The sequence below is a fragment of the Streptomyces sp. NPDC086554 genome, from assembly GCF_040686095.1.
Lineage (GTDB): Bacteria > Actinomycetota > Actinomycetes > Streptomycetales > Streptomycetaceae > Streptomyces.
On sequence record NZ_JBFBJK010000006.1, the window covers coordinates 245,805 to 303,475 of the forward strand.

Sequence of the window (57,671 nt, forward strand, 5' to 3'; positions counted from 1 at the left end):
CGCGCCGGCGCCGTGCAGGACGCCGGTGTGCCCGTACGCCTGCAACTCCGCCTGGAACGCGGCGACGAACCCCGCGAACAGCGGCCCGAAGGCGGGCACCGTGTCGGCGGGCACAGCGATCAGGACGAGCCCACTGCTGCCGGAGCGCAGCGAACGGGCGGCGGCATGCGGAACGTAACCGAGCTCCTCGGCGGCCGCGCGCACCTTCTCCTGGGTCGCGGCACTGACACGGCCCGCGGCCAACCCGTTCAGGACGTAGCTGACGGTCGCCCTCGAGACACCGGCGTGACGGGCGACGGCGGTGCTTGTCGGAGGAGTACTTGCCTGAGGAGCACTCGTCTGAGGAGCACTCGTCTGAGGAGCAGAGGGGTCACCCCTCTGAGGACCTGAGCTGTCGTTCATCCTGCAGCGAATCCTTTCACAGCGGGTTTCCCGACCGAGGGTCTGGTGCGGGCGTCGAGCGAGTGCTAGGAATTGCCCTTACACGTGTCAAGTTACACGTGTCACGTCCATTCTCGGTCATCGCGACCGACCTTCTGAGGAGGAGGGCAACGTGGCCCTTTCCGCTCACCAGGACCAAGACCAGGATCAGGACGGCCGGGACCGGACCCCGCGCGGTCTCATGCCCCTCCTGACCTTGGGCAACACCGCGATGTACACCCTCTACGTCGGCGTCGGCAGCGTGCTGCTCCCGCTGCAGATCGAGCACATCGACAAGGCGGACAAGGTCGCGATGCTCGGCCTCGTCAGTGGCGTCAGCGCGGTCTTCGCCACCGTCTTCAACCCGATAGCGGGGGCTCTCTCCGACCGCAGCGGCCGCCGCAACCCGTGGATACTCGGCGGCGGCCTTGCGGCCGTCGGCGCAATGGCGCTGCTCGGCGGGATGCAGACCGTCCTGCTCGTGACGATCGCCTGGTGTCTCGGCCAGGCCGTGATGAACGTCTTCCAGGCGGCCCTCACCTCGGTCGTCCCCGACCGGGTGCCGCTCGCCGCGCGCGGCAGGGCGTCGGCGGCCGTGGGCATCGGGCTGCCGATCGGTTCCACCCTGGGCGCACTGATCGGTTCGGCCTTCTCCGACCATCTGAGCACCGGATATCTGGTGCTCGGTCTGTTCGTGGCGGTCTCCGCCGTCCTGTTCTCGTCGCTCGCCCGCGAGAAGCCGAGCGCGCCGGACGCGTCCCGGCCGGCCGGCGCGCACGCACCGGTCCAGGTCCCGTTGAAGAAGCAGTTCGCGGCGTTCCTCGGCGCGCTGCGCCACCACGACTTCCGCTGGGCGTTCATCGGGCGCGCGCTGCTCGTGCTCGGCTACTTCTGCGTCTTCGGCTACCAGCTCTACATCCTCCAGGACCACATCGATCTGCCGTCCGGGCTCGATCCCGAGGACGCCGTCGCCGTCCTCACGCCCATCAGCGCCGTCGCGATGGCCGTCTCCACGGTCGTCGGCGGCGTGCTCTCCGACCGGCTGAACCGGCGCAAGCTGTTCGTCGCCGCGTCCGCCGCGATCTCCGCCGTGGCCCTCGTCATTCCCGCCGTCTGGCCGAGCTGGCCCTCGATGATCGTCTTCACCGCGCTCAACGGCCTCGGCTTCGGCTGCTTCATGGCCGTGGACAACGCGCTGGTCTCGATGATCCTGCCGAGCGCCGACGACGCCGCGCGCGACCTCGGGGTCCTGAACATGGCGCAGGCGGGCCCGCAGATCCTGGCCCCCTTCGTCGCGTCGGTCATCGTCTCGCTCTGCGGGGGCAGCGACGGCGGCGGCTACACGGCCCTGTTCGTCGTGGGCGCCGGTCTTTCGGTGCTCGGCGCGCTGTCGGTCCGCCCGATCCGGGGCGTCCGCTGACGGCAACCGTTTGTACGTCGGCTTTGTACGTCGGCTCTGTACGTCGGCTCTGTACGTCGGCTCTGTACGTCGGCGACCCCGCCGCACGACAGACAACTGGGCAGCAACACGGCTGCACCGCAAGCAAGATGAGAAAGGCACCACCATGAAGCTGCACACCCGCGAATGGGGCACCGGCGACCGCATCGCCGTCCTGATCCACGGGATCATGTCGGACCACCGCACCTGGCGCCGCGTGGGTCCCGCCCTCGCCGACAAGGGCTATCGGGTCATCAGCGTCGACCTTCGCGGTCACGGGGAGAGCGGTCGCGGCGCGTACGGCCCGGAGATCTTCGCGGACGACCTGGCCGCGACGTTGCCGCGCGGGGCGGAGCTGGCGATCGGGCACTCGCTCGGCGGGATGGCGCTGGCCCTCGCGGTGGAGCGGCTCGCCCCGGCGCGGGCCGTCTACTCCGACCCGGCGTGGCCGCTCGGGCAGGCCGGGTCGGTCGACCCCGCCGTGTTCGTGGAGTTCCAGCGGGCGTCGCGCGCGATGATCGCGGAGTTGAATCCGCGCTGGGAGGACGCGGATGTCGACGTCGAGGTGGCGACGTTGGCGGCATGGGATCCGGGCACCGCCCTGGCCCTCTCCGGGGGGAACGCCGTCGATCGCACGCCGACCGCCCCCGTCGTCCCGTCCCTGGTGCAGGTGGCGGATCCCAGCTTCCTCATCTCCGATGACCTGAAAGGGGAGTTGGAGCGGCGGGGCTTCACCGTACGTACGGTGAAGGGGGCCGGGCACACCATCCATCGGGATGACTTCGAGGCGTTCATGAGGTCGCTGGACGGCTGGGTGTAGGCCTCCGGCGGTCCAGACCCGCCGCTTCCCGGCCGGCGAGAATCCGCCGTCCGGGGGCTGGCGCGCCCCACCATCGGCGATTTACCCTGTTTCACCCGTTACCTTCGCCAGATGATCACACCGGCCACCAGGCGGCTGACCACCGCCTGCGCTCTCAGCGCCCTCGCGCTCACCACCCTCGGCGCCTGCGGCAGCGACACCGCCCCCGCCCCTGCCCCTGCCCCACGCGAGCGGGACCGCGCCACCGCGGGTCCTGCGACTCTCGCCCCGGGCCCCGCAGGCCTCACCCCCGTCTTCAAGAACGCCCCCCGCACCAAGGCCACGGCAGCCGCACCCGCCGTCGCCCTCACCTTCGACGCCGACATGACCGCCGATCAGGGGCCACGCGCCGCGGCGGGCGAGCGGTTCGACAATCCGGCGCTGGTGGCGACGCTGCGCCGGCTGAAGGTGCCCGCGACCTTCTTCATGACGGGACGGTGGGCCGAGGAGTACCCGGCGCAGGCGAAGGGCATCGGGCGGGATCCGCTCTTCGAGGTCGCCAACCACTCGTACAGCCACTACGCCTTCACCAAGAACTGCTACGGCCTGCCCACCGTCCCCGCCTCCGGCATGCGCGCCGACATGGAGCGCGCCTTCACCGCCTTCCGCAAGGCGGGCATCGAGCGCCCGGTGCCGTACTTCCGTTTCCCCGGCGGCTGTTACGACAAGCAGGCGCTGCGCGCGCTGGCCCCGGGCGGCGTCACGGCGGTGCAGTGGGACGTGGTGAGCGGCGACGCGTTCGCCACGGACGCCGACGCGGTGGCCAAGCAGGTGCTCGACGGGGTGCGGCCCGGTTCGGTCGTCGTCATGCACTGCACCCGCAGCGCGGCTCCCGCCACCGAGCGTGCCCTGCGGACGATCGTCCCGAAGCTGCGTGAGCGCGGCTTCCGGCTCGTCCGGGTGTCGGAGCAGATCGGCGGCGCCCGTCTGCGCGGATAGAGCGGATAGAGCGGATCGGGCGGATCGAGCGGATCGAGCGGATAGATGAGTCATTCCGACTTGATGGCAGGATGACGGCATGGTGACGAATCAGCCGTGGACGGGGCTTCACGGTGACCTGCTGGCAGCGAAGACATCGGTGTACGACCCGAGCGGTTTCGCCTGCTCGCCGCCGGTGCCCGAACCGGAAAGTGCCGAGTACGCGGCTTGCGGGTTCACGCTCGATGGCCGCTCGGTTCGGTTTCGCGTCGCCAAGACCACCCCGACGAAGGTGGGACAGTTCGTCACCGTGTGGCAGCGGTCCGAGGAGGGGCCGATCCGCCCCTTCGACGCCGACGACGGAGTGGACCTCTTCGTCATCAGCAGCCGCGACGACAACGGCTTCGGACAGTTCGTGTTCCCGCGCGAGGTGTTGTGCGAGCGCGACATCGTCTCCCGCGACGGCTCCGGCGGAAAGCGCGGATTCCGCGTCTATCCGCCGTGGGTGACCACGACCAACCGGCAGGCCCGCAGCACCCAGGCATGGCAGGTGAACTACTTCTTCGACCTCGGCCAGGACGGGCATGCCGACCTGACGCGCGCCCGCGCCCTCTACCACCCATCGGTGCCCGGCAGCCTCTCAGCCGAGTGCGTGCTCTGCCGGAAGCCCACCGAGTACCCGGAGTCCCACAAGGGCGTCACGCTGTGCCCCGTATGCGAGTGGCACGAGGCGCAGCGCACGGCCTGCTCGGGCTGATCCCGAGGGACGCCCGAGCCGCGCCCCTCCCCTCATCGCCCCCTCATCCCCTCCGTGAAGCCAGCCCGCAAGCCGCCGCCACCGCCGCGGCCGCAAGCACCCCCGCCCCGGCCACCGGCAGCAACGGCACCGGCACCACCCCGTCGCGCGACCCCGTGATCAGGTCCGTCAGGACCGCCTGCGCCGGTGAGCCCGTGGTGACCAGCGCGAGCAGCGCGGCAAGGAGCAGCACGGAGATCGCCCACGCCGGCGAGCGCAACAGCGGCCAGTTGGTGACGGCGCCGATCGCGGTGCCGAGCAGGGCGCTCACCAGCATGGCGAGAAGACCGGCACCGCTCGCCGCGATCCGGTTCACCGCCGTACGGTGATCGGTGCTCGCCGCGTCGCTGATCACCGCCACGACGACGGTGGCCACGGCACCGAGCACGGCGCTCGCCAGGAAGGCGGAGAGCAGCGTGGCCAGGTGCGCCCGCCAGGGTCCCGCCGCCGCGGCCGTGCAACTGCGCGCCGCGGGCGGCTCGTTGGTGACGCAGATCCGCACGATCCAGGCGGCGACGGGCAGCAGCGCGGCGGCCGCGTACGCGAGGGAGTCGAGGACGGGCTGCCCGCTCTGCACGCCCACGGCGAGGAACACGGCGTACAGGATGACCGGCGCGAGCCAGCGCTGGGAGCGCAGCAACAGGGCGGACTGATAGTGCAGCAGGGCGTTCACCGGCCTCGCACCTCGCTCTCGGAGTTGGTCTCCAGGGCCGAAGCCGCAGCGGCCCCGGACCCCGGCCCGGAATCGACCCCGGACCCTTCGGCCACCGACACCACATGCCACGGCGGCCGCGCCCCCAGCAGCGCGCGCAGCGCCACGTCCGAGTGCGTCGCCGGCACCGTCAGGCGCAGCTCGCCCTCCGGGGAGTGCCCGGTGACGATGCCCGGGGTCGTGGGTGGTGGTGCCCCCGGTGGGCCCTGTGCCTCGATGACGACGGACGGTCCCGGTGGGGCGGCGGCCGCCTCCGAAGTCGCGTCCGGCGTACGGAGGTTCACCTCCGTTCCCACGACCGCGTACGCCACGTCCACCGCGCCCGAGAGCCGCCGCGGGTCGTGGTCGACGAAGACGACGGCGCCGCCCTCCGTGACGCGCTCGGCGACGGTCCGGTCGAGTTCGTCGCGGGCCGCGGCGTCCAGGCCGGTCCATGCCTCGTCCAGGACGAGCAGTTCGGGCCGGGCGAGCAGGGCCTGCGCGACGGCGACCTTCTGGCTGCTGCCCTTGGACAGTTCCGAGAGGGGCGTACGTGCGTAGCTTCCGGCCCCGAAGCGTTCGAGCAGCTCCTCCGCGCCGCGCGCGGCCTCGCCCTTCGGCAGGCCGTGGATCCGGCCGAGGTGCGTGAGGTAGCCGACGGCCGTGAACGGCAGGGCCGCCGGGAAGCGTTCGGGTACGTACGCCGTGCGCGGCCGGCCGACGACGCGGCCCTCGGACGGGGCGTCGATCCCGGCGATCATGCGCAGCAGCGTCGACTTGCCGGTGCCGTTCGCGCCCTCGATCCGGACCAGCGTGCCCGCGCGTATGCCAAGGCCGACGCCGCGCAGCACCCATGGACCGCCCACGGCATAGCGCCGCCCCACCCCGTCGAGCCGCAGCGCGATACCGGCGCTGCTGGCGTAAGCATCTTGATCACCTTCCATGCGGCCATCCTCGCGCACGGGGCAATCGGTACGTCAAAGCCCCTGACAGGACCGATCTTCGGCCTGGCAGACTGGTCGGGTGAGCAGCGACCCGACCGCCGAGAACCCCGGCGCCCAGAACGGCCAGGACACCCGCGACCCCCAGGACAGCCCCTTCCGCGTGGAGCAGGTCTCTCGCGACGAGGCGCCGCAGTTCGTGCTGCCGCTGGTGGCCCGGATCGAGAAGGCCGAGCCGCCGCACCGTACGGACGCCCTGGAGACGGCGGCCCGCGCGGTCCTGGTGATGCTCAGCGACGAGCGGTCCCTCGGGGACGGCGAATGGGCGCAGGCCATGCGGGACTGGCAGGACGCCCGGATCCGCAAGGTGGTCAGGCGGGCCCGCGGCGCCGAGTGGCGCAAGGCCGAGGCGCTGCCCGGCATCACGGTCACGGGAAAGTCGGCGGAGGTCCGCGTCTTCCCGCCGGTCCCGCTGGACGGCTGGCCCAAGGTCCTGGCCAAGCTCCAGGTGTCGGGCACGGACCTGGACGACCCAGAGCCGCTGCCCCCGGCGGACGCGACCGCGCCCGTCCTGTGGATGAGCCCCGATGTCGACATGTCGGCGGGCAAGGCGATGGCCCAGGCGGGCCACGGCGCGCAGCTGGCCTGGTGGGAGCTGTCGGACGAGGAGCGCGCGGCCTGGCGGAACGCCGGTTTCCCGCTGTCCGTGCGCACCCCGGACGCCGCGCTCTGGGGCGAACTCGTGGCCAGCGGCCTGCCGGTGGTGCGGGACGCGGGGTTCACGGAGATCGCGCCGGGCTCCTGCACGGTGATCGCCGACCACCCCGCCCTTCGTTGAGCCGAGTTCGCTGAGCCGAGTTCGCTGAGCCGAGGAGGAGGCCGACATGGCGACCAGGACCGACGGCGGCGGCACCGCCAAGCTCGACGGCCGTGTCGAGCGCGGCAATCAGACCCGACGGCTCGTCCTGCGCCGCACGGTCGACATCGCGTCGGTCGAGGGTCTGGACGCGCTGTCGTTGGGCCGTATCGCCACCGAGCTGAAGCTCAGCAAGAGCGGGGTGTTTGCGCTCTTCGGCTCCAAGGAGGAGCTGCAGCTCGCGACCATCCGCGCGGCGGGGCGCATCTACCTGGACGCGGTGGTGGAACCGGCCCGGAAGTCCCCGCCCGGCATCGGCAGGGTGTCGCAGTTGTGCGCGCGCTGGCTGGACTACTCGGAGCAGCGCGTCTTCCCCGGCGGCTGCTTCTTCTACGGGGTGATCGCCGAGTTCGACGCCCGCGAGGGGCCGGTGCACGACGCGCTGGTCCGCGCCGACCGCGACTGGACCGACCGGGTGGAGAGCTGCCTCGCCGAGGCCCGAGACACGGGCGAACTGCGCCCGGACGTCGACGTCCCGCAGCTCGCCTTCGAGCTCATCGCCCTCATGGAGACGGCGAACGCGCACTCGGTCCTGCACGACGAACCGGATGCGTACCGCAGGGCGGGCGTCGGCATCACGGCGCGGCTTCGCGCGGCGGCGACGGATGCGGCGTCGGTGCCTCAACTCTCCTGAACGCCGGGCGGGTTGACTGCAGCCTGCCTTCGCCCCGGGATCAGTTCCGTAAAACAAGCAGTACGATCGTTCGTTTAGTTTTATGCTCGTACACATGCCTTCATGGATCAAGGACCGTGATGACCTCATGACCACCGACAAGACCGGCGACCTCGTCGCACTCGACCGCGCCGCCGTCCTCGAATCGCTCCGCGTCCTGCGCATCGCCCGTGACGCCGACTGGGAACGCCCTTCGACCTGCGCGGGCTGGACGCTGCGCGATCTGGTGGCGCACATGGCCGCGCAGCACCACGGGTTCGCGGCGGCGGCGCGGGGTGCGGGTGCCGACCGGACGTACTGGATCGCGCCGGATCTCGGCCGCGACCCGTTCAAGGTCTACGACGAGTCGGTACGGCACGTCCTGGCCGCGTTCGCCGAAGAGGGCGTCATGGAGCGGGGGTTCACGCTTCCCGAGATCGGCGGGACCTTCTCCGGTCGCGTCGCCGTCGGCTTCCATCTCCTCGACTACGTGGTGCACTCCTGGGACGTGGCGGCGACCCTGGGCGTCGGGCTCGACCTGCCCCGGCCGGTCGTCGAGGCAGCACTCGACGTCGCCCGGCGGGTGCCGAAGGATCCCGAACGCCGGGGGCCCGGTGCCGCGTTCGCGCCGGTCCTGCCCACGCCCGAAGAGGCGTCCCCTCTTGACGAGATGCTCGCCCTCCTCGGACGCTCTCCCCGGTGGCGCGATCGCTGAACATCACGCACGCCTCTTCCGTATCTCCCGGTACCAGGAAGTAGCTTGCCCTCCACGGCAAGTCGACGGGCACGGGAGGCACGGCACATTGCGGCGCATCAATGGCACGGCTCTGATCATCGCGGCACTCGTGGCCACACTGGGCGCGCTCGCGTTCCCCATGTGGTCCTACGCCGACCGCTCGGGCACAGGGCCCGCCAATCTGGCCGCCGGGTCCGTGGCCACCCAGTGGGGTCCGCTCTCGGCGGCCGACCGCGACCTCCTCGTGAAGGTGCGGCTCGCCGGGCTGTGGGAGATACCGGCGGGCCAGCAGGCCGTCGAGCGGGCGCCGACGGAGGCCATCACGGAGGCCGGTGACCATCTGATCGTCGGCCACACGGACCTCGACAAGCGGACCCGCACCGTGGCGGCGCAGCTCGGTGTGGAGCTGCCGAACCAGCCGAACGCCCAACAGCAGGGCTGGCTCGATGAGTTGACCGCGGCCAGCGGCATGACGTACCAGCGGAAGTTCGCGAATCTGCTGCGGGTCTCGCACGGCAAGGTGTTCAGCGTGATCGCGCAGGTGCGGGACAGCACCCGCAACACGCTGATCCGGCAGCTGGCCACCGACGCCAACCAGACCGTCCTCGACCACATCACGATGCTCGAGGCGACCGGGCTCGTCGACTTCGACGAGATCGCGAACGGCGGCGCCGCCACCGCCACGGCAAGCCCCAGCGGGCCTCCCCCGCCCTCCGGCGAGCTTCCCCCCGAGCCTGCTCCCGCCGGTCCCAGCGGTGATGTGTCGACCACGTCACGGCCGTCGCCCGCACCGCCGGGAGAGGTCAATACGGATCGGCCGGAACCTCAAATGTAGCTCTGAACGTCCCTCTCCAGGGGTTCGCCCGCGGCTGTCGGGGTCATGACTCCGACAGCCGATCACGACGCGGGGTCATGGCGGAGGAGGGGGAAAAAATGAAGCACCTGGGGACCGGAATCGGGTGGCGTCCGGAGATCGCGGACGCCGTGGAACGGATGCCCGGCATCGACTGGGTCGAGGCCGTGTCGGAGAACCTGTGCCCCGGGCACCTCCCCGACTCCCTCCTGCGGCTGCGCGAGCGCGGCGTGACGGTGGTGCCGCACGGCGTCTCTCTCGGCCTCGGCGGCGCGGACCGCCCGGACGATGGCCGCCTCACCGCCCTCGCGGAGCGGGCGCAGGCCCTCGGTTCGCCGCTCGTCACCGAGCACATCGCGTTCGTACGCGCCGGTGGCCCGCTGACGGCCTCGCAGCCGCTGGAGGCGGGCCATCTGCTGCCGGTGCCGCGCACCCGCGACGCCCTCGACGTGCTGTGCGAGAACGTACGCATCGCACAGGACGCGCTGCCCGTGCCGCTCGCCGTGGAGAACATCGCGGCGCTGATCTCCTGGCCCGGCGAGGAGATGACGGAGGGCCAGTTCCTGTACGACCTCGTGGAGCGCACGGGCGTCCGCCTGCTCATCGACGTGGCCAACCTCCACAGCAACCACGTCAACCGCGACGAGGACCCGGCCAAGGCCCTGGACGAACTGCCGGTCGAGGCCATCGCGTACGTCCATGTCGCGGGCGGCTTCGAGCGCGACGGCGTCTGGCACGACAGCCACGCCCACCCGGTCCCGGAGCCGGTCCTCGCCATCCTCGCGGACCTGGCGTCGAGGGTGACCCCGCCGGGCGTCCTCCTCGAGCGCGACGAGAACTTCCCGGAGCCGGGCGAGCTGGAGCGGGAGCTGGACGCGATACGGGAGACGGTGCGGGGAGGTGCGCGGGGGAAGGCGACTACCGCCGGGGCGGGTTCGCAGACGCCGCCTACCGAGACGGGTTCGCAGACGCCGGCCGACGAGAGGGGTTCGCAGGCACGCGCCGCCGAAGCGGGATCAAAGGCGGCCACCACCGAGACGGGCCCGACGGCACCTGCCACCGAAACGCCTTCGACGGCCCCCGCCGCCGAGACCGCAGCCACCACCCCGGAGATCACCCCCACCCGCGTCCCCGCCCCCGCCCCCGCCCCCGCCCGTCAGCGCCTGGCCCTCGCGCAGACCGCGTTGCTCTCCGCGCTCGTCGCGGGGACTCCCGTGCCCGAAGGGTTTGATCGGGGGCGGCTTGCCGTGCAGGGGCGGGCGTTGATCGGTAAGCGGGCCGATGTCGTGGCGAAGGTGGCGCCCGAGTTGCCGGAGATTCTCGGGAAGGCGTTCCGCTCGGACTTCTTCGCGTACGCGCAGGCCCGCCCGATGACGGGCGGGTACCGGCGTGACGCGCTCGACTTCGCCGAGCAGTTGCTGCTCGCCGGGCAGCCGGAGGACGCCGATGCGCGTGGTCGGCTGACCCGGTGGTGGCTCGAGCGGTCCGGGCCCGCGCCGCTGGACGGGCGGCCGGTCACGCGTTGGCTGCGGGCGGCTCGGTTCGCGCTGCGGCGGGGATAGGAGGCAGCTGCCTTGGAGATCCTGGCGATTTGTTACACCCTGCTGGTCGCGGCCTCGTCCGTGGGGCTCCTCGTCGGCGTCGCCCAGGTGCGGCAGGCGGGAGGCCCGCAGCCCGACGCGCATCACGGCGCCGTGTTCGACCCCCTGGAAGCCGCCTTCCTCGCCGGCGGCCCCGGCCGGGTCGCCGACGCCTCGATCGCGGCGCTGCACGAGGACGGGCGACTTGTCGTGGTGGGGCCCGGCATCGTCGGGATCCGGTCGCCCGAGGTCCGCAACCCGGTGGAGGGCGCGGTGCTCCAGGCCCATGCCGCCGCGCCGAGCGGCGCCCTGCACTGGCTGCGCATCGGCGTGATGCGCAGCCCCGCAGTGCAGGCGCTGGGCGACACGCTCGCCGGGCGCGGCCTGATGGTGCGGCCCGACGCCCTGGACCGGCTGCGGCGCTGGAAGATCCGGCACAACGCCCTGAGTGTCGTCGGGTTCTTCCTCGTCATCGTCATCGTCTCCGTCGAAGACGACAACGCCTCCTCCTGGGACCCCGTGAGCGCGTCGACCATCGCCCTGATCGCGGCCTGGGTGATCGGCTCCCTGATCGGTGGACTCTGCGGCAACGCCACCCGCAGCCGGATCACCGCCAGGGGCCGGACCGCGCTGGCGGAGTACCGCGCGGCCAGCGCGTACGCGTACGGCGCGACGTACCGCGTGGCGGTCGACGGCGTGAACGGCGTGCTCGATCCCGTACTGCGCGCCCAACTGCAGGCCGCGCACCGCATCCGGCCGGGGCGGACGGCGGGAACCTCGTCGTACGCGGGCAGTTCGGCGGGCGCGGGCTCGTCGAGCGGAACCCCGATGTGGTGCGGAGGCGGGGGCGGCGGCGGTTCGTCGTGCGGCGGCTCGAGCTGCGGGAGTTCCGGCGGAGGCTGCGGGGGCGGCGGCGGTGGCGGAGGCGGGTCCTCCTGCGGCGGCAGCTCCGGCGGGGGTGGCGGCGGCTGCGGGGGCGGTGGAGGCGGAGGCGGCGGTTCCTGACCCCGCCGTCGGCGGCACGGCGGCCGCCCGCACGCAATACCCCTTACTCGTACGGCAGTTGACGTACTCCGGGCGGTAACCGGCAGACGCCTCCCCGCGGCGCACTAACGTGCGGTGCCGCAACAGGAGGCGTCATGCGATCCATCAACGGCACCGGCCTCATCGTCGCGGGGCTCGTCGCGACCCTGGCCGCGCTGCTCTTCCCCATCTGGTCGTACGAGGACCGCTCGGGCACCGGCCTGGACAGACTCAACGCGGAGACCGTGTCGACCGACTTCGGCCCGCTGTCCGCCCTCGACCGCGAGTTCATCACCAAGGTGCGGCTCGCGGGGCTCTGGGAACTCCCCGCCGGACAGCAGGCGGAGGAGCGCGGCACCACCAAGGCCGTGCAGACCGCGGGCGAGCACCTCGTCGAGGGCCATACGTTCCTCGACGCGCGGGTGCGCGAGGTGGCGACGCAGCTCGGCCTCGAACTGCCCAACCAGCCGAGCTCGCAGCAGCGCGGCTGGCTCGACGAGCTGAACGACGCGCGCGGCGCGACGTACGACGAGAGATTCGCCAACATCCTGCGCGTGGCGCACGGCAAGGTCTTCTCGGTGGTGGCCGAGGTCCGCGCGACCACCCGCAACTCGCTGGTGCGCGCCCTGGCCGACGACGCGAACACGACGGTCCTCGACCACATCACGGTGCTCGAAGGCACCGGCCTCGTCGACTTCGACGACCTGGCGCGGGACGCCGCGTCGGCAGGACCCGACCCCGTCACGCGCTCCCCCGCCCCGCCGGGCCCGACCGACTCCCCGTCCCCGGCGACCCCGGTCTCCCCCTCGCCGACGTTCCCGCTGCCACCACCGGCGTCCCGGCCCAAGCCGACGAAGAAGACCGAACCACCCCCCAAGCCCAACGAAAAGGGCGAGAAGGACGACAAGGACGAGAAGGGGAAGGGAGGGAAGGCGGAGAAGGGCGACAAGGGCTAGGGCCTGTCCGATGGGTCCTGCCGGGGTCGCGGGCCCTGGCACGCACATCTGCGGCGTTGTCGTCGGTTGCCAACGCTCCGCGTTGTCGCCCTCCTCCGCCTTGCAGCTGCACGCACCAGGGCCCGCTCGGCCCTGCCGAATCGGCACCCGGCGCGAAGACCGGCCCGACCCATCGGACAGGCCCTAGCCCGCGAAGACGCCAAAGCGGAACGTTATGCACCGGCGACCTCCCGTCCGCATGCTGAATAAGCCGTGGCGCAGGCCCCGCCCGCTCGCATAGAACACCCGCATGTTCTGGCTCCCCCTGCTCCTCCTCGCCTGGGTCGCGACGGGCCTGTCCTGCGCCCGGCTCTGCCTCGCCGCATACCGCACCGCCCCGGGCGGCACGGCCCCGGAGCACCGTCATGAACTGACGCTCTACGAGGCCGCCTTCCTCTCCGGCGGCCCGGCGCGCGTCGCCGACCTGACCCTGGTGTCGATGGCCCGCGCCCGGCGGCTGCTGCTCGCCCGTACCGGCTGGGCGACGGTGGTCGACCCGGTGGGCGGTGACGACATGGAGCGTTCCGTGCTCGGCGCGATAGGGCCCGCGGGCCAGTCGCCGATAGCGCCGGTGCGCCGGGCCGCGGCCGGCACCGACGCGATGCGCGCGCTCGCCGACCGGCTCGTCGCGGCGGGGCTCGCGCTGCCGGACGGCAGCTGGTCGGGGGTCGCGGGCGCGGTCCGGCAGGTGCGGGCGGCCGCCGCGGTGGTGCTCGCGCTCGGCGCGGCGGCGCTGCTGATGCCCGCCCAGGAGGCGGCCGAGCGGACGCCCGGCGAGGTGCACATCGCGGTCTGGTTCGCGCTGCCGCTGGCCACCGACCTGGCCTGTCTGGCCGTCGCCCGCTTCGAGATCCACCCCTATCCCCGCTGGGCCTCGCCCGCAGGGCAGCGCCTCCTGAGTACGCTCCCGGCGCGTGGCGGCTCCGACCTCACCGCCGTCGCCGTACGCGGCACCCGCGCCCTGGCGGACCCGGATCTGCGCGCCGCGTTCACGCACCGGGATACGGCGCATCGGGGGCAATGACGGGGCAATGAGCCGACACCGGCAGGGCGGTGCTTTACTTCGCCTATTACCGAACGAATCATCCCTTTTGTTCGAGCAACACACGGCCGAATGAAGGGATGGAGAGCGATGAGAGCAGCAGCCGCCCTCTACGGAACCGCCGGATCCTTGGTCCTGACCGCACTCGTCGCCGCCCCCACGGGAAGCGCGTCCGCGACCGACACCTCGCCCTACCCGGAGGCGCGCGGCACCATCGTCGCCGCCCAGCGCGCGAAGGCGGCCCCCATCCGCTTCGGCGCCTGTGCCAAGGCGGAGGGCCTGCCCCCGTCCGTCCGCTGCGGCACCGTGCAGGTGCCGCTCGACTACGCCAAGCCGGACGGCGAGCAGATCAAGCTGACCGTCAGCCGCGTCAAGGCCACGAAGAAGGCCGCGGGCAAGCGCGCCAAGGCCGTCAAGCGCCAGGGGGCGCTCGTCTTCAACCCCGGCGGCCCCGGCGCGTCCGGCATGTACTTCCCGCTCGTCGGGGTCATGCCCGAGTGGAAGCGCATCGCCGCCGCGTACGACCTCGTCGGCTACGCCCCGCGCGGTGTCGGCCGCTCCGCCCCGATCTCCTGCCAGGACCCCAAGGAGTACGGGAAGGCGCCGACCCAGTCGCCGGCCCGACCGGACGCCGCGTACAAACTGAAGCGCGTCGCCGAGGCGAAGGCCTACGCGCGCGGCTGCGCCAAGCGCTCCGGGGCGGGCCTGCCGCACGTCAACAGCCTGAACAACGCCCGTGACCTGGAGGTCCTTCGGGCGGCGCTCGGCGAGCAGAAACTGACCTTCATGGGCGCCTCGTACGGCACCTACTTCGGCGCCGTCTACGCCTCGCTCTTCCCGTCGCACGTGCGCCGCATGGTGTTCGACTCGGCGGTGAACCCCGACCCGGCGCAGATCTGGTACGACAACAACCTCGACCAGTCCGTGGCATTCGAACGGCGCTGGGCCGACTTCCGTACCTGGGTGGCCAAGCACGACAAGACGTACCACCTGGGCAGGACGCCCGACGCCGTCCTCAAGAGCTACGAGAAGGTCCGCGACGAGTTGGCCCGCAAGCCCGCGGGCGGCAAGGTCGGCCCCGGCCAGCTGCAGTCGGCGTATCTCCAGGCCGGGTACTACGACGACTACTGGCCGATGCGCGCCTCGGCGCTCTCGGCGTATCTGAAGGGCGACCCGAAGCAGCTGATCGAGCAGGCCGCGCCCGAGCCGAAGGCGGCCAAGGAGCAGGAGAACAGCAACGCGGTCTACACCGCGGTCGAGTGCAACGACGCGTCCTGGCCGACGGACTTCAAGATCTGGAACCGCGACAACTCACTGCTCGCCCGCGTCGCGCCCTTCGAGACCTGGGACAACGCCTGGATGAACCTGCCGTGCGCCTACTGGCCCGCGCCCCGCCAGCGTCCCGTGGACGTCCGTACCGACGAGGGCGAGCTGCCCCCGACGCTGATCCTGCAGGCCGAGCGTGACGCGGCGACGCCGTACGAGGGCGCTGTGGAGCTCAACCGCAGGCTGCGGGGTTCGGTCCTGGTGACCGAGCGGGAGGCGGGCACGCACGGCATCGCGGGCGGCCCCAACCAGTGCGTCAACGGCCACCTGGAGGCGTATCTCCTGGAGGGCAGGCTCCCCGTGCGGCGCGCGGCGTGCGCACCGCACAAGGAGCCCGAGCCGCTGTCCGGCGCGCGGGCAGAGGCTCTCACCAGAAAGCGCTAGCAGGCGAGTGCCGGCCGGTCACAGCGCGCTGAGCCGCTCCAGCGGGAACGGCGGCTGGGCCAGCGGGCGCACCGCGAGCCGGGTCAGCGGCAGGGCGTTGTCGTCGCCCGCCGTGCGGTTGGCGTGCAGGACGCCGCAGTGGATGCAGCGGTGGACCAGGATCCATTCGCCGTCACCGCGTACGGAGATGGCGAGGGGTTCCATCCGGGCGCCGCACTCCGCGGCCCGGTCGCCCGGGGTGTCGTCGAGGTGACGGCTCCACAGGCAGTTCGGACAGTGGTTGCGGTGGTCGGTGCCGGGTGCGGTCATCGATACGTCGAGACCGCACTGCAGACAGCGGAAGGACTGGGCGCGCGCCTCAGTGCGGGCGCGCCTTGATGTGTTGCGGGACATGGTGAAGGTGACTCCAAAGCAATGCGGAAGGGATCGGCTCCGAGCTGTTCCGCAGGGCCCTGGGCATACACTCACCATCTTTCTGTCCTCGGCTACGACCTTTCGATGAAACGCGCACCGGGCGGGCGCGGCAACCGAATTAACGGTGCCGCGCCCGCCCGGCGCGTGTGTATGTCTACGGAGGCGGTTGGAGGCGGTTACGCCAGACCCGCCACCAGGTCCGCCACGGACTTGCGGCGGCCCGTGAAGAACGGGACCTCTTCGCGGACGTGCATGCGGGCCTCGGAGGCGCGCAGGTGGCGCATCAGGTCGACGATGCGGTACAGCTCGTCGGCCTCGAAGGCCAGCATCCACTCGTAGTCGCCGAGCGAGAACGAGGCGACGGTGTTGGCGCGCACGTCGGGGTAGCCGCGGGCCATCTTGCCGTGGTCGGCGAGCATGCGGCGGCGGTCCTCGTCGGGCAGCAGGTACCAGTCGTAGGAGCGCACGAAGGGGTAGACGCTGATGTAGTTGCGCGGCGTCTCGTCGGCCAGGAAGGCCGGGATGTGCGACTTGTTGAACTCGGCGGGGCGGTGCAGCGCCATGTTCGACCAGACCGGCTCGAGGGCGCGGCCGAGGTTGGTGCGGCGGAAGAGGTTGTACGCCTCCTGCAGCTCGTCGCTGGTCTCGGCGTGCCACCAGATCATGACGTCGGCGTCGGCCCGCAGACCGGACACGTCATAGGCGCCGCGGACGGTGATGTCCTTGGCGGCGAGCTGGTCGAACAGCTGCTGGACCTCTTCGGCGTAACCGACACGGTCGTCGGGCAGCACGTCGCGCAGCTTGAAGACGGACCACAGCGTGTAGCGGATGACCTCGTTGAGGTCCTTGGCCTTCTTGCCGGCGTTCGGGCTCTTGGCGGGGGCGTCGTCACTCATGTCTCTATTCTCCTCCGCCGCCGTGCAGACTCTGCACCGGGTGGCTGGCGAGCTCCTCGACCCCCGCCAGGTCGCCGCCCAGCTGGTCCACGGCCGCGTACGCGCTCGCAATGCAGGCCGGGATGCCCACTCCGTCGTACGCGGCTCCGCACACCGCGAGGCCCGGCAGCTTGCTCACGTGCTCGCGGATGCGGGCCACGCGCGCGTGGTGGCCGACGGGGTACTGCGGGAGGCCGTCGTGCCAGCGGGTGACGCGGGTGGCGACGGGCGCGGCGTCCAGGCCGGTGGCCGCGTGCAGATCGCGCCGGGAGAGGGCGATCAGGTCGGTGTCGTCCCGCTCCAGGATCGCGCTCTCGCCGTACCGGCCCACCGAAGTGCGCAGAACCAGCAGGTCAGGGTCCTCATCGGCGATCCAGCCCCACTTACGGGATGCGAACGTGGACGCCTTGATGGTGTGCCCGTCGATGGGCGGCACGAGAAAACCGCTGCCTTCGGGGAGGTCGATTTCGCTGCGCCGGTAGGCGAGGGTCATCAGGGCCATGGATGCGTACTCGACCGTGGCGAGCTCGGCGGCGGCCGCGGGCGCCTCGACCCCGAGGAGCGCGGCCGCGGCGTACGCGGGCACGGCGACCACCACGGAGTCGGCGTCGATGACGCTCTTCTCGGTGCTGATCTGCCAGCCCCCCGAGGTGCGCTTCAGCTCCGTGACCGCGGCCCCGGTGTGGATGACACCGCCACGCGCGCGTACCGACTCCGCGACGGCGAGCGGCAGTTGACCCACGCCGCCCTCGATGCCCATGAAGACGGGTCCGGTCTGCTGGTTCTTCGCGGCACGGGCCTGGATCTCGCGTACGCCCTCGGTGAGCGAGGCGTGACTGCGGGCGGCCTCGAAGAGCTGCGGCACCGCCGAGCGCATCGAGATGCGGTAGGCGTCACCGGCGTACACGCCACCCAGGAGCGGCTCCACCAGGCGGTCGACGACCTCGCGGCCCAGCCGCCCGGCGACGTACTCACCGACCGCGACATCGTCGCCCACCTCGGTGGCAGGCAGCTCGCGGTCCTGCTCGATGCGGTGAAGACCTTCGTCGGAGAGCACCCCGGAGAGCGCGGACGCGTCGCCGGGCACGCCCATGACGTGGCCCTTGGGCATCGGGCGCAGGGCGCCGCGGGTCCAGATCGCGGCGGTCGCGGTGGCGGGCGGCTGCAGCCGGTCCGCGAGGCCCACCTCGCGGGCGAGGGCCACGGCCTCGGGACGGCGGGCGAGCATCGACTCGGCGCCGAGGTCGACGCGGACGCCTGCGATCTCGCCGGGAAGCAGCTTGCCGCCGAGCCGGTCGGAGGCCTCAAGGACGGTCACCCGGGCTCCGGTGTCCAGCAATCGATGGGCGGCCGCGAGGCCTGCGATCCCACCGCCGATGACCACGACATGACCCGTACCCGTACGTGTGTCCGTTTCGCGCATACCTCCACTCTACGAGCCGCGCGAGTCCCGACCGTGACCCCATCGGGACCTGTCGGCAACCATCGCTCCGCACCTCCCCGGCGTCAAAGGAGCAACAGTCACCACGATCCTCGGGGGTACGTCGGGATGAACGCGTCCAGCACGTCCAGGCACCGCTCGGTCCGGGCACTCTCGGCCGTCCTGCTCGCGGTCGCCCTCGCGCTCGCGGGGTGCAGCGCGGGCGGCGGCGGCGACAGCGACAAGGCGGCGGGCAGCGCCGCGAGGGACCAGAAGGGCCCGTCCGACGAGCATGGCGTGGGCGGCGGCCAGGCGGACAAGTCCGGCGCAAAGAAGCCGCCGAAGCTCACCGGCACGCACATCATCCGCTCCGCGTCCCTGACCGTCCGCGTCAAGGACGTGCCGAAGGCGCTGGAGGAGGCGCGCGCGGTCGCCACGGACGCGGGCGGGGTCGTCGGCGACGAGACGACGGACCGCGACGGCCGCGGCCACGAACGCTCGCGGATCGTGCTGCGGGTGCCGCAGGATCGGTACGAGGAGGTCCTCAAGTCCCTTGAGGGAACGGGCAAGTTGATCGAGCGCAAGGCCAAGGCGCAGGACGTCACCGATCAGGTGGTCGATGTCGAGAGCCGCATCAAGTCGCAGCGGGCGAGCGTGGCGCGGGTGCGGGAGCTGATGGACAAGGCGACGAAGCTGAGCGATGTCGTCACCCTGGAAGGGGAGTTGAGCAGCCGGCAGTCCGAGCTGGAGGCGCTGCTCGCACAGCAGTCGTCGCTGAAGGACAGTACGAGCATGTCCACGATCACGCTCTCGCTCAGTGAGACGGCCGTGCAGAAGGCGGACGCGGACGACGACGATCCGACGTTCGTGGACGCGCTGTCCGGCGGCTGGAGCGCCTTCGTGACGATGCTGCGGTGGCTTGCGGTCGCCCTCGGCGCGATCCTGCCGTTCGCGGCGGTGGCGGCGCTGATCGTCGTGCTGTGGCAGCGGCTGATGCGGCCACGTCCGGCCCGGCGACCCGCTCCGGTGCTGACGCGCGAGGGCGAAGTCGAGGGCGGGGGCGACGACGACTGATCGCCCGTCAACTGCTGCGGAGTCGTAGCGTGTCCGTATGAGCGACACGAGCAGCGCACGCGAGCGACTGGTGGTCATCGGGGGCGACGCGGCAGGCATGTCCGCCGCGTCGCAGGCACGCAGGCTCAAGGGCCCGGACGAGCTGGAGATCGTCGCTTTCGAGCGCGGTCACTTCACCTCGTACTCGGCCTGCGGCATCCCCTACTGGGTGGGCGGCGACGTCCCTTCGCGGGACGAACTGATCGCGCGTACGCCCGAGGAGCACCGGGCACGCGACATCGACCTGCGGATGCGCACGGAGGTCACGGAGATCGATCCGGCGGGGCGGCGCGTCCGCAGCCGGGACCTGGAGACCGGGGCCGAGGAGTGGACGGCGTACGACAAACTCGTGATCGCCACCGGCGCCCGCCCGATCCGCCCGCCGCTGCCGGGCATCGACGCGCCCGGTGTGCACGGCGTGCAGACCCTCGACGACGGCCAGGCGCTCCTGGACACGCTCGCCGAAACGCCGGGCCGCAGGGCGGTCGTCATCGGCGCGGGCTACATCGGCGTCGAGATGGCCGAGGCGCTGATCCAGCGCCGCTACGAGGTCACCGTCGTCAACCGCCGCGCCGAGCCGATGTCGACGCTCGACCCGGACATGGGCCGCCTGGTCCACGAGGCGATGTCGGGGATGGGCATCGAGATGGTGAACGACTCCGAGGTCACCAAGATCCTCACCGGTGAGGACGGCCGGGTCAGGGCGGTGGCCACGGAGGACGCCGAGTATCCGGCGGACGTGGTGGTGCTCGGCATCGGCGTGCGCCCCGAGACGGAACTCGCGAAGGCGGCGGGCCTGCCCCTGGGCCGGCACGGCGGGCTGCTCACGGATCTCGCGATGCGGGTGCGCGGCCACGAGAACATCTGGGCGGGCGGCGACTGCGTGGAGGTGCTCGACCTGGTCTCGGGCCGCGAACGCCACATCGCGCTCGGCACGCACGCCAACAAGCACGGCCAGGTCATCGGCTCGAACGTGGGCGGGAGTTACGCGACGTTCCCCGGTGTCGTCGGCACGGCGGTCAGCAAGGTCTGCGACCTGGAGATCGCCCGCACGGGCCTGCGCGAGAGGGATGCGCGGGCCGCGGGCCTGCAGCACGTGACGGTGACCATCGAGTCGACGAGCCGCGCGGGCTACTACCCCGGAGCGGCCGTGATGACGGTGAAAATGCTCGCCGAACGGGGCACGGGCCGCCTGCTCGGCGTCCAGATCGTGGGCCGCGAGGGCGCCGCCAAACGCGTCGACATCGCGGCGGTGGCACTGACGGCACGCATGACGGCGGAACAGATGACCGCCCTGGACCTCGGCTACGCCCCACCGTTCTCACCGGTATGGGACCCGATCCTGGTGGCGGCCCGCAAGGCGGTGGCGGCGGTACGGGCGAAGGGGGTCTGAGCAACGGCTGGAAAGGCCCTGCTGAGGACGGTCCGGACCGTCATCGCCTCCAGCAGAAAGGGGTCCCTGCCCGATCGGACAGGGACCCTTTTCAGACATCTTTCAAGCAGACATCTTTCATACGCACATCTTTCAGACTGCCGTACGCGTGTGGACATGCTCCACGAGTCGCGTCAGCGCGTCCGGGTCCGTGGACGGCAGGACTCCGTGGCCGAGGTTGAAGATGTGCCCCTCGAGCCCGGAAGCGGCGGCCAGCACCTCGTCGGTCTTGGCCTCGACCGCCTCGCGCGTGGAGAAGAGGACCGCCGGGTCGAGGTTGCCCTGCAGCGCCTTGCCGGGACCGACCCGCCGGGCCGCCTCGTCCATCGGCACCCGCCAGTCGGCGCCCACCACGTCTGCGCCCGCCTCGCCCATCAGGCCGAGCAGCTCGCCCGTACCGACACCGAAGTGGATGCGCGGCACGCCGTACGAGGCCACCGCGTCGAACACCTTCTTCGACGCGGGCATCACGGAGCGCCGGTAGTCGGCCGGTGCGAGGGCGCCCACCCACGAGTCGAAGAGCTGCACGGCGCTCGCGCCCGCCTCGATCTGCACCTTCAGGAAGGCCCCGGTGATCTCCGCGAGCCGGTCGAGCAGCTCGGCCCACAGCTCCGGGTCGCCGTACATGAGCGCCTTGGTGTGCTCGTGGTTACGGCTCGGACCGCCCTCGACCAGGTAACTCGCGAGGGTGAAAGGCGCACCGGCGAACCCGATGAGCGGCGTCGACCCGAGCTCGCCCGTCAGCATCCCGATCGCCTCGGTGACGTAGTGGACGTCCTCGGGCGTCAGGTCCCGCAGCTGCGCGAGATCGGCGCGCGAGCGGATCGGGTCGGCGACGACCGGGCCGATGCCCGGCTTGATGTCGAGGTCGATGCCGATGGCCTTGAGGGGTACGACGATGTCGCTGAAGTAGATCGCGGCGTCGACCTTGTGGCGGCGCACCGGCTGCAGCGTGATCTCCGTGACGAGCTCCGGCATCATGCAGGACTCCAGCATGGCCGTGCCCTCGCGCACCTTGCGGTACTCGGGGAGTGAGCGCCCTGCCTGCCGCATGAACCAGACCGGCGTGTGCGGCACGGGCTCGCGCCTGCAGGCCTTCATGAAGGCCGAGTCGTACGTCGCTTCGTTCTGCCGGCCCGCGGGGCTCTGGCTGTTGTTGGCACTCACGCGGAAAGTCTCGCACGGGCCCGTGCGCCCCCTGTCCAGAGGGACACCCTGCCTTGACCGAGCCCCCTCTCAAGGGTGTCCCTCCCTGCGCGAAGCCGCCGTTCCCCTTAATCTTCCCCGCATGGCTGCGGCTCAAGGACAACGGTCGGACGGCGCTGGCGAGATGGAAAGTACGGAGGGGAAGGTGGCGGAATCGGCTCCGTTGCCCTTCCGCGCGGCGGTCGACGCACTGCGCGGGGTACGGCTTCGGCCTGAGATCGAGATCGACCCGACGCGTCCTCCGCAGCGCCTCGCCCCGTATGCGTACGCGCTGGAGGCGGCGGTGGTGGACGGCGACGACGACCTGGCGGACGGCCGCCTTGTGCTGCTGCACGACCCGGCGGGGCACGAGGCCTGGCACGGCACGTTCCGCCTCGTCACGCTGGTGCGCGCGGAGTTGGAGCCGGAGATGGCGGCGGACCCGCTGCTTCCCGAGGTGTGCTGGTCGTGGCTGACGGGTGCGCTGGGGGCGCGCGGTCTGGTGTGCGGGGCGCCGAGCGGCACGGTCACGCGCGCCGGGTCGCACTACTTCGGCGGACTCGCCGAGCGTCCGCCCGCTTCGCAGATCGAGATCCGGGCTTCCTGGACGCCGGCGCCGGGCGAAGGGTTCGGCGGGGTGCCGGACACCGCGGCGCACCTGGCGGCGTGGTGCGATCTGCTCTGTCAGGTCGCGGGGCTGCCGCCGGCCGGGCAGGGCGACGGATCCGTGGTGTCACTGCCGCAGCGGCGGGGACCGCAGAGTCCGTGACGGCCAGCGGCCGGGCGCCGGTGGGCCCGGCCGCTCGCCCGACGACGTAACACCTGCGGGATCGTTTCTGAACGACTGCGATTCGGGTTGATCTTCGGATGATCGATCATGTGTCCGAATGGTCCGAATTGTTACTCACCAAATCGTGATCATTCTCTAAAGGCGGGCGGGTTTGGTGCCGAAGAGGTGGGTGACCTTGAAAGCACGGTTCGTCCCGGCTTCATCCCCGAGCCGGTTCCGTCCCGCACCCCAGGAGGCCTGGTGTCCGTTCTCCTCGAGCAGCCCGCAAGCCTGGTCGCCTACCGCCCGAACAAGCCGACCGCCATGGTCGTCGTGGCCGACCCACGTGTCCGCTCCACCGTCACCCGCCACCTGTGGGCGCTCGGTGTGCGCGACGTGATCGAGGCCTCGTCGATCGCGGAGGCTCGTCCCCGCATCGGCAACCCCCGTGACATCTGCGTCGCAGACGTCCACCTCCCCGACGGCTCCGGCCTGACGCTCCTCTCCGAAACCCGCGCGGCGGGCTGGCCCAACGGCCTCGCGCTCTCCGCCGCCGACGACATCGGCGCCGTACGCAACGCCCTCGCGGGCGGCGTGAAGGGCTATGTCGTCACCGGTACCCGTACCAATGTCGGTCTCCCCACCCGTCCCGGCGCCGCGCCCATCGGCTCGGCCGCCGCCCGAATGCACCGCCGCCCCCCGGGCGCCCCGAGCCACCCCGGCGGCTACCGCGAGCTGTCCGGCCGCGAGGTCGAGGTGCTCCGCCTCGTCGCCGAGGGCCAGTCGAACAAGGCCATCGGCGTCTCGATGGGGCTCTCCGCCCTGACCGTGAAGAGTCACCTCGCCCGTATCGCGCGCAAGCTCGGCACGGGTGACCGGGCCGGGATGGTAGCGGTGGCGCTGCGCACCGGAATCATCCACTGACTCATTTACACCCCTCGCACACCCGTCGACGGAACGTTCCGTCGACGGGTGCTGTGCATACACAGATACCCTTGACAGGTGACCGACGCCCAAGAGACCGCAGCAGACAGCTCACTGCGAACCACCGGAGGCGGCCCTCCGGACGACGTCGAATCGGCGCCGATCCCTTTGGACGAGCCGCGTGATGGCATCCCCCCGGTGGTCGCCGACGAGACCGCCCTCGCCGAGGTGATCGCCGCGTTCGCGGCAGGCAGTGGCCCCGTGGCCGTGGACGCCGAGCGCGCGTCCGGCTACCGGTACGGCCAGCGCGCCTACCTCGTGCAGCTGCGCCGCGAAGGCGCGGGCAGCACCCTGATCGACCCCGTCGCCTGCCCCGACCTCTCGGGCCTCGGCGAGGCGATCTCCGGCACGGAATGGGTCCTGCACGCCGCCACGCAGGACCTCCCCTGCCTCCGCGAAATAGGCATGATCCCGACCAGCATCTTCGACACGGAGCTCGCGGGGCGGCTAGCCGGATTCCCCCGGGTCGGCCTCGGCGCGATGGTCGAGGGGGTGCTCGGCTTCGTCCTGGAGAAGGGGCACTCGGCCGTCGACTGGTCGACGCGCCCGCTGCCCGAGCCCTGGCTCCGCTACGCGGCGCTGGACGTGGAGCTCCTCGTCGACCTGCGCGACGCCCTGGAGAAGGAGCTCGACCGGCAGGGCAAGCTGGAGTGGGCCCGCGAGGAGTTCGACGCGATCGCCTCCGCGCCGCCCGCGCCGCCCCGCAAGGACCCCTGGCGTCGTACGTCCGGCATGCACAAGGTGCGGCGGCGTCGTCAGATGGCGGTCGTACGGGAGCTGTGGACCGCGCGTGACCGTGTCGCCCAGCGGCGTGACGTGTCGCCCGGCAAGGTGCTGAGCGACGGCGCGATCGTCGAGGCGGCGCTTTCGCTGCCCCCCAACGTGCACGCGCTCGCCGGTCTCACCGGCTTCGGGCACCGCATGGGGCGGCGCCAGCTGGAGCAGTGGCAGGCCGCGGTGGACCGGGCCAAGGCCCTGCCCGACTCCGAGCTGCCCCAGCCGGGGCAGGCCGTGTCCGGGCCCCCGCCGCCCCGCTCCTGGGCGGACCGCGACCCGGCGGCCGCGGCTCGGCTCTCCGCTGCGCGGGCGGCGGTCTCGGCGCTTGCCGATGAGCTGAACATGCCTCAGGAGAACCTGATCACTCCGGACACGGTACGAAGGGTCTGCTGGGAGCCGCCGACCGAGGTGACCCCCGACTCGGTCTCGGCCGCCCTGTCCGCCCACGGCGCACGGAACTGGCAAATCACGCAGGTGACCCCGGCTCTGGTAACGGCCCTGACCTGACGGCACCGGGCGCGCCCTTGCCGACCGCGGGGCGCGTTCCTGTCCCGCCGCTTCGCGGCGGATCTCTCCCACCCACCCACCCGATTACCCCGCAACACGGGGAGGGCGGGTGGGTGGCTCGCGTTGTAAGGGCGCGCGGCCCCGTACGCCCCTGGCGGATGCCGGGTAATCGGGTGGGCGGGCGGGAAAGGATCCGCCGCGAAGCGGCGGGACAGGACGGCCCGCCCTGCGGCAGCCGGGACGCATCGGCGCACCCGCCCTGCGGCAGCCGGGGGGATCGGCGCGCCCCGCCCCGGGGGCCGGAACGCACCGCCCAGCCAGGCCGCAGGCCAAGTGTGACCTTCGCCTCCCCGAACCGGGACTGGGCAGCCTAGTTACCGACAAGTAGCATGGTTCCCGGAAGCGCGCCGCAGGCGCACCCGCACCCTGGAGGAGAGCCATCGTGCCTCGTACCGTCAGGGACGTCGTCTTCGTTGATGGCGTCCGCACCCCGTTCGGCAAGGCGGGCCCGAAGGGCATCTATCACGAGACCCGTGCGGATGACCTCATCGTGAAGGCCATCCGGGAGCTGCTGCGCCGCAACCCGGACCTCGACCCCGCCAAGATCGACGAGGTCGCCATCGCCGCGACCACGCAGATCGGCGACCAGGGCCTGACGCTGGGCCGCACCGCCGGGATCCTGGCGGGCCTGCCTCAGTCCGTGCCGGGATACTCCATCGACCGCATGTGCGCCGGCGCCCTCACCGCCGTGACGGCGACGGCCGGCTCCATCGCGTTCGGCGCGTACGACGCCGTCATCGCCGGTGGTGTCGAGCACATGGGCCGCCACCCCATGGGTGAGGGAGTCGACCCGAACCCGCGGTTCGTGAGCGAGAAGCTCGTCGACGAGTCCGCCCTCTTCATGGGCATGACCGCCGAGAACCTGCACGACCGCTACCCGAGCATCACCAAGCAGCGTTCCGACGAGTACGCGGTGCGCTCGCAGGAGAAGGCCGCCAAGGCGTACGCCAACGGCAAGATCCAGCAGGACCTGGTGCCGGTCTCCGTACGCCGGACGAACGCCGAGGCCGGTGAGACCGGTTGGGGTCTCGCCACCGCTGATGAGCCGATGCGGCCCGGCACGACCCTCGAGAACCTCTCGGGTCTGAAGACGCCGTTCCGTACGCACGGCCGCGTCACCGCCGGCAACGCCGCGGGCCTCAACGACGGCGCCACGGCGTCGATCATCGCCTCCGAGGACTTCGCCCGCGAGAACAACCTGCCGGTCAAGATGCGCCTTGTCTCGTACGCCTTCGCGGGCGTCGAGCCCGAGGTCATGGGCTACGGGCCGATCCCGGCCACGGAGAAGGCGCTCGCCCAGGCGGGCCTGACCATCGACGACATCGGTCTCTTCGAGATCAATGAGGCCTTCGCCGTCCAGGTGCTCGCCTTCCTCGAGCACTACGGCATCGCCGACGACGACGCGCGCGTGAACCAGTACGGCGGCGCCATCGCGTACGGCCACCCCCTCGCCTCCTCCGGCGTACGTCTGATGACGCAGCTGGCGCGGCAGTTCGAGAAGCAGCCCGAGGTCCGCTACGGCCTGACGACGATGTGCGTCGGCTTCGGCATGGGCGCCACGGTCATCTGGGAGAACCCGAACTTCAACGGAGGCAGCAAGTGAGCACCGACACCGCTGAGCTTCTGAAGGGCGCGGCCGAGCTGTTCCCGGACGAGGTCGTCACGCAGGCGCACGTACGCCACCTCGACCTGCCCGCGGGCGCCGGGCGCTTCGCGCTCATCACGCTCGACAACGGCTTCGACCACACCAAGCCGACCACCTTCGGCCCCGGCTCGCTGGCGAACCTGAACGTCGCCATCGACCAGGTCGAGAAGGAGGCGGCCGAGGGCACGATCGTCGGCGTCGGCATCACCGGCAAGCCGTTCATCTTCGCCGTCGGCGCCGACCTCAAGGGCGTGGAGATCCTCAAGCGCCACGAGGACGCGCTCGTCATCGGCAAGAGCGGGCACGACGTCTTCAAGCGTCTGTCCGGCCTCGCCGTGCCGACCTTCGCCTACTACAACGGTGCCGCGATGGGCGGTGGCGTCGAGGTCGGTCTGCACTGCTCCTACCGCACCGTCTCCAAGGCGCTGCCCGCCTTCTCGCTGCCCGAGGTCTTCCTCGGTCTGGTCCCGGGCTGGGGCGGCTGTGCGCTGCTCCCGAACCTGATCGGCGCCGACAAGGCCGTCTCGGTCATCATCGAGAACTCGCTGAACCAGAACCGCCAGCTCAAGGGCAAGCAGGTCTTCGAGCTCGGCATCGCCGACGCGATCTTCGAGGGCGCCGACTTCCTGGAGCAGTCGCTGATCTGGACGGCCTCCGTCCTCAACGGCTCGCTCACGGTGGAGCGCCCCGAGATCGACCGCGGCGAGGGCTGGGACGCCGCCGTCGCGCGCGGCCGTGGCATCGCCGACTCCAAGGTGCACGGTGCGGCCCCGGCCGCGTACCGCGCCCTGGAGATCATCGAGGGCGCCAAGGACGGCGACCTGCAGAAGGGCTTCGACGCGGAGGACGTCGCGCTCGCCGACCTCATCATGGGTGGCGAACTGCGCAGCGGGCTCTACGCGTTCAACCTCGTACAGAAGCGCGCCAAGCGCCCGGCGGGTGCCCCGGACAAGAACCTGGCGCGTCCGGTCACCAAGGTCGGCGTCGTCGGCGCGGGCCTGATGGCCTCGCAGCTTGCGCTGCTCTTCCTGCGCCGCCTCGAGGTGCCGGTCGTGCTGACCGACATCGACCAGGAGCGCGTCGACAAGGGTGTGGGCTATGTCCACGCCGAGATCGACAAGCTGCTCCTCAAGGGTCGCGTCAACCAGGACAAGGCCAACCGCCTCAAGGGTCTGGTCTCCGGTGTCCTGGACAAGGCCGAGGGCTTCTCCGACGCCGACTTCATCATCGAGGCCGTCTTCGAGGAGATCGGCGTCAAGCAGCAGGTGTTCGCGGAGGTGGAGGCCGTCGCTCCGGCGCACGCCATCCTCGCCACCAACACCTCCTCGCTGTCCGTCACCGAGATGGCGTCGAAGCTGAAGCACCCCGAGCGGGTCGTCGGCTTCCACTTCTTCAACCCGGTCGCGATCCTCCCGCTCCTGGAGATCGTCCGCGGCGAGCAGACGGACGACGCCTCGCTGGCCACGGCCTTCGGTGTCGCCAAGAAGCTGAAGAAGACCGCGGTGCTCGTGAAGGACGCCCCGGCGTTCGTCGTGAACCGCATCCTCACCCGCTTCATGGGCGAGATCCAGAACGTCATCGACGAGGGCACCCCGGTCGCCGTCGCCGAGAAGGCCGTCGAGCCGCTCGGTCTGCCGATGTCGCCGCTGGTCCTCCTGGAGCTGGTCGGCCCGGCCATCGGTCTGCACGTGTCGGAGACCCTGAACCGCGCCTTCCCGGAGCGCTTCACGGTGTCCCCGAACCTCGCGGCCGTCGTCAAGGCCGGCAAGCGCGGCTTCTACGTGTACGACAGCGGGAAGCCGGAGCTCGACCCCGAGGTCGCCGCTCTCCTCAAGCAGGGCGACTCCGTCCTGACCGAGGAGCAGACCCGCGACCGCGTGCTCGACGCCGTGGCGCAGGAGATCGGGCTCATGCTCGACGAGGGTGTCGTCGCCGAGGCGCAGGACATCGACCTGTGCCTGATCACCGGCGCCGGCTGGCCCTTCCACCTGGGCGGCATCACGCCGTACCTGGACCGGGCGGGCGTCAGCGAGCGGGTCACCGGCAAGAAGTTCCTGGAGCAGGGCGTGGCGAGCGTGCCCGCGTAACACCTGAGCAGTGACTCCTGAACAGTGAGAGGGGCGCCCGGTCGACTGCCGACCGGGCGCCCCTTCTCCGTTTTCCCGGGCTGACGACGGGCGGGTCAGACCCGCGTCCACGCGTCCAGGGCGAGGCCCGGCTCCGCCTTCTGCCGCGCGATGTGCAGCGCGCCGTCCACGCCGATCGCCGCGAGCACCACCCGCCCGTGGGTGTCGAGCGCCAACGCCGGTGAGCCCAGGCACGGTTCGCCGGTCTCGGACCACCACAGGCCCGCCTCCTCCCGCTCCGTGGGGAACGCCGCGAGTGCGGGGCGTCCCGTACGGGTGCGGTGGGCGAGGATCGTGCAGTCGTGGCCGTCGATCGTCGCGCGCAGGGCCGCCGTGGGGCCCGGGCCGGGGGTGCCGTCCAGGGGGATCGCGGGGGCGTCTGGGCGGTGGGCCTGGACGGCCGTGGTGCGGGCGTCGGAGGCGTAGTACGTGAGGCCGTCCTCGGCGGTTTCCAGGGCCGTGCCCGAGCCGGGGGCCGGGGCCAGCGGGATGTCGTCGCCGCGCACGAACTCGCCGCCCTGCTTCTCCTGGGCCCAGTGCAGCGTCTTGTCGGCCGCGGGTCCGAAGACCTCCACGCGTCCCGTCGAGGTGGCGACGGCCACGATGCCGTCGAGGACCTGGCGGACCTTGAAGTCCTTCCAGCCCTCCCACTGGCCGCCCTTGCCCTCGCGCCGCAGCCGGACGCTGTTCACGGCGTCCCGTACGAAGACATGGACCGTGCCCGCGGCGTCCACGGCGGCGGTCGGGGCGCCGAGATGCGGGGCCCGCTCGACGAGTTTGGTGTGCGGGTTGCCGAGCGAGCGCCAGTCCATGAGCGGACGCCCCGACTGGTACTGGATGGCGTGCACGACATCGACCTCGGGGTCGGCGCCGTCCGGCTTCGGGCGCCGTCGCAGGCCGATGAAGTGCACGTACCCGTCGGCGCCCTGGGCCAGGGTGAGGTGGGTGATGTCCGGGGCGCCGAAGAAGTCGGGGCCCGTCAAGGCGGGGCCGCCGGGCCGGGTCTCCGTCCAGCGCAGCAGGCCCCCGTCCGTGCGGGCGTACGCGGTGAGCCGGTCGTCCTTGCCGCGCAGCAGCCAGCGGCCGGTCTCGGGCGTACCGGTCGCGGCGCGGTCGGCGCCGGCCGGGTGGGCGGGCTCCTGCCCGGGCCTGGGGGCTGACCTCTGCGGCATGACTCGGCGCCGACCTTCCTTCGAGCGTTCGCTTGCCGTGGCCTGGGGACCGTCCGGGGGTTCGGGGGGGGCGGACAGGTCCTGGGGGCCGACGGCCCACAAGTCTACGTTTGCCGGGCACATCCACCGTTCAGGGCCCGGACCCTCGGTATGCCAGGGTGACGGCATGAGAACTCTGCTCGTCGTCGACGCGGCGAACGTCGTCGGCTCGGTCCCCGACGGCTGGTGGCGCGACCGGCGCGGGGCCGCCGAGCGGCTCAGGGATCGCCTGGTTCCGTACGCCGATGAGGGTCTTCCCGGGCTTCCGGGCCCGCTGGACGTCGTGCTCGTCGTCGAGGGGCAGGCCCGCGGTGTGGAGTCCGTGCCGGGCGTACGCGTCGACTCGGCTCCCGGCAGCGGCGACGACCGGATCGTGGAGATCGTGGCCGAGAGCCCGGACCGGCCCCGTGTCGTAGTCACCGCCGACCGTGAACTCCGCCTCCGCGTCGAGGAGTTGGGCGGCGTGTGCCTGGGCCCGCGCTCGGTACGTCAGCCCAGCGCCTAAGCAGGTCGGGCGAAGTCCGCTGCGGGTGCGGGAGCGCCCTGAAGGGGCGCGGGGAACTGCGCGACCAGCCACGACGGCGCCGCAGGTAACAGACGGCACCTCGCGTCACTTCCAGCGGAGCGCCTGGCGGGAGTAGATCACCGCGCCGTCCACCGTCGCCACCGGCGCGTAGCCCGCCGCGAGCACCCGGCGCAGTGAAGGCACTCGCTCCGGGGCGAACGGCTTGCCCCGTGAGTCGTCCACGATCAGTGCGGGCGGGGCCGCCGCGAGCTCGGCGCGGAAGACCGGCCAGGCGCCCTGAACCGCGTACTTCTCGCCCACCTGGGGGCCGTTGCGGCCGCCGCTGTAGTTGGTCAGGAGTCCCGCGGTCAGATAGCGGCTCGCGGGGTCGCGGTCGGCCAGCCAGTACGTCTCGGGGTGTATCCCCCACAGCAGCACCCGGTCGCGCGGGGAGGTGCGCGCCCTGACCTCGTCGGCGATCCGCTCGGCGTGCGCCAGTTCGGGGTGCGGCGCCAGCATCCCCCAGGCCAGGAACAGCGCACACGCCCCGGCCGTCACGGACACTGCCGTCAGGGTGCGCTCTCGGGGGAGGATATGGAGTGCCGCCGCGCCCAACAGGGCCAATGGTGGTGTGAGTTGGAGGTAGTAGTGGCCGAAGAAGTGGAAGCCGACCAGGACCGCGCCCGCCGATGAGGCGAGCCATAGCCACAGATCCGCCGAGCCGGTGCGCGCGATGCGCAGGACGCGTACGACCGGCGGGATGATCCCCGCACAGGCCGCCGCGAGGATCGCCGCGTTGGTCAAACCCCTGGCGAGCACGTGGAGTTCGGACCCGGTGAAGGAGGCGTAGGCGCCCGATCCCGTCACTGTCCAGAACAGGAATCCCGCCGGATCGGTGGCGGCGGCGGCAGCGAGGACCGGGCCGCACAGGCCAACTCCCAGGCGCAGTACGTCCCTTCGGCACGCCCCTGAGTGCCACAGCAGCCACGCCACCGGCACCAGCGTCGCTCCCCCGGTCTGCTTGGCGAGGAACGCGCAGGCCACCGCGGCCCCGGCCAGGGCCCACCAGCGCCGGTCGGCGCACCACAGGGCGGCCGCCGTGCAGGGCAGCATGAACACCTCGAAGGTGGCCGCCTGTACGTCCTCCGGGTTCAGGCCGACCGAGATCAGGAGATAGAGGATGCCCGCCGTGCGGCCCGCGCCGTCGCCCCAGCGGCACCGGGCGACGCAGACGAGCAGGACGGCCGTCGTGAGCTGGGCCGCGACCGCGAGCACCTTCAGCGGGAGCAGGCTCACGTCGCCGCAGAGCGCGAAGGCCCCTTCGTACAGCCAGGGGACGAGCGGCGGCTTGCGGTCGACGACCGTTTCGTAGAGCGCCCCGCCGTCCGCCAACATCCTTGCCTGGACGGCGAGATAGCCCTCGTCCGGGCTCCACAGCGGCCACCGGAAGGAGGGCACCCGGGTGAGGAGGGCCAGCGCGGCGAGGAGCGGGAGCAGGCGCCTCCAGTACGGGCGGCGGGGTGCCGGTGCGTGCTCCGTGCGCGGGCGCGGCACCCGGGGGGCGCGTACGGAGCGCAGGGAAGCGGAGGGCTCGGCGAGCATGGGGTGCACGCTATCCGGCCCCGCAGTCCCCGACAGAGCGGGACATACGGGGCCGGGAGGTCGGCAGGAAGAGAGCGCGGCGGTTAAAGAACTTTTCCGGGCGGGAACGTCGTCTCGCCCCGGCCGAGCCGGCTGTGCGAGCGCCCGTACAGGAAGTAGACGACGAAGCCGAGCACCATCCAGATGCCGAACCGCAGCCACGTCTCGCCGGGCAGGTTCAGCATCAGCCACACCGAGGCGGCCACCGAGATGATGGGCACCAGCGGCACCAGCGGGGTGCGGAAGGCGCGGTGCAGTTCGGGGCGGGTGCGGCGCAGGACGATCACGCCGATGGCCACGACGACGAACGCGAAGAGGGTCCCGATGTTCACCAGGGTCGCGAGCTCGTTGATGCTGGTGAAGCCGGCGATGACGGCGATGAGGACGCCAAGGAGGATGGTCGGGCGGTAAGGGGTCTTGAAGCGCGGGTGCGTGATGGAGAAGAAGCGCGGCAGCAGACCGTCGCGGCTCATCGCGAAGAACACACGCGTCTGCCCGAGCAGCAGGATCAGACACACGGTGGTCAGGCCGACGGCGGCACCGAAGCTGATGGCGCCGGCGTACCAGGGGTGGCCGGTGGCCTTGAAGGCTTCGGCGAGGGGCGCGCTGACGGACAGTTTGGTGTAGTGCTGCATGCCGGTGACCACGAGCGAGACGGCCACGTAAAGCACCGTGCAGATGAAGAGCGAGCCGAGGATGCCGCGCGGCATGTCGCGCTGCGGGTTCTTGGTCTCCTCGGCGGCAGTGGCCACCACGTCGAAGCCGATGAAGGCGAAGAAGACGACGGAGGCCGCGGTGAAGATGCCCATGACGCCGAAGTTGGTGGGTTCGTAGCCGAAGAGCAGCTGAACCATGGGGGCGTCTTCCCAGCCCACCCCGATCTCCGGGGTCACCGCGTCGGGGATGAACGGCGAGTAGTTGTCACCCACGATGAAGAAGAGACCCGCGATGATCACGATCATGACCACCGTCACCTTGATGGCCACGACGACCGCGGTGATGTTGGCGGACAGCTTCATGCCGACCACCAGGATCGCGGTCAGCACCAGGACCAGCAGGAAGGCCAGGATGTCGAAGCTGCCGCCTGGAATGTCGGGGCCTTCCAGCGCATTAGGGAGATGCCAGTTCGCGTTGTCCATCAGGGAGCGCACATACCCGGACCAGCCGACCGCGACGACGGCCGTACCCAGGGCGAATTCGAGGACGAGGTCCCAGCCGATGATCCAGGCGGGCAGCTCACCGATGGAGGCGTAGGCGAAGGTGTACGCCGATCCGGCCACCGGGACGGTCGAGGCGAACTCGGCGTAGCACAGGGCCGCAAGGGCGCAGACGATGCCGGCGGCGACGAACGCGAGCGCGGTCGCAGGCCCCGCGTTCTCCTTGGCCACCTTGCCGGTCAGGACGAAGATGCCGGTGCCGATGATGACGCCGACGCCGAAGACCATGAGGTCGAGGGCGGAGAGCGACTTCTTGAGCGCATGCTCCGGTTCGACGGTGTCCTGGATGGACTGCTCGACGCTCTTCGTTCTGAAAAGGGTGCTTGTCACGGACGTACCTCCACGCTTGTCGTCCTCGACATGATCGAGACGGGGGGTGGTCCGCAAGCCGCGGCACGGGGGGATTCACGCAAATGGGCCGGTCCCACCACCCGTACAGGGTGGTGGGACCGGCCCGAAGAACCGCGTGGTTGACGTCAGTCGCGCGCGGGCTCCGCCGCCGGGTCGACCGAGTCCACGGCCGCTCCCCGCTCGAAGCGCCCGTCGAGCTTCGCCACCAGACCTGTCACCTGGCGGGCGATGTCCGGGGCGGTCAGGCCGATCTCGGCCATGACCTCCTTGCGGGACGCGTGGTCGAGGAAGCGCGGCGGGATGCCGAAGTCGCGCAGCGGTACGTCGACGCCCGCGTCGCGCAGGGCCTGGGCGATCGCCGAACCGACGCCGCCCGCGCGGGAGTTGTCCTCGACGGTGACGACGACGCGGTGCTGCTCGGCGAGCGGGGCGAGCGCCTCGTCGACGGGCTTGACCCAGCGGGGGTCGACGACCGTCGTCGTGATGCCCTGCTTGTTGAGCAGATCGGCGATCTCCAGGCACATCGGGGCGAGCGCGCCCACGGAGACCAGGAGGACGTCGGGCCGGTGGGTGGCCGCCTTGCGGAGCACGTCCATGCCGCCGACCTTGCCGACGGCCTTGACGGCCGGGCCGACCGCGCCCTTGGAGAAGCGCACCACGGTGGGGGCGTCCTCGACCTCGACGGCCTCGCGCAGCTGCAGGCGGACCTGGTCGGCGTCGCGCGGTGCGGCGATCCGCAGGGTCGGCACGCACTGCAGGATCGACATGTCCCACATGCCGTTGTGCGAGGCGCCGTCGGTGCCGGTGATGCCGGCCCGGTCCAGGACGAAGGTGACGCCGCACTTGTGCAGGGCCACGTCCATCAGGAGCTGGTCGAAGGCGCGGTTGAGGAAGGTCGCGTACACGGCGAAGACGGGGTGCAGGCCGCCGGTGGCCAGGCCCGCGGCGCTGACCGCGCCGTGCTGCTCGGCGATGCCGACGTCGTAGACCCGCTCCGGGAACTCCTTGGAGAACTTGTCGAGGCCGACCGGCTGGAGCATGGCCGCGGTGATCGCGACGATGTCCTCGCGCTCGTGGCCGAGCTTGACCATCTCCTCGCCGAACACGGAGGTCCAGTCGACGCCGGAGGACGCGATCGGCAGTCCGGTGTCGGGGTGGATCTTGCCGACGGAGTGGAAGTGGTCGGCCTCGTCCTCCAGGGCGGGCTTGTAGCCGCGGCCCTTCTCGGTGATGCAGTGCACGATGACCGGGCCGCCGAAGCGCTTGGCGCGCGCCAGGGCGGACTCCAGGGCCTCGATGTCGTGGCCGTCGATCGGGCCGACGTACTTCAGGCCGAGGTCCTCGAACATGCCCTGCGGGGCGATGAAGTCCTTCAGGCCCTTCTTCGCGCCGTGCAGCGTCTCGTAGAGGGGCTTGCCGACGACCGGGGTGCGCTCCAGGAGGTCCCTGCCGCGGGCCAGGAAGCGCTCGTAGCCGTCCGTGGTGCGCAGGGTGGCCAGGTGGTTGGCGAGGCCGCCGATGGTGGGCGCGTACGAACGCTCGTTGTCGTTGACGACGATCACCAGGGGGCGGTCCTTGGCGGCGGCGATGTTGTTGAGCGCCTCCCAGGCCATGCCGCCGGTGAGCGCGCCGTCGCCGATGACGGCGACGACGTGGTCGTCCTTCTTGCGCAGCTCATTGGCCTTGGCGAGGCCGTCGGCCCAGCCGAGGACGGTGGAGGCGTGCGAATTCTCGATCACGTCGTGGTCGGACTCGGCCTGCGAGGGGTAGCCGGAGAGGCCGCCCTTCATCTTCAGCTTGGAGAAGTCCTGGCGGCCGGTGAGCAGCTTGTGCACATAGCTCTGGTGGCCGGTGTCGAAGAGGATCTTGTCCTGGGGGGACTCGAAGACGCGGTGCATGGCGATCGTGAGCTCGACCACGCCGAGGTTGGGGCCGAGGTGGCCGCCTGTCTTGGAGACTGCGTCGACGAGGAAGGTGCGGATCTCGTCGGCCAGCTGGATCAGCTCCTCCTGGCTGAGCCGGTCCAGATCGCGCGGTCCCCTGATGCGGGTCAGCAGCGGCACCCGTGCCTCCTTGCAGTAGAGCTGTTCGAGCGTTGACCGGATGTTGCCCGGGCCTGTTGAGTCTAATGTTCCGCCATTGACGGCGGCGTCCGGGCCGGGAGTTGTGCATCACGCGATCGGCGGTACACAGAGAACTGCCCGGCACCGCGCCATTGCGGTACCGGGCAGCCCCCGCTCGGGGTTGTGGCAGGTCAGGCGCGGCCTGCCGTCTTCTGGGTCTTGCGGGTTACGGAGTCGATCACGACCGTGGCGAGCAGTACGCCACCGGTGATCATGTACTGGACCGGCGTCGCGATGCCTTCGAGTGCCAGGCCGTACTGGATGGACGTGATGACCATGACGCCCAGGAGGGCGTTCCAGGTGCGGCCGCGGCCGCCGAAGAGGCTGGTGCCGCCGATGACGGCCGCCGCGATGGCGTTCATCAGGAGGTCACCGGTGCCGGCGCCCTGGTTGGCAGCGGCGATCTTGGAGGCCATGAAGAGGCCGCCCGCCGCCGCGAACGTACCGGCGATCGCGTAGACCGACGTACGGATCAGGGTGACGTTGATACCGGCGCGGCGGGACGCCTCGACGCTGCCGCCGAGGGCGAAGACCTTGCGGCCGTAGCCCGTGCGGCGAAGGACGAAGTCGGTGCCGACCAGGACCACCAGGAAGATCACCAGGGCCAGCGGGAGGCCCTTGTACTGGTTGAACATGATCGCGGCGGCGAAGGCCACGACGGCCAGGACGGCCGTGCGCACGATGATCTCGCTCAGCGGCCTGGACGGGACACCGGCCGCCTCGCGGCGGCGGCTGTCCAGGAAGGAGGAGAGGAAGAACGCCACGACCGCGACGATCGCGAGGCCGTAGGCCGCGGCGACGTCCGTGAAGTAGTACGAGGTCAGCTTGGCGATCAGGCCGTCGGAGTCCAGGTTGATGGTGCCGTTGTCACCCAGGATCTGGAGCATGAAGCCCTGCCAGAACAGCAGGCCCGCCAGGGTGACGGCGAACGCCGGGGCGCCGATCCGCGCGAAGAAGAAGCCGTGGATGGTGCCGATCACAGTGCCGGTGAGGACGGCGGCGATCAGCGCGATCCACTCGGGTGCGCCGTGCGTGACGGCGAGCACGGCGGCGACCGCACCCGCGACACCGCTGACCGAGCCGACCGACAGGTCGATCTCGCCGAGCAGCAGCACGAAGACGATGCCGACGGCGATCATGCCGGTGCCGACCATGGCGACGGAGATGTTGCTGAGGTTCTCCGCGGTCATGAAGCGCGAGTTCATCGAGGCGAAGATCGCCCAGATGATGATGAGGCCCACGACGACCGGGATGGAGCCGAGGTCACCGGCGCGCATCTTCCGCTTGAACTCGGTGATGTATCCGGCGAAGCCCTGCTCGCGCACGAGCAGGCGGGGGTCCACCGCGGTGACGGCGTCGGGGGCGGGGGCCGGGGCGTCGACGGGTGCGTCGCCGGGCGTGGAGGTCTTGTCGATGCTCACTTCTGGGCCTCCCCATTGCGCGCCGCGCGACGGGTCACGGCATTGTCCGTGGCGCCCGTGATGGCGGAGATGATCTCTTCCTGCGAGGTGGCCTTCACGTCGAAGACTCCGTTGTTCCGGCCGAGCCGGAGCACCGCCACCTTGTCGGCGACGGCCTTGACGTCCGCCATGTTGTGGCTGATGAGGATGACCGCGTGGCCACGCTCGCGCAGCCGCTCCACCAGGTCGAGGACCTGTGCGGTCTGCTCGACGCCGAGGGCGGCGGTGGGCTCGTCGAGGATGACGAGCTGGGGCTCGCCGAGCATCGAGCGGGCGATCGCTACGGTCTGGCGCTGGCCGCCGGAGAGCGAGGCGATCGGGATGCGGACGCTGGGGATGCGGATCGACAGCGTGGTGAGGAGCTCGCGGGCGCGGCGCTCCATCTCGACCTCGTTGAGCACGCCGCGCCTGCGCAGCTCGCGGCCGAGGTAGAGATTGCCTACGACGTCGATGTTGTCGCACAGCGCGAGGTCCTGGTAGACGGTCGCGATGCCCAGGTTCTGGGCGTCGTGCGGCTTGTTGATCGAGACGCTCTTGCCTTCCCACTCGATGACACCGTCATCGATGGGATGCACGCCAGCGATCGTCTTGACCAGCGTGGACTTTCCTGCGCCGTTGTCGCCGACCAGGGCGACCACCTCACCGGCGTGGACCTCAAGCTCTACGTCGGTGAGCGCCTGGACGGCACCGAATCGCTTGGAGACCCCGCGCAACGCCAACACGGGCGTAGCGGACACGTGAACCATCTCCTTCGCCGCCTGACCGGCGGGAGGTTGAACAGAAGAGAACGAGAGGTGTTTCTGTCCGGCGCCCCGCAGAGCTGCGGGGCTGTTGGAGCGAGGCACCGGACAGGCCTCAATGGTGGTGAAGTCCCGTGTGGGGAGGGGGACTTACTTCAGGCCCAGCTTGTCGCAGTCGGCCTTGTACTTGGTGGTGCAGATCTCGTCGACCGCGTAGATGCCGTCCTTGAGGACGGTGTCCTTGATGTTGTCCTTGGTCAGGGAGACGACCGGGACGAGCACGGTGGGAACGCCCTTGGTGGTGGGGCTGTCGACTGTGTCCTTGGCGATGGAGTCCAGCTTCTCGCCCTTGCCCAGTGCGACGGCCATCTTGGCGGCGGCCTCGGCCTCGGGGGCGTACGGCTTGTAGACGCTCATGTACTGCTCGCCCGCGACGATGCGCTGCACACCTGCAAGCTCGGCGTCCTGGCCGGTGACCGGCGGGAGCTTGGAGAGGCCCGCGGCCTTGAGGGCGGTGATGATGCCGCCCGCCATGCCGTCGTTCGCGGAGTAGACGCCGACGATCTTGTTCTTGCCGAGGGCCGAGATCGCGCCCTCCATGTTGGCGTTGGCGTTCTCCGGCTTCCACTCCTTGGTGTCGTACGACTTGCCGATCTTGACCTTGCCCTTGAGCTCGGCCTCGGCGCCCTTCTTGAAGAGCTTGGCGTTCGGGTCGGTGATCGCGCCGTTCATCATCACGATCTGGCCGTCCTTGGCCTTGTCCCCAAGGGCCTCAAGGAGGGCCTTGCCCTGGACGTGACCGACCTCTTCGTTGTCGAAGGAGGTGTACGCGTCGATGGGGCCCTCGGCAAGGCGGTCGTACGCCACGACAGGGATGCCCGCGTCCTTGGCCTTCTTGACCGAACCGGCGATCGCCTTGGAGTCCACGGCGTCCACGATCAGCACGTCCACCTTGTTGGTGATCATGGTGTCGGCCTGCTGGTTCTGTACGGTCGCGTCCTGCTTGGCGTTCGCGTAGGTGACCTTGGCCTTGCCGTCGGTCAGCTCCTTGATGTGCTTCTCGATCAGCGGCTTGTCGAACTTCTCGTAACGCGCGGTCTGGTTCTCCGGCAGGAGCAGACCTATGTTCAGCGCGTCACCCTTCTTCGGGCCCGAACCGGCTTCATCCTTGTCACCGCCGGATTCCTTGGCACTGCCACAGGCGGCAAGGGTGACGGCCATGGTGGTGGCGGCAACGGCAACGGCGGCACGACGCATACGCGTGTTCATTTGGGAACCTCCCTGACGTGGCCGCGTCGTTGCGGCCGAGGTGGCTCGAAGTCAACTCGGCCGCCACACCAGCGTCAAGGAGTAAATCCTTAACGAGATGACAACGGTGCCATGCGTTATCTAAGTGAAGGCAGGTGCGGGCGCAGGGAGAGACCCGTCCAAAAGGGTCGAATCACCCATTTCGCTGAGCGCGAGGGCCAGCGCCCCGAGCACCTCGGCCCGGCCGCCAAGTGCCCCGGGAAGCACGGAGAGCTGGCGTGCCGCACTGGGGATCGCGTACCGCCCCACGGACTCCCTGATCGGCCCGAGGACCAGCTCACCGGCCTCCGCGAGGTCGCCGCCGAGGACGACCCGGCTGGGGTTCAGGAGGTTGCAGAGATTCGCCACACCGCTGCCGATGTGCCGTCCGACGTCGGCGATCACCCGGCGGCAGCCCGGGTCTCCGTCGCGCGCGAGGGCGACCACGCGCTCCATGGTCAGATCGGTGCCGTGGCTGGACTGCAGCAGCGGCAGAACGTAGCGGGCCGCGGTGAAGGTCTCCAGGCAGCCGCGGTTGCCGCAGCGGCAGACCGGGCCCGACTCGTCCAGGGTGATGTGCCCGATCTCGCCCGCCGTGCCGCCGGGGCCGCGGTAGATCCGTCCGTCGATCACCAGGCCGGCGCCGACACCGCTCGCGACCTTGATGTACGCCAGGTCCTTGACCCCGCGGCCGCTCCCCCAGACCAGCTCGCCGAGCGCTCCGAGGTTGGCGTCGTTGTCGACGTGCACGGGCACCCCGAGGCGGCCGCCCAGCTCCTCGGCGGGCTTGGTGCCGGTCCAACCCGGCAGGATCGACGTCGAGCCGAGCGTCCCGGACTCCACGTCGATCGGTCCCGGCACGCCGAGCCCGACCCCGGTGATCTTCGCGCGGTCCACGCCGGTGGCCGCGATCAGCCTGCTGACCAGCTGCTCGGCCCGGTCGAAGCCCTGCGCGGCGGACGCGTCCACGTCCAGCGGCTCGGACTCCTCCGCGAGCACCTGGTGGGCGAGGTTGCCCACGGCCACGCGCAGGTGCGTATGGCCGAAGTCCACGCCGATGACGATGCCCGCGTCGCCGCTGAGCGAGACGCTGCGGGCCCTGCGGCCCCCTGCCGAAGTGGGCGTGACCTCGACCGTTCCACCGTCCTTGAGCTCGCGGACGATGTTGGAGACCGTGGCCGCCGACAGGCCGGTCGTCCTGGCGATCTCGGCCTGAGTGAGCGAACCGGCGAGACGTACGGCGCGTACGACCCGCTCGAGATTGGCCCGGTGCAGCGAGGACTGCGACCCCGGAGTCTCCATTGACTCAGCCACCCTTTTCCGTATGACGTAACGGCATCGTCGCCGCCCGTACAAGTTGTGAACTCCAAGCTCTGCTGAAGGGGTTAGCGCAGTCAAGTCCTTGACGGAAATCTGCCAAGGCCAACAGCCGGACAGGCCGGGTCCAAGTGGTGAGGATGCACTCCAAACCACCCAGACCCGGCCTGTAAGGACCGATCCGTTACTTGACCGAGCCCGCCGTGAGACCCGAGACGACATGCCGCTCGATGAAGGCGAAGAGCACGATGACCGGCACGATCGCCACGACGGACGCCGCGAAGAGGTAGTTCCACTCCACGGTGTAGGCGCCGATGAAATTGTTGATGCCGACGGTCAGCGGCTGCTTGTCGGGCTCGGTGGTGAGCGTGAGCCCCATCACGAACTCGTTCCAGGAGGTGATGAAGGTGAAGATCACCGCGGTCACCACACCGGGCAGCGCGAGCGGCAGCGTCACCTTCACCATGGCGCCGAAGCGGCTGGTGCCGTCCACCATGGCGGCCTCCTCCAGCTCCGGCGGGATCGAGCTGATGTAGGCGGTCAGGATCCACACCGCGAAGGCGAGGTTGAACGCCGCGTTGGTGATGATCAGCGTCCAGACCGAGTTGAGCATGTCCAGCTGGTGGAACTCGCGGTAGAGACCGACGAGCAGGGCGGTCGGCTGGAACATCTGCGTGACCAGGACGAGCAGCAGGAAGGCCTTGCGGCCGCGGTAGCGCATGCGGGCCGTGTAGTAGGCGGCGGGCAGCGAGACGAGCAGCACCAGGAGCGTCGCCCCGCCCGCGACCAACAGGGTGACCTGCAGGTTCTGGCCGAGCTCGGACTCCTTCCATACGTCGATGAAGTTCGCCCACTCGAAGTTCTCGGGCAGGTACGTGCGGTCCCGCAGCTCGTTCTTGGGCCGCAGCGCCGTGATCACCATCTCCAGGTACGGCGCCAGGAAGAGCGCCGCGAGCGCCCAGGCGACGACGGTGATGACGAGTGTGCGCGGCCGGAACGTGCGCTTGGGCTTCTTGGCCTTCTGCGACCCCGGTCGGGTCGCCGTCGCGGTGGCCATCAGTCCTCCTCGTTCCACCGGCTGACCTTCAGGAAGATCAGCACGAGCACCACGACCATCGCGAAGTTGACCACCGACATCGCAGCGGATTCACCGATGTCGGTCTCCTTCAGCTTGTACATGAACACCATCGACGTGGAGGTGTCGTAGCCAGGACCGCCCTGCGTCATGGCCCAGATGATCGGGAAGGAGTTGAAGACGTTGATGAGGTTGATGACGACGCCGACGAGGAACGCGGGCCGCAGCATCGGCAGCGTGATGTGCCGGTACGTCTGCCAGCCGCCGGCCCCGTCGATCCGCGACGCCTCGTAGACGTCCTGCGGGATCGTCTGCAGTCCGGCGAGCAGTGTGTACGTGGTGAAGGGCAGCGAGACGAAGACGGCGACGGCCATCATCCACGGCCAGGCGGTGTCCGAAGAGCCCAGCCAGTCCTTGGACTTGTCGATGAGACCGAGGTCGAGCATGACCGTGTTGAGCACGCCCGCGGTCTGGTTGAGCATCCACTTGAAGCCGATGGCGGTCATCAGGACGGACGCCGCCCAGGGGGCGATGAGCGCCCAGCGCGTGATGCGGCGGCCGGGGAACTTCTGGTTGAACAGCTGGGCGAGACCAAGCGAGAGCAGCATCGTGACGCTCACGACGACGACCGTCCAGACGGTCGTCCAGAAGAGCACCGAGCCGAAGTCGCTCTCCTCGAAGAGCTTCTTGAACTTGTCGGTTCCCGCGCTGCCGCGCACGACACCGGCGATGGACACATTGAGGAACGAGGTGCGGATCAGCTCGACGACCGGCCAGACGACCACGGCGAGGATCAGCAGGATGACGGGCGCTATCCAGGGCAGCGGGCCGAGCCTGGCGATGCCGCTGCGGCGGCTGACCGGCCTGGGTGCGCGCCCGCCCCGTCCCCGGCCGGTGTCGGCCGGGGGCGGAGGGGCCTTCAGTGACACAAGGACTCCTTGCGTACGGAGTGAACGGGGCGAACTGGGCCAACAAGGGCCTGCCGCCTGCTACTTGGCCTCGGCTGCCGCCGCCTCCGCCTTCTTCTGCAGGTCGCCGAGGACCGACTTCGGGTCGTCGGACGCCGCCTTGCCGCCGGTCTTCTTCATCTCGGCGGAGATGACGTCCCACGAGGTGTCGCCCAGCGGGTAGAACTTGGCGTTCGGAAGCACCTCGAAGAACGGCTCCAGGTCCTTGTGCTTGCCGCTGGACTGCATCTCCTTGAGGGCGTCCTGGGTGACCGGCATGAGGTTGTACATCTCGTCGAAGGCCAGCATCTTCTTGGAGTACGTGAAGTCGAGGAACTTCTTCACGCCTTCCTTCTCCGCGCCGCCGTCCTTGAACGCCATCATCCAGTCGGCCACGCCGAGGGTGCTGTCCAGCGGGCCCGTCTTGCCGGGGATGGGCGCGACGCCGTAGTCGACCTTGCCGTCCTTGGCCATCTGGATCAGGCTCGGGTGGCCGTTGAGCATGCCGACCTTGCCGGCCGCGAAGTCCGCGAAGGCCGTCTTGCGGTCGGTGGAGGCCGGGTTGGAGTACGTGAGGCCGGGCTTGACCAGGTTCTTCTGGAGCCACTCGAAGGTCTCGACGTTCTTGGCGCTGTCGAGCGTGTACTTGCCGCTCGCGTCGGTGTAGCCGCCGCCGTTGCCGAGCTCCCACATCATCGTCTCGCCCTGGGTCTCCTCGGGGCCGAGCGGCAGTGCGTAGGGGGTCTCGGCGGCCTTGGAGTCCTTGATCTTCTTTGCGGCGGCGGCGAGTTCGTCCCAGGTCTTCGGCGGCGTCTTCACGCCGGCCTTCTTCAGGACGGCCTTGTTGTAGAACATCACGCGGCTCGAGGAGACCCACGGGATGCCGTACTGGGTGCCGTCGACCTCGCCGGCCTTGGCGAAGGAGGGTATGAGGTTCTCCTTCGTCTTGGGCGAGAGCACCTCATCCGCCTTGTAGAGCAGGTCGTCGGAGACCTTGTCGGCGTAGCCGCCGGTCTGCAGCAGGTCGGGCTGGTCGCCCGCCTGGATCATGTTCTTGACCTGCTTGTCGATCTCGTTCCAGTTGATGACCTGGACGTCGACCTTGTAGCCCTTGTTGGCCTTCTCGAACTCTTTCTTGACGCCGTTCCAGTAGATCTTGGAGGCGTTGGAGGCCTTGTCGCCGTAGTCGGCGGCGACGAGCTTGATGGTCTTGCTGTCGCCGCTGTCGCTGTCACCGCCGCAGGCGGTAAGTCCCAGTGCCATCGCGAGCGTTGCCGCACCGGTGGCGATTACTCGTTTCCTCATGCTGTTCAACCCTTCGACATCGGTGTCGACTTGAACGCGGGCCAAGGTCCCCCCGCGGCGCCGTGGCGCCGACATTACTCACGGCCGGAATTGGCGCGACAGGCCTAGACCACTTTCGTGGCCAAGCTGAAATCACCCGCTGTCGGGGTCACTTGAGAGCGCCCGCGGTGAGGCCCGCCTGCACCTGTCGCTGGAAGACGGCGTACACCACGAGCACCGGAAGCATCGCGATCGTCAGGCCCGCGAAGAGCGCCCCCCAGTCGCCCCGGTAGCCCTGCGTCACGGCCAGGTTGGCGAGTCCTTGGGGCAGCACATAGCTGCTCTCCTCCTCGTTGTTGAGCAGTAGCGGAAGCAGGTACTGGTTCCACTGGCCGAGGAAGTTGAAGATGCCGATGCTGACCAGGCCGGGCTTGGCCATGGGCAGCATGATCTGGAAGAACGTGCGGGTGTGCGAGGCCCCGTCGACCATCGCCGCTTCCTGCACGCCCGTCGGCAACGTACGGAAGAAGGAGGTCAGGAAGAAGACGGTGAAGGGCAGCGAGTACGCGATATACGCGATCATCAGACCCGGCCGGGTGTCCAAAAGCCCGAAGTTCTCCATGACCGCGAAGAGAGGGACCAGGGCGAGGATGACCGGGAACATCATGCCGCCCGCGAAGAGCAGGAAGATGAACCGGTTACCCGGGAAGGTGAAGCGGGCGATCACATACGCGGCCATCGACCCGAGCAGCATGGTCCCGGTCAGTGAACCCGCCAGGATGATCAGCGAGTTGAGCGCGTACTGGCCGATGCTCGCCTCGGTCCACGCGTTGCTGAAGTTCTCCCAGTGGAGGGAGGTGGGCCAGCCCATCGGATCGCTGAGGATCTCGACCGAGGGCCGCAGCGCCGTGAGGGCGACCCAGACGAGCGGTCCTGCTGCGAGGACCACCCACAGGACGAGGAAGGCGTGCGAGAACACGTTCAGCGTGGCGCCGCCCGTCGAACTCCCGTCCCGGCGGCGCGAGTCGGGGGTCTCTTTGCGGGGCGCAGTGGTGTTCGTGGTCATGATGCAGTGGCTCCCGCGGTCTCAGTATTCGATCCGGTCGCGATTCCCGATCCTCATGACGATCAGCGAGAACGCCATGCTGAGGACGAGAAGGACGACGCCGATGGACGTCGCATAGCCGTACTGGCCGTCCCGGAATCGTTCGTAGAGGAAGACCGGAGTGACCTTCAGGACATGCTCGGGCACCATCACCAACACGATGGCGAACGAGTCGAGCGCCTGAATGCCCATATAGATCCAGCCGGTGCGCACGGTGTCCCAGATCAGCGGGAGCGTCACACTGAAGAAGGTCCGTCCACGCCCCGCGCCGTCGAGCAGTGCGGCTTCGTAGATGTCCCTGGGGATCGCACCCATGGCCGCGGAGAACAGCACGACATAGAAGCCGACGAAGCTCCAGGAGAGCACGACGAGTACGGCGATGAGGGCGAGGGAGCGGTCGCCGCCGAGCCAGGCGGGGCCGTCGATGCCCACCTTGTCGAGCCCGCCGTTGATCAGCCCGCTGTTGGTGTTGAGGACGCGCCCCCAGACGACGGCGATGATGGCCACCGAAAGGACCTGCGGAAAGAAGTAGACGACTTTATAGAACGACGATCCCGCGACACCGGCGATGGCCTGGCCCTTACGGTGCCGCCCGCCCGAGGTGATCATGTAGGCGAAGAACATGCCGAGTACGAGCGTGACGAGCGGGGCGATGACCGCAAGGGCGACGCTCATCTCCAGGGAGTCCCAGAAGCGCTCGTCGTCCCACATCTTGGTGAAGTTGTCGAAGCCGATGAAGTTCGCCACCGGTCCGCCGGACCAGTCGGTGAACGAGTAGTAGATCGCCTGGATGAAGGGCGAGATGACGAACAGGGCGTAGAACGCGAGGGGCAAGCCCAGGAAGCCCGCGATGAAGCGGTACTTGTCGAGCGTGCGGTAGCGCCGGTCGTAGCGCACGCTGTCGGGGGTGAAGCGAGGCGGCAGCAGCACCGCCAGGAGGAACAGCAGCCGGTTCGGCGCCTTGGGCGGGCCCGTCCGGTCCGCTGCCTTCTTCGGGGGTGGGGATTCGTCCACCCGGGTGTCCGTCGTCATGCTGCTCCGCCCCGCATCGCTCACGTGCCCGTCTACCCGGATCCGTTGCCCGTCAGGCCTTCTTGACCTTGATGACGTCGGGGTCCTTCAGGATCCGCTCGGATGCCTTCTGCATGGTGTCCATCGCCTGCTTGGTGCCGATCTGGCCCAGCATGAACTTGGCGATCATGTTGTTGAAGTCCTCGCGGAACAGCTCGTTGTACCAGTCGTAGAACTTGGGGATGACGACGTTCTCGCCGGCCGCGTCGATGGCCGCCTGTGCGCTCGCCGTGCCGGACGGCAGCTGCTGGCCGTCGATGGCGCCCTTGACCGCGGGGATCGAGCCGACCTCCTTGAACAGGTTCAGGGCGGCCTCCTTGCTGTACATCATCCGCAGCCACTCCAGGCCGCCCTGCACGTTCTTGGCCTTGGACGGGACGATGAACGGCTCACCGGCCGGGGCGAAGAGCGTGCCGAAGGGCATCTTGTCGCCGGAGTCCAGGGACGGGGTCGCGCCGACCGTCATCTGGAAGTCCTTGGGCGTGGTGTCCTTGGCCTCGTTCTCCACCCACGAACCATTGGGTACGAAGAGACACTTGCCGCCCTTGGTCCAGGCGGTCTGCATCTCCGTGTGCGCCTCGGTGCCGTCGAAGCCGGTGAGTACGTACTTCTTGGCGACGAGCTCTTCCCAGGCCTCGAAGACGTCCTTGACGGCGTCGTTCTTCCAGGCGTCCGGCTCCAGGTAGTCCATCGCTGTGATGACGTCGCGCCCGCCACGCTGGGCGAACATGGCGTACATGCTGAAGAACATGTAGCGGGGGTGACCGCCGGGGTAGCTCCACCCGTGGATGCCTTTCCCCTTGGCCTTCTTGCAGACCGCGAGCATCTCGTCCCAGGTCTTCGGGTACTCGGCCTCGAGCCCCTTCTCCAGGAGCTTCTTGGAGTACCAGTTGCCGTAGACGGTCACGGCGATGTTCAGCTGGTAGCACTCCTTGCCGCCGAACTGGCCCATCGTCTCGACCACGGGCACCAAGGTGTCGCGCACCTTGACCTTCGGGTCGTCCCACGAGGGGGCGTCGAGCACCTCTCCGAGGTCGGCGACCTGCTTGTTGTGCACCAGCTTGCCGATGTTCATCTGGTCGGCGCCGGAGTTGTTGACCACGTCCGCCGTCGGCTTGCCGCGGACGATCTTCGGCTGCAGCTGGGTGGCGATCTTGGTGGTTGCCTTCTGGTTGGGGTCGGACTTGGGGTAGTGCTTCTGGTACATGTCGGTGACGAACTGGGCGTACTTGTCGCCGTATCCACCGTTGAAGATGACGACCCCGAGGGCGGCGTCGGCCTTCACGCCCAGCGGGTTCTTCTTGGACTTCTCGCCCTTTTCGGCCTTGTTCTCCTCGCCGCCGCCGCTTGCGCAGGAGCTCAGCGCGCCCATGGCCGGCACCGCGAGCAAGCCGGTGACTGCCGCCTTCTTCATCACGTCACGACGGTTGAAGCTGGTGGATCCCATGCTCAAGTCCTCGCCTTCTCCAGGACTCAGGCGGTGTGCGGACCCCGCCGGCTCACTGGGGGCGAAGGGCCCGACACCGCGGGTCAGTTGAAGCTGGGGTGGTACTGAACGTGCGACAACTCATGGCAAGGGCTCGCACCCGCCACTCAGGGTGCCGATAGGTATAGTCCACTCTTCGGCAGCAGAGCAAGATCGAACACAGCTTCGGCCAGCAGTCTTTCCCGAGTTGAGACCTCGCGGAGACGTGGGGTGGTTCGTTCACGGCGTGAGCGAATTTGCTGGGCCGGTGGTGGTGTTCGTACCGGGGCCGCCCGGTTGTCCGGAGTATGGCGGTTCCGGGCCGTGCGTAAAGGGCGCTCCGCTGCGCTGCGCGTCGGCTTCGCCGATTCCGCTGCGCTCCACCCTTGACACCCGCCCCTCCACCGCGGGAAGCGTGATGACCGGGCGGCCACGAAGCGGGGCTCACGGGGACGGGGGGATGGGTCACCCGGCTTCGCGGCCGGGTGCGGACTAGTTCGGAGCAGCGCGCCGCATCGCTGGAAGCGGTGCGCGGCCGGTGGGGGGATGGGTCCCGGCTTCGTCAAGCGTCTACCGGCCGGATCCTTCCGGGGCGGGCGTCGGGTCAGGGGCACGCGGCCACTCCGGGGATCGGTCCCGGCTTCGTCAAGCGTCTACCGGCCGGATCTTCCGGGGTGACCGTCACGCGTCGCGGATGGTGGGGGGGGTGGGGGACCTACTTTGGGAAAGTTGTGTTCTGGCATAAGGGGGGCGCGCGGGATTTGAAACGCAACTTTGCCGAAGTAGGTCCCCCATACCCCCTAGCCGGCCTGTCCGGCGGTAAATACCTCGACATGGGGCACGATCGTCGGGGACGCTTCGCGCGATGACCAGAATCGATGACACACCGTCTGCGTGGGACGAGCGCACCCAGCTCACCACGTTTCTCGACTACGCACGTGACACCGCACGCGCCAAATGCGATGGTGTCTCCGAGGAGAACGCACGCAACGCGCTCCTGCCGGGCTCACCGCTGATGACCATGAGCGGAGTGATCAACCACCTCCGCTGGGTCGAGTACTACTGGTTCCAGGTGGTCTTCCTCGGCGAGGCAGACCGGGGCCCCTGGACCGACGAGGACCCCGACCGCGAGATGCGCATCGCCGTCGACTTCCCGCTCGCGCAGTTGCTCGACGAATACACCGAACAGAGCGCCCGCTACCGCGAACTGGTCGCCGGGAACGGCCTGGACAAGCAGGCCCAGCGAACCATCCGCAACGGCCTCCACGTCGACCTGCGCTGGATCCTCCTCCACCTCACCGAGGAGACGGCCCGCCACAACGGCCACCTGGACATCCTGCGCGAGATGCTCGACGGCACAACCGGCGACTAAGATCGCGGGATGCTGCGACTCACCGACTTCATTATCGACTGCCCGGACACGATGAAGCTGGCGGCTTTCTACTCCGAGGTGACGGGCCGTCCGATCAAGGAAGGCAGCTCCGAGGACTGGGCCGGCATCCAGTTCGGCGAGATCGAGCTGGCATTCATCCAGGTGGACGACTACCGCGCTCCGCAGTGGCCCGACAGCGAGCACCCCAAGCAGTTCCACCTCGACTTCGAAGTGGACGAGATCGAGTCCGAGCAGCGCCGCGTCCTCGACCTCGGCGCGACGCTGAGGCAGGACTTCATCGGCCCCAACGGCTACGGCTGGCAGGTCTACACCGACCCGATCGGCCACCCCTTCTGCCTGTGCCGCAACAAGGGCGTCATCTGGACCGACCAGGGCCCGATCTGGCCCAAGCGCGACTAGATCCGCCGGGCTGGGCGGCTAGGGGGTATGGGGGACCTACTTCGGCAAAGTTGCGTTTCAAATCCCGCGCGCCCCCCTTATGCCAGAACACAACTTTCCCAAAGTAGGTCCCCCACCCCCAGCCCACACCCGCGCCGACCCCACCCGATCGACCCCGACCCCGCCGGACTGCCAGTCGCGGCACGGCACGGCTCGATCGCGTCCCACCAAGTGGTGTAGGGATGCGGAGTTGAGAACTCCGCAGGTCACGGCTGCGGCAGGGGGCAGCTTCGCCGCAGCTAGGCGCCGACCGCGCTGAGCAGCGCCAGGATCGGGCCCTGGCGTTCGGGGCCCTTGCTGACGAGGCCGCATCCGGACCCAAGAGGTCCGGCTCTCTACACCACTTGGTGGGGCACGACCCACGGCTCCCCGCGAACCCGAACCAAACCCACACCCACACCCACACCCACGAGGGCCGGTCCGCACTCGCTTGACGAAGCCGGGACCCATCCCCGAGCGGCCGCGTGCCCCTGACCGTGACGGCCAGCCGGGGAGATCCGGTCGTCGGACGCTTGACGAAGCCGGGACCCATCCCCGAGCGGATCGCGCACCCCTCCAGCCGGACGGACGGCACGTGAAACGAACTAGTCCGCACCCGGCAGGAAAGCCGGATGACCCAACCCCCAGTCCCCGTGAGCCCCGCTTCCAGGGCCGCCCGGTCATCACGCTTCTCGCGGTGGAGGGCTGGGTGTCAAGGGTGAAGCGAAGCGCAATCGGCGCAGCCGACGCGCAGCGCAGCGGAGCGCCCTTTACACCCTGCCCGGAACCGCAACACTCCGGACAACCGGGCGGCCCCGGCGCCAATCAAGCACCGGCCCAGCAACACCCGCACCCCACCAAGCTCCCCAACAGCCTTGACACCAGCGGCAACTTGACGCCCTACTGGACCTTGCGCAGCGAACTGACAACGTTGTCTAACTCGCAGGGAGGGATTCGAGGATGGGACACAGACCTCGGCACAGACACCGTCCAGGTCACCGGCACCGTCTCGGCCACCGACCCCGCTCAGCCGTCCTGCTGGCGGCCACCGCCTTCTCGCTCGTCGCGACAGCGCAAGGCGCGGCCATCGCGAAGCCGGAGGAACCACCCAAGGCGGCACGGGAGTTCGCCTCGTCCTTCGAGGAGAGCGACGCCCAGCCCGACTGGCTCAGCACCGTGGAGACAGGCCCCGACGGCAAGAAGCGGACCGCCGGTGTCAACGGCGCGTTCAGCTCGGGCATCCCCGGAAGTGTGAACGACCACGTCACCGAGGTCCGTGCCAGCGCTGAGAACGCCGGCGGCGGTGAGGTCAAGGAGAACCTCGTCGACGGCGAACCCACCAGCAAGTGGCTGACCTTCGCGCCCACAGGGTGGGCCGAGTTCGACCTCGACGAGCCGCAGAAGGTCGTGACGTACGCGCTGACATCGGCGAACGACCACGCCGAGCGCGACCCGAAGGACTGGACCCTGCAGGGTTCCACGGACGGCAAGGACTGGAAGGTCCTCGACACCCGCAAGGGCGAGGCCTTCCCGCAGCGGCACCAGACGAAGAAGTACGACTTCGAGAACAACGCGACCGCGTACGCGCATTACCGCCTCGACGTCACCGCCAACAACGGCGCCTCCGACGCCCTCCAGCTGGCCGACGTTCAGCTCTCCGTCGGCGGCAGCGAGACGCCCGCCCCCGAAGACATGCTCTCCCTCGTCGACCGGGGCCCCAGCGGTTCGCCGACCGCGAAGTCGGGCGCCGGGTTCACCGGCAAGCGCGCGCTGCGCTATGCGGGCACCCACAAGGTGGACGGCCGCGGTTACTCGTACAACAAGGTCTTCGATGTGAACGTCTCGATCCACCGGGACACCGAACTTTCCTATCGCGTCTTCCCGTCCATGGCCGAGGGTGACCTCGACTACGACGCCACGAACGTGTCCCTGGACCTGGCCTTCACGGATGGCACCTATCTGAGTGACCTCAAGGCGATGGACCAGCACGGCTTCCCGCTGAGCCCGCAGGGCCAGGGCGCCGCGAAGGGTCTGTACGTCAACCAGTGGAACAACGTCGTCTCGCGGATCGGGCAGGTTGCGGGCGGCAAGACCGTCGACCGGGTGCTCGTGGCGTACGACTCCCCGAAGGGGCCTGCCAAATTCCGGGGGTGGGTGGATGACGTGTCGTTGAAGGAGAAGGCGCCGGTGAAGCCGAAGGCCCATCCTTCGGATTACGCGGAGACCACGCGTGGCACCAACTCCAGCGGTGGCTTCTCGCGCGGCAACACCTTCCCCGCGACGGCCGTCCCGCATGGCTTCAATTTCTGGACACCCGTCACCAACGCGGGCTCCCTGAGTTGGCTTTACGACTACGCGCGTGGGAACAACGGGGACAATCTGCCGACCATCCAGGCATTCAGCGCCAGTCATGAGCCGAGCCCCTGGATGGGCGACCGGCAGACCTTCCAGATGATGCCGTCGGTCGACAAGGACACCCCGAGCGCATCGCGGACCAAGCGCGCGCTGCCCTTCAAGCACGGGAAGGAGACGGCGCGCCCGCACTACTACGGCGTGACCTTCGAGAACGGCCTGAAGGCCGAGATGGCGCCGACCGATCACGCCGCGATGATGAAGTTCACCTATCCCGGTGATGACGCGAGTGTCATCTTCGACAACGTCTCGGAGAAGGGTGGTCTGACGCTGGACAAGGAGAAGGGGGTCGTCAGTGGCTTCTCCGACGTCAAGTCCGGGCTTTCGACGGGTGCCACGCGGCTCTTCGTGTACGGCACCTTCGACTCGCCCGTGACCGCCGGCGGCAAGCTCGACGGCGGCGGTGGCGGCGACGTCACCGGCTATCTGCGCTTCAAGCCGGGCAAGGACCGCACGGTGAACCTGCGTCTGGCGACCTCGCTCATCAGCCTCGACCAGGCCAAGGCCAACCTCGACCGGGAGATCCCGTCCGGGACGTCGTTCGACCGCGTCAAGGACCGCGCCCAGAAGCAGTGGGACGACATCCTCGGCAAGGTGGAGGTGGAAGGCGCGAGCGAGGGCCAGCGCACCTCGCTGTACTCCAGCCTGTACCGGCTGTACCTCTACCCCAACTCCGGCTTCGAGAAGGTCGGTTCGAAGTATCAGTACGCGTCCCCCTTCTCGCCGCAGACCGGCCCGGACACCCCGACCCACACCGGCGCGAAGATCGTCGACGGGAAGCCGTACGTCAACAACGGCTTCTGGGACACCTATCGCACAACGTGGCCCGCGTACTCGTTGCTCACGCCGAAGAAGGCGGGTGAGCTGGTCGACGGGTTCGTGCAGCAGTACAAGGACGGTGGCTGGACCTCGCGTTGGTCGTCGCCCGGATACGCCGACCTGATGACGGGCACCTCGTCGGACGTCGCGTTCGCCGACGCGTACGTCAAGGGAGTCGACTTCGACGCCGAGGACGCGTACGACGCCGCCCTGAAGAACGCGACGGTGGTGCCGCCGAGTTCGGGCGTCGGCCGCAAGGGCATGGAGACCTCGCCCTTCCTCGGCTACACCCCGAGCGAGACCCACGAGGGCCTGTCGTGGGCTCTTGAGGGATACCTCAACGACTACGGCATCTCGCGCATGGGCGACGCCCTCTTCAAGAAGACGGGCAAGAAGCACTACAAGGAGGAGTCCGAGTACTTCCTCAACCGTGCACGGGATTACGTCAATCTCTTCGACGGGAAGGCCGCAGGGGGAGGATCCGCCCAGGGCTTCTTCCAGGGCAAGGACAAGAAGGGTGAATGGCGCGTCCCTTCGGACAAGTTCGATCCGCGCGTGTGGGGTTACGACTACACGGAGACGAACGCCTGGGGTTACGCCTTCACCGCCCCGCAGGACTCGCGCGGTCTGGCGAATCTGTACGGCGGCCGCAAGGGTCTTGGCGACAAGCTCGATACGTACTTCGCCACTCCCGAGACCGGCTCCGCCGAGTTCGCGGGCTCGTATGGGGGCGTCATCCATGAGATGACCGAGGCACGCGACGTACGCATGGGCATGTACGGCCACTCCAACCAAGTGGCCCACCACGCCGCCTACATGTACGACGCGGCCGGTGAACCGTCCAAGACGCAGGAGAAGGTCCGCGAGGTCCTCTCCCGCCTCTACACGGGCAGCGAGATCGGGCAGGGCTACCACGGCGACGAGGACAACGGCGAGCAGTCGGCCTGGTATCTCTTCTCGTCGCTCGGCTTCTATCCGTTGGTGATGGGCAGTGGCGAGTACGCCATCGGGTCACCGCAATTCACCAAGATGACCGTGCACCTGGACGGCGGCCGCGATCTGGTCGTCAAGGCGCCGAAGAACAGTGCGAAGAACGTGTACGTGCAGGGCCTGAAGGTCAACGGCAAGAGGTGGACCTCAACTGCCCTGCCCCACAAGGAGATCGCGCGGGGCGGCGTCCTGGAGTTCGACATGGGACCGAAGCCGTCGGCCTGGGGCGCGGGCAAGAACGCCCAGCCGACGTCGATCACGCAGGACGACAAGGTGCCGTCTCCGCGCTCGGACGCCATCAAGGGTGACGGCGCGCTCTTCGACAACTCGTCGGCGACGGACGCCACTTCGGAGTCCGCCGTAGAGTTGCCGGTCGGCAAGGAGACCGAGGCGGTGCAGTACACGCTGACGTCGTCCACCGACAAGGCGAAGGCGCCGCGCGGCTGGGTCCTTGAAGGATCCGCCGACGGTGAGAAGTGGAAGGAGCTGGACAAGAGGTCCGGCGAGTCCTTCGCCTGGGACCAGCAGACCCGGGTGTTCACGGTCGACGATCCGGGGACGTACGGGCACTACCGGCTCGTGCCGGACGGGGCCGCGACGCTCGCGGAGGTCGAGCTCCTGAGCTGATCCGTCTCGGCAGGAGTACAGGACAACACGGGGGCGGGAGTGGCGAGTTCACTCCCGCCCCCCTGCTCTACCCGATCGCGTCGGGCCTGTCCGCCGAGAAGAGCCACGTCTCGAACAGGTCCGAGAGGTCCTGCCCCGACTCCTTCTCGCACAGCGCGATGAACTGCTCGGTGTCGGCGTTCCCGTGCCGGTGCTCGCGCGTCCAGGTGCGCAGGACGGCGAAGAAGGTGTCCTCGCCCACGGCCTTGCGCAGCTGATGCAGCGTCATGGCTCCCTTGCCGTACACCGGCGGGTCGGAGACCCGGGTGGCCGTCGGCGGGTCGGCGGCCGGGAAGTCCCAGATGCCCTCGCTCTCCGGGTGCGTGCCGTCGTAGAAGGAGTCGAAGGTCTCCTGGGCGCTGCGGTGTCCGTGCTCCTCGTCCCACAGCCACTCGGCATAGGTGGCGAAGCCCTCACTCAGCCACATGTCCTGCCAGGCGCGGGGCGTGACGGAGTTGCCGAACCACTGGTGGGCCAGTTCGTGGACGACCAGGCGTGCGTCCGGTGCCTCCTCGAAGTACGGCTTGGTCTGCGTCTCCAGGGCGTAGCCGAGGTCGGGCAGGTGGTCGACGACGGCGCCGGTCGAGGAGAAGGGGTAGGGGCCGAAGCGGTCACTGGCCCAGTCGACGACCTCGGGCACCAGGTCGGGTACGTCGACGGGCCCGTCCGCCTCGTCGGGGTCGACGGCCGTGTAGACGGGCAGGCCGTCGTCCGTCGTGCTGGTGGAGATGTCGAAGACGCCGGTGACGACGGTCGCGGCGTGGCTCGCCATGGGCTCGGGGTTGCGCCAGCGGAAGGTGGTCCGCTCGCCCCGCTGCCGCGTCTCGCGCAGCGTTCCGTTGCTGACCGCGGTGTACTCGGACGGCACGGTGACGTCGATGTCGTACGTCGCCTTGTCGGACGGGTGGTGGTTGCCGGGGAACCAGGTCATGGAGCCGGTGGGCTGGCCGAGCGCCGCCACGCCGTCGTCCGTCTCGATCCAGCCCTCGTCGCCGCCGTCGCTCGCCGTGAGCATCCGGGGCTCCCCGCCGTACCGGACGGTGGTCTTGAAGGTCTTCCCCTTGCCGATGGGCCGGGCGGGAGTGAACGTCAGCTTGTTGTTCTTCCTGCTGAAGCGGGCGTCAGAACCGTCGATGTCGGCATGGCGCACGCGCAGGCCCGCGAAGTCCAGGCTGAAGCGGGACAGGTCCTGGGTCGCCCGCGCGGTGATCACCGCAGTGCCCGTCAGGTGGTTGCCGTCCGGGGTGTAGTCGAGGGTCAGGGCGTAGTGCGCGACGTCGTAGCCGCCGTTGCCGAGCGCCGGGAACAGGTGGTCGTCGACGCGAGTCCCGCGTGCATCGAGCAGGACGAGGTCTCGCACGGTGCCGTCGCCGTCGTCGCCGTCCCACCAGGTGCGGAAGAGCTCGGCGAGCTCCTTGGCCTTGGCCGACCTTGCGGGGAGGTCGGTTTTCAGCTCGACGTCGTACGCGTCGTCGGAGTCGGCGAGTTGGACCGTGTACAGAGCCTGCGCGTGGCGTGCGGTGCGGGACTCGTCGGTGTCACGGGCCCAGGAGCGGAACTGCTCCAGGAGGCGGTGGTGGGATTCCCGTACGGGGTCGCCCGGGGTCTTCGTGTCGCACGCCGACAGGGCGAGGCAGAGGGCCATCGCGTACACGCGCTTCATGGTGTGGTCTCCGTCCGGTCGTGGGCCGAGGGAGAGGGGCAGGTTGCCGCCGCCCCTCTCCCCCGGGACTTCGCCTGCGGTTACGCGGGCGCCACGAGTTGGTTCTCCGCGCCGATGCCGGAGGCGTTGCCGTCGGCGTAGAGGGTCAGTTCACCGTCCGACCAGCGCACGATGGTGTCATCGGCCCAGGGGTTGTCGGTGAAGTCGCCGCCGCTGACGACGAGGGCGTGCTTCCACAGGCCGTTCGGGGCCTGCCACTTGTGCTCGCCCCAGGAGGAGCCGGTGCCGGTGAAGTCCTGATATTGCGTCAGTTCACCGTCGGACCAGCGCACGATCAGGTCCCAGGTGTCATCGCCCGAGTAGTCGCCCGCGGTGATCTGGGTGGCGTGCTTCCACGTACCGGCCAGCTTGGTGCCCGGCGAGACGACCTTGATCTCCTTGCCGAGCTTCTTCTTGTCGCCGGTGTTCTGGTAGAGCGTGACTTCGCCGTCCGACCAGCGCACGACGAGGTCGTCCTGCCACTTGTTGCCGCCGAAGCGGCCCGAGGTGATCGCCTCGGCGTGCTTCCAGGTGCCGTTCGGGGCGGCCAGCTGGTACTCGCCGTGGAAGCCCTTCTCGTCGACCGACGGGTAGAGCGTCACCTCGCCGTCCGACCAGCGGACGATGAGGTCGGAGCCGTTGTCCCCGGTGAAGTCGCCCGCGACGACCTGCTTGGCGTGGTTGCGCCACGTGGCATTGGGGCCCTGGACCTTGAACTCCTTGTCGAAGTGGTTCTTGCCCTTGTCCGCGCCGCGGTAGATGCTCAGCTCGCCGTCCGACCACATGACGAACATGTCCATACGGTCGTCGGAGACCGGTCCGTCGAGGGCGAAGTAGCCGTTGGCTATGGACTTGGCGTGCTTCCACGTGCCGGGGCCGGGCAGGACCGGGTCGGCCATCGGCGGCGGGTTGATGCTCGCCGGCTGCTTGTTCGCCTTCGCGGCGTCGTAGATCCGCTTGACCTCGCCGTCGAAGTACGACGAGTACGAGGTGTTGGCGCTGTGGCCGCCGGTCATCCAGCCGCCGGTGACACCGATCAGCTTGGGCGACTCGCTGCCCGCGGTGATGAAGGGACCGCCGGAGGTGCCGCCGACGTAGCCGTCGCAGTGGATCTCGGTGAAGGTGCCGCCGCGCCAGAGCCTGCCGCCGCTGTCCTTGGTGTTGCCGGTGGTGTACTTCTTCGTCGGCGTGGTGCAGCTGAGCGGGTCCTGCTTCGGCTTGTAGTTGCCGCCGCCGTACAGATACGGGTAGCCGATGGCGTGCGCGGTGTGGTTGAAGCCGGTGTTGAAGCCCATCGGGATGGCCCCGACGACGTTCTCGACCTTCTTGCCGTCACTGCGCGGCTCGGTGGCGAGGAACGCGACGTCGACGTCGGTGTAGTTCTCCTCGCTCTTCTTGGACCCGGTGTAGCCGGGGTCCTTGAAGATGTGGCCCTTCTTGATGGGGTACATGCCGTGCGGCATCGGGCTCTTCGCGCTGTGCTGCGGCACGAAGATCAAGTTCTCTTTCTGGTCGTTGCTGTCGAAGCAGTGCGCT

The 57,671-nt window shown here is 69.6% G+C and carries 46 protein-coding genes and 1 pseudogene (2 of these 47 cut by a window edge); 24 read left to right on the forward strand and 23 right to left on the reverse strand.

The features are described 5' to 3' along the window. Positions 1 to 402: the 5' end (the start) of a LacI family DNA-binding transcriptional regulator gene (locus AB0O76_RS12590; protein ID WP_365488668.1), read on the reverse strand. Its footprint begins 699 nt before the window's first position; 402 of the gene's 1,101 nt are visible here — the first part of the coding sequence; the start codon lies at positions 400 to 402; its stop codon lies off the left edge, out of view. A gap of 151 nt (positions 403 to 553) precedes the next feature. Here AB0O76_RS12590 and AB0O76_RS12595 point away from each other — a divergent pair, with 151 nt between their 5' ends. From AB0O76_RS12595 to AB0O76_RS12610, 4 genes and pseudogenes are all read left to right on the forward strand, one after another. Further along, complete coding sequence (locus AB0O76_RS12595; protein WP_365488671.1) at positions 554 to 1,840, forward strand: MFS transporter; 1,287 nt, start codon at positions 554 to 556, stop codon at positions 1,838 to 1,840. A gap of 145 nt (positions 1,841 to 1,985) precedes the next feature. Beyond that, a complete protein-coding gene (locus AB0O76_RS12600) occupies positions 1,986 to 2,678 on the forward strand; it encodes an alpha/beta hydrolase (protein WP_365488674.1) in 693 nt (230 codons plus the stop codon). A 111-nt stretch (positions 2,679 to 2,789) separates the two neighbouring features. Continuing rightward, positions 2,790 to 3,656, forward strand: coding sequence for a polysaccharide deacetylase family protein (locus AB0O76_RS12605; RefSeq protein WP_365488677.1), 867 nt, complete (start codon positions 2,790 to 2,792; stop codon positions 3,654 to 3,656). 79 nt (positions 3,657 to 3,735) lie between these two features. Then, positions 3,736 to 4,257, forward strand: a pseudogene (locus AB0O76_RS12610) (MepB family protein); the annotation flags it as partial. A 178-nt stretch (positions 4,258 to 4,435) separates the two neighbouring features. Here AB0O76_RS12610 and AB0O76_RS12615 read toward each other — a convergent pair. Both AB0O76_RS12615 and AB0O76_RS12620 read right to left on the reverse strand, forming a co-directional pair. Further along, positions 4,436 to 5,104: an ABC transporter gene (locus AB0O76_RS12615; RefSeq protein ID WP_365488680.1), complete on the reverse strand. Its 669-nt coding sequence runs from the start codon at positions 5,102 to 5,104 to the stop codon at positions 4,436 to 4,438. Continuing rightward, positions 5,101 to 6,066 carry an ABC transporter ATP-binding protein gene (locus AB0O76_RS12620; RefSeq protein WP_365488683.1) on the reverse strand — a complete coding sequence of 322 codons (966 nt, stop codon included), beginning with the start codon at positions 6,064 to 6,066 and terminating at the stop codon, positions 5,101 to 5,103. The genes AB0O76_RS12615 and AB0O76_RS12620 overlap by 4 nt, the downstream gene beginning before the upstream one ends. A 160-nt stretch (positions 6,067 to 6,226) precedes the next feature. Between AB0O76_RS12620 and AB0O76_RS12625 the strand changes: the two genes are divergently transcribed. From AB0O76_RS12625 to AB0O76_RS12665, 9 genes are all read left to right on the forward strand, one after another. After that, positions 6,227 to 6,901, forward strand: coding sequence for an aminoacyl-tRNA hydrolase (locus AB0O76_RS12625; protein WP_365488958.1), 675 nt, complete (start codon positions 6,227 to 6,229; stop codon positions 6,899 to 6,901). Between the two features lie 46 nt (positions 6,902 to 6,947). Continuing rightward, positions 6,948 to 7,613: a TetR/AcrR family transcriptional regulator gene (locus AB0O76_RS12630; RefSeq protein WP_365488686.1), complete on the forward strand. Its 666-nt coding sequence runs from the start codon at positions 6,948 to 6,950 to the stop codon at positions 7,611 to 7,613. A gap of 94 nt (positions 7,614 to 7,707) precedes the next feature. Then, entirely contained in the window at positions 7,708 to 8,346 is a 639-nt protein-coding gene (locus AB0O76_RS12635) for a TIGR03086 family metal-binding protein (RefSeq protein ID WP_365488688.1), read from the forward strand. 88 nt (positions 8,347 to 8,434) lie between these two features. Further along, positions 8,435 to 9,202 (forward strand): DUF4142 domain-containing protein, encoded by a 768-nt coding sequence (locus AB0O76_RS12640; protein ID WP_365488691.1) that lies wholly within the window; start codon positions 8,435 to 8,437, stop codon positions 9,200 to 9,202. Positions 9,203 to 9,300: 98 nt separating this feature from the next. After that, positions 9,301 to 10,782 (forward strand): DUF692 domain-containing protein, encoded by a 1,482-nt coding sequence (locus AB0O76_RS12645; protein ID WP_365488694.1) that lies wholly within the window; start codon positions 9,301 to 9,303, stop codon positions 10,780 to 10,782. 12 nt (positions 10,783 to 10,794) lie between these two features. Beyond that, entirely contained in the window at positions 10,795 to 11,805 is a 1,011-nt protein-coding gene (locus AB0O76_RS12650; RefSeq protein WP_365488697.1) for a TIGR04222 domain-containing membrane protein, read from the forward strand. Between the two features lie 134 nt (positions 11,806 to 11,939). Next, complete coding sequence (locus tag AB0O76_RS12655) at positions 11,940 to 12,779, forward strand: DUF4142 domain-containing protein (protein WP_365488699.1); 840 nt, start codon at positions 11,940 to 11,942, stop codon at positions 12,777 to 12,779. Positions 12,780 to 13,068: 289 nt separating this feature from the next. After that, positions 13,069 to 13,842 (forward strand): TIGR04222 domain-containing membrane protein, encoded by a 774-nt coding sequence (locus AB0O76_RS12660; protein ID WP_365488702.1) that lies wholly within the window; start codon positions 13,069 to 13,071, stop codon positions 13,840 to 13,842. A 108-nt stretch (positions 13,843 to 13,950) separates the two neighbouring features. Then, positions 13,951 to 15,570, forward strand: a complete 1,620-nt coding sequence (locus AB0O76_RS12665) for an alpha/beta hydrolase (protein ID WP_365488705.1) — start codon at positions 13,951 to 13,953, stop codon at positions 15,568 to 15,570. An 18-nt stretch (positions 15,571 to 15,588) separates the two neighbouring features. On the opposite strand, the gene AB0O76_RS12670 is transcribed toward AB0O76_RS12665, so the two are convergent. The 3 genes from AB0O76_RS12670 to hemG form a co-directional block, all read right to left on the reverse strand. Continuing rightward, positions 15,589 to 15,963 (reverse strand): RNHCP domain-containing protein, encoded by a 375-nt coding sequence (locus AB0O76_RS12670; protein WP_365488708.1) that lies wholly within the window; start codon positions 15,961 to 15,963, stop codon positions 15,589 to 15,591. A gap of 197 nt (positions 15,964 to 16,160) precedes the next feature. Continuing rightward, entirely contained in the window at positions 16,161 to 16,880 is a 720-nt protein-coding gene (gene hemQ / locus AB0O76_RS12675; RefSeq protein WP_365488711.1) for a hydrogen peroxide-dependent heme synthase, read from the reverse strand. A gap of 4 nt (positions 16,881 to 16,884) precedes the next feature. Beyond that, the gene (gene hemG, locus AB0O76_RS12680; protein ID WP_365488714.1) at positions 16,885 to 18,342 is read right to left on the reverse strand and encodes a protoporphyrinogen oxidase; all 1,458 of its coding nucleotides are present in this window, start codon (positions 18,340 to 18,342) and stop codon (positions 16,885 to 16,887) included. A gap of 126 nt (positions 18,343 to 18,468) precedes the next feature. Here hemG and AB0O76_RS12685 point away from each other — a divergent pair, with 126 nt between their 5' ends. Together AB0O76_RS12685 and AB0O76_RS12690 are read left to right on the forward strand one after the other, a co-directional pair. After that, entirely contained in the window at positions 18,469 to 19,413 is a 945-nt protein-coding gene (locus AB0O76_RS12685; RefSeq protein ID WP_365488717.1) for a DUF4349 domain-containing protein, read from the forward strand. Between the two features lie 37 nt (positions 19,414 to 19,450). Beyond that, entirely contained in the window at positions 19,451 to 20,845 is a 1,395-nt protein-coding gene (locus AB0O76_RS12690; protein WP_365488719.1) for an FAD-dependent oxidoreductase, read from the forward strand. 132 nt (positions 20,846 to 20,977) lie between these two features. Here AB0O76_RS12690 and hemE read toward each other — a convergent pair whose 3' ends face one another. Then, a complete protein-coding gene (gene hemE / locus AB0O76_RS12695; RefSeq protein ID WP_365488722.1) occupies positions 20,978 to 22,051 on the reverse strand; it encodes a uroporphyrinogen decarboxylase in 1,074 nt (357 codons plus the stop codon). Positions 22,052 to 22,172: 121 nt separating this feature from the next. Here hemE and AB0O76_RS12700 point away from each other — a divergent pair, with 121 nt between their 5' ends. From AB0O76_RS12700 to AB0O76_RS12720, 5 genes are all read left to right on the forward strand, one after another. Next, entirely contained in the window at positions 22,173 to 22,838 is a 666-nt protein-coding gene (locus AB0O76_RS12700) for a DUF3000 domain-containing protein (protein WP_365488725.1), read from the forward strand. Positions 22,839 to 23,099: 261 nt separating this feature from the next. Continuing rightward, on the forward strand, positions 23,100 to 23,762 hold the full coding sequence (locus AB0O76_RS12705; RefSeq protein WP_030687574.1) for a response regulator transcription factor: 663 nt from the start codon (positions 23,100 to 23,102) through the stop codon (positions 23,760 to 23,762). Between the two features lie 78 nt (positions 23,763 to 23,840). Continuing rightward, positions 23,841 to 25,106, forward strand: coding sequence for a ribonuclease D (locus AB0O76_RS12710; protein ID WP_365488728.1), 1,266 nt, complete (start codon positions 23,841 to 23,843; stop codon positions 25,104 to 25,106). A 442-nt stretch (positions 25,107 to 25,548) separates the two neighbouring features. Next, positions 25,549 to 26,769, forward strand: coding sequence for an acetyl-CoA C-acyltransferase (locus AB0O76_RS12715; RefSeq protein WP_365488731.1), 1,221 nt, complete (start codon positions 25,549 to 25,551; stop codon positions 26,767 to 26,769). Then, positions 26,766 to 28,898, forward strand: coding sequence for a 3-hydroxyacyl-CoA dehydrogenase NAD-binding domain-containing protein (locus tag AB0O76_RS12720; protein ID WP_365488734.1), 2,133 nt, complete (start codon positions 26,766 to 26,768; stop codon positions 28,896 to 28,898). The genes AB0O76_RS12715 and AB0O76_RS12720 overlap by 4 nt, the downstream gene beginning before the upstream one ends. A 95-nt stretch (positions 28,899 to 28,993) precedes the next feature. Here AB0O76_RS12720 and AB0O76_RS12725 read toward each other — a convergent pair whose 3' ends face one another. Beyond that, positions 28,994 to 30,109, reverse strand: a complete 1,116-nt coding sequence (locus AB0O76_RS12725) for a hypothetical protein (RefSeq protein ID WP_365488737.1) — start codon at positions 30,107 to 30,109, stop codon at positions 28,994 to 28,996. Positions 30,110 to 30,275: 166 nt separating this feature from the next. Here AB0O76_RS12725 and AB0O76_RS12730 point away from each other — a divergent pair, with 166 nt between their 5' ends. Next, positions 30,276 to 30,653 carry an NTP pyrophosphohydrolase gene (locus tag AB0O76_RS12730; protein WP_365488740.1) on the forward strand — a complete coding sequence of 126 codons (378 nt, stop codon included), beginning with the start codon at positions 30,276 to 30,278 and terminating at the stop codon, positions 30,651 to 30,653. 105 nt (positions 30,654 to 30,758) lie between these two features. Here AB0O76_RS12730 and AB0O76_RS12735 read toward each other — a convergent pair whose 3' ends face one another. From AB0O76_RS12735 to ngcE, 13 genes are all read right to left on the reverse strand, one after another. Beyond that, positions 30,759 to 32,255, reverse strand: a complete 1,497-nt coding sequence (locus AB0O76_RS12735; protein WP_365488743.1) for a glycosyltransferase family 39 protein — start codon at positions 32,253 to 32,255, stop codon at positions 30,759 to 30,761. An 83-nt stretch (positions 32,256 to 32,338) separates the two neighbouring features. After that, the gene (locus AB0O76_RS12740) at positions 32,339 to 33,841 is read right to left on the reverse strand and encodes an amino acid permease (protein ID WP_365488746.1); all 1,503 of its coding nucleotides are present in this window, start codon (positions 33,839 to 33,841) and stop codon (positions 32,339 to 32,341) included. Positions 33,842 to 33,987: 146 nt separating this feature from the next. Further along, entirely contained in the window at positions 33,988 to 35,925 is a 1,938-nt protein-coding gene (gene dxs, locus AB0O76_RS12745; protein WP_365488749.1) for a 1-deoxy-D-xylulose-5-phosphate synthase, read from the reverse strand. 191 nt (positions 35,926 to 36,116) lie between these two features. Further along, positions 36,117 to 37,406, reverse strand: a complete 1,290-nt coding sequence (locus AB0O76_RS12750) for a sugar ABC transporter permease (protein WP_365488752.1) — start codon at positions 37,404 to 37,406, stop codon at positions 36,117 to 36,119. Further along, entirely contained in the window at positions 37,403 to 38,191 is a 789-nt protein-coding gene (locus tag AB0O76_RS12755) for an ATP-binding cassette domain-containing protein (protein WP_365488755.1), read from the reverse strand. Before AB0O76_RS12755 ends, AB0O76_RS12750 begins: the two co-directional genes overlap by 4 nt. A gap of 144 nt (positions 38,192 to 38,335) precedes the next feature. After that, entirely contained in the window at positions 38,336 to 39,454 is a 1,119-nt protein-coding gene (locus AB0O76_RS12760) for a substrate-binding domain-containing protein (protein WP_365488758.1), read from the reverse strand. A gap of 120 nt (positions 39,455 to 39,574) precedes the next feature. Continuing rightward, entirely contained in the window at positions 39,575 to 40,774 is a 1,200-nt protein-coding gene (locus AB0O76_RS12765; protein ID WP_365488761.1) for an ROK family transcriptional regulator, read from the reverse strand. A gap of 199 nt (positions 40,775 to 40,973) precedes the next feature. Beyond that, positions 40,974 to 41,846, reverse strand: a complete 873-nt coding sequence (locus AB0O76_RS12770; RefSeq protein WP_365488764.1) for a carbohydrate ABC transporter permease — start codon at positions 41,844 to 41,846, stop codon at positions 40,974 to 40,976. Then, positions 41,846 to 42,793 carry a sugar ABC transporter permease gene (locus tag AB0O76_RS12775; protein WP_365488767.1) on the reverse strand — a complete coding sequence of 316 codons (948 nt, stop codon included), beginning with the start codon at positions 42,791 to 42,793 and terminating at the stop codon, positions 41,846 to 41,848. Before AB0O76_RS12775 ends, AB0O76_RS12770 begins: the two co-directional genes overlap by 1 nt. Positions 42,794 to 42,853: 60 nt before the next feature. Beyond that, positions 42,854 to 44,116 (reverse strand): extracellular solute-binding protein, encoded by a 1,263-nt coding sequence (locus AB0O76_RS12780; RefSeq protein WP_365488770.1) that lies wholly within the window; start codon positions 44,114 to 44,116, stop codon positions 42,854 to 42,856. Positions 44,117 to 44,264: 148 nt separating this feature from the next. Further along, positions 44,265 to 45,161: a carbohydrate ABC transporter permease gene (locus tag AB0O76_RS12785; protein WP_365488773.1), complete on the reverse strand. Its 897-nt coding sequence runs from the start codon at positions 45,159 to 45,161 to the stop codon at positions 44,265 to 44,267. A 21-nt stretch (positions 45,162 to 45,182) separates the two neighbouring features. Next, complete coding sequence (locus tag AB0O76_RS12790) at positions 45,183 to 46,232, reverse strand: sugar ABC transporter permease (protein WP_365488776.1); 1,050 nt, start codon at positions 46,230 to 46,232, stop codon at positions 45,183 to 45,185. Between the two features lie 52 nt (positions 46,233 to 46,284). Continuing rightward, positions 46,285 to 47,718 (reverse strand): N-acetylglucosamine/diacetylchitobiose ABC transporter substrate-binding protein, encoded by a 1,434-nt coding sequence (gene ngcE, locus AB0O76_RS12795; RefSeq protein WP_365488779.1) that lies wholly within the window; start codon positions 47,716 to 47,718, stop codon positions 46,285 to 46,287. 883 nt (positions 47,719 to 48,601) lie between these two features. On the opposite strand from ngcE, the gene AB0O76_RS12800 reads away from it, so the two are divergent. The 3 genes from AB0O76_RS12800 to AB0O76_RS12810 all read left to right on the forward strand — a co-directional run bounded on the left by AB0O76_RS12800 (position 48,602) and on the right by AB0O76_RS12810 (position 54,394). Continuing rightward, a complete protein-coding gene (locus AB0O76_RS12800) occupies positions 48,602 to 49,108 on the forward strand; it encodes a DinB family protein (protein WP_365488782.1) in 507 nt (168 codons plus the stop codon). A 9-nt stretch (positions 49,109 to 49,117) separates the two neighbouring features. Continuing rightward, the gene (locus tag AB0O76_RS12805; RefSeq protein WP_365488785.1) at positions 49,118 to 49,528 is read left to right on the forward strand and encodes a VOC family protein; all 411 of its coding nucleotides are present in this window, start codon (positions 49,118 to 49,120) and stop codon (positions 49,526 to 49,528) included. A 978-nt stretch (positions 49,529 to 50,506) separates the two neighbouring features. Then, a complete protein-coding gene (locus tag AB0O76_RS12810; protein ID WP_365488788.1) occupies positions 50,507 to 54,394 on the forward strand; it encodes a GH92 family glycosyl hydrolase in 3,888 nt (1,295 codons plus the stop codon). 67 nt (positions 54,395 to 54,461) lie between these two features. On the opposite strand, the gene AB0O76_RS12815 is transcribed toward AB0O76_RS12810, so the two are convergent. Further along, on the reverse strand, positions 54,462 to 56,096 hold the full coding sequence (locus tag AB0O76_RS12815) for a M1 family metallopeptidase (RefSeq protein WP_365488791.1): 1,635 nt from the start codon (positions 56,094 to 56,096) through the stop codon (positions 54,462 to 54,464). Positions 56,097 to 56,176: 80 nt separating this feature from the next. Further along, a protein-coding gene (locus AB0O76_RS12820) for a trypsin-like serine protease (protein WP_365488794.1) crosses the window boundary here: on the reverse strand, positions 56,177 to 57,671 show its 3' portion. It continues 518 nt past the right edge of the window; 1,495 of the gene's 2,013 nt are visible here — the last part of the coding sequence; its start codon lies off the right edge, out of view — the gene reads right to left on this strand; it ends in the stop codon at positions 56,177 to 56,179.

Bases quoted from the DNA above. Each gene is read 5' to 3' on its own strand.
- AB0O76_RS12780 (WP_365488770.1), bottom strand. From the start codon at position 44,116: ATGAGGAAACGAGTAATCGCCACCGGTGCGGCAACGCTCGCGATGGCA.
- AB0O76_RS12770 (WP_365488764.1), bottom strand. From the start codon at position 41,846: ATGGCCACCGCGACGGCGACCCGACCGGGGTCGCAGAAGGCCAAGAAG.
- AB0O76_RS12760 (WP_365488758.1), bottom strand. From the start codon at position 39,454: ATGAACACGCGTATGCGTCGTGCCGCCGTTGCCGTTGCCGCCACCACC.
- hemQ (WP_365488711.1), bottom strand. From the start codon at position 16,880: ATGAGTGACGACGCCCCCGCCAAGAGCCCGAACGCCGGCAAGAAGGCC.
- AB0O76_RS12665 (WP_365488705.1), top strand. From the start codon at position 13,951: ATGAGAGCAGCAGCCGCCCTCTACGGAACCGCCGGATCCTTGGTCCTG.
- AB0O76_RS12765 (WP_365488761.1), bottom strand. From the start codon at position 40,774: ATGGAGACTCCGGGGTCGCAGTCCTCGCTGCACCGGGCCAATCTCGAG.
- AB0O76_RS12755 (WP_365488755.1), bottom strand. From the start codon at position 38,191: ATGGTTCACGTGTCCGCTACGCCCGTGTTGGCGTTGCGCGGGGTCTCC.
- AB0O76_RS12790 (WP_365488776.1), bottom strand. From the start codon at position 46,232: ATGACGACGGACACCCGGGTGGACGAATCCCCACCCCCGAAGAAGGCA.
- AB0O76_RS12655 (WP_365488699.1), top strand. From the start codon at position 11,940: ATGCGATCCATCAACGGCACCGGCCTCATCGTCGCGGGGCTCGTCGCG.
- AB0O76_RS12810 (WP_365488788.1), top strand. From the start codon at position 50,507: ATGGGACACAGACCTCGGCACAGACACCGTCCAGGTCACCGGCACCGT.
- AB0O76_RS12730 (WP_365488740.1), top strand. From the start codon at position 30,276: ATGAGAACTCTGCTCGTCGTCGACGCGGCGAACGTCGTCGGCTCGGTC.
- AB0O76_RS12605 (WP_365488677.1), top strand. From the start codon at position 2,790: ATGATCACACCGGCCACCAGGCGGCTGACCACCGCCTGCGCTCTCAGC.
- AB0O76_RS12815 (WP_365488791.1), bottom strand. From the start codon at position 56,096: ATGAAGCGCGTGTACGCGATGGCCCTCTGCCTCGCCCTGTCGGCGTGC.
- AB0O76_RS12620 (WP_365488683.1), bottom strand. From the start codon at position 6,066: ATGGAAGGTGATCAAGATGCTTACGCCAGCAGCGCCGGTATCGCGCTG.
- AB0O76_RS12660 (WP_365488702.1), top strand. From the start codon at position 13,069: ATGTTCTGGCTCCCCCTGCTCCTCCTCGCCTGGGTCGCGACGGGCCTG.
- AB0O76_RS12785 (WP_365488773.1), bottom strand. From the start codon at position 45,161: ATGACCACGAACACCACTGCGCCCCGCAAAGAGACCCCCGACTCGCGC.
- AB0O76_RS12690 (WP_365488719.1), top strand. From the start codon at position 19,451: ATGAGCGACACGAGCAGCGCACGCGAGCGACTGGTGGTCATCGGGGGC.
- ngcE (WP_365488779.1), bottom strand. From the start codon at position 47,718: ATGGGATCCACCAGCTTCAACCGTCGTGACGTGATGAAGAAGGCGGCA.
- AB0O76_RS12700 (WP_365488725.1), top strand. From the start codon at position 22,173: ATGGCTGCGGCTCAAGGACAACGGTCGGACGGCGCTGGCGAGATGGAA.
- AB0O76_RS12645 (WP_365488694.1), top strand. From the start codon at position 9,301: ATGAAGCACCTGGGGACCGGAATCGGGTGGCGTCCGGAGATCGCGGAC.
- AB0O76_RS12800 (WP_365488782.1), top strand. From the start codon at position 48,602: ATGACCAGAATCGATGACACACCGTCTGCGTGGGACGAGCGCACCCAG.
- AB0O76_RS12635 (WP_365488688.1), top strand. From the start codon at position 7,708: ATGCCTTCATGGATCAAGGACCGTGATGACCTCATGACCACCGACAAG.
- AB0O76_RS12725 (WP_365488737.1), bottom strand. From the start codon at position 30,109: ATGCCGCAGAGGTCAGCCCCCAGGCCCGGGCAGGAGCCCGCCCACCCG.
- AB0O76_RS12685 (WP_365488717.1), top strand. From the start codon at position 18,469: ATGAACGCGTCCAGCACGTCCAGGCACCGCTCGGTCCGGGCACTCTCG.
- AB0O76_RS12630 (WP_365488686.1), top strand. From the start codon at position 6,948: ATGGCGACCAGGACCGACGGCGGCGGCACCGCCAAGCTCGACGGCCGT.
- AB0O76_RS12670 (WP_365488708.1), bottom strand. From the start codon at position 15,963: ATGTCCCGCAACACATCAAGGCGCGCCCGCACTGAGGCGCGCGCCCAG.
- AB0O76_RS12735 (WP_365488743.1), bottom strand. From the start codon at position 32,255: ATGCTCGCCGAGCCCTCCGCTTCCCTGCGCTCCGTACGCGCCCCCCGG.
- AB0O76_RS12805 (WP_365488785.1), top strand. From the start codon at position 49,118: ATGCTGCGACTCACCGACTTCATTATCGACTGCCCGGACACGATGAAG.
- AB0O76_RS12600 (WP_365488674.1), top strand. From the start codon at position 1,986: ATGAAGCTGCACACCCGCGAATGGGGCACCGGCGACCGCATCGCCGTC.
- hemG (WP_365488714.1), bottom strand. From the start codon at position 18,342: ATGCGCGAAACGGACACACGTACGGGTACGGGTCATGTCGTGGTCATC.